Source organism: Pseudomonas sp. COW5, from assembly GCF_026240005.1.
GTDB classification, from domain to species: domain Bacteria; phylum Pseudomonadota; class Gammaproteobacteria; order Pseudomonadales; family Pseudomonadaceae; genus Aquipseudomonas; species Aquipseudomonas kribbensis.
Window position 1 is genome coordinate 5916730 of sequence record NZ_JAPHVP010000001.1, and the last position, 57671, is coordinate 5974400.

The 57671-nt window shown below is 61.5% G+C and carries 48 protein-coding genes and 1 pseudogene (2 of these 49 only partly in view); 22 read left to right on the forward strand and 27 right to left on the reverse strand.

The window, feature by feature from the left end; all coding sequences use genetic code 11:
- From OQ248_RS27000 to OQ248_RS27010, 3 genes are all read right to left on the reverse strand, one after another.
- Nucleotides 1-1972: the 5' end (the start) of a hemagglutinin repeat-containing protein gene (locus OQ248_RS27000; protein ID WP_265814714.1), read on the reverse strand. It extends 11075 nt beyond the left edge of the window; only the first 1972 of its 13047 coding nucleotides appear in the window; it begins with the start codon at nucleotides 1970-1972; its stop codon lies off the left edge, out of view.
- Between the two features lie 24 nt (nucleotides 1973-1996).
- Nucleotides 1997-3703: a ShlB/FhaC/HecB family hemolysin secretion/activation protein gene (locus OQ248_RS27005; protein ID WP_265814715.1), complete on the reverse strand. Its 1707-nt coding sequence runs from the start codon at nucleotides 3701-3703 to the stop codon at nucleotides 1997-1999.
- A 174-nt stretch (nucleotides 3704-3877) separates the two neighbouring features.
- Entirely contained in the window at nucleotides 3878-4714 is an 837-nt protein-coding gene (locus OQ248_RS27010; protein WP_265814716.1) for an AraC family transcriptional regulator, read from the reverse strand.
- A gap of 255 nt (nucleotides 4715-4969) precedes the next feature.
- Between OQ248_RS27010 and OQ248_RS27015 the strand changes: the two genes are divergently transcribed.
- From OQ248_RS27015 to OQ248_RS27025, 3 genes are all read left to right on the forward strand, one after another.
- A complete protein-coding gene (locus tag OQ248_RS27015; RefSeq protein WP_265814717.1) occupies nucleotides 4970-6031 on the forward strand; it encodes an alpha/beta hydrolase in 1062 nt (353 codons plus the stop codon).
- A gap of 250 nt (nucleotides 6032-6281) precedes the next feature.
- Nucleotides 6282-7382, forward strand: coding sequence for a VOC family protein (locus tag OQ248_RS27020; RefSeq protein WP_265814718.1), 1101 nt, complete (start codon nucleotides 6282-6284; stop codon nucleotides 7380-7382).
- Between the two features lie 67 nt (nucleotides 7383-7449).
- A complete protein-coding gene (locus OQ248_RS27025) occupies nucleotides 7450-8403 on the forward strand; it encodes a fumarylacetoacetate hydrolase family protein (protein ID WP_265814719.1) in 954 nt (317 codons plus the stop codon).
- Here OQ248_RS27025 and OQ248_RS27030 read toward each other — a convergent pair whose 3' ends face one another.
- Together OQ248_RS27030 and OQ248_RS27035 are read right to left on the reverse strand one after the other, a co-directional pair.
- Complete coding sequence (locus tag OQ248_RS27030) at nucleotides 8404-9699, reverse strand: outer membrane protein transport protein (RefSeq protein WP_265814720.1); 1296 nt, start codon at nucleotides 9697-9699, stop codon at nucleotides 8404-8406.
- Nucleotides 9700-9810: 111 nt separating this feature from the next.
- Nucleotides 9811-10884, reverse strand: coding sequence for an amidohydrolase family protein (locus tag OQ248_RS27035; protein WP_265814721.1), 1074 nt, complete (start codon nucleotides 10882-10884; stop codon nucleotides 9811-9813).
- 195 nt (nucleotides 10885-11079) lie between these two features.
- On the opposite strand from OQ248_RS27035, the gene OQ248_RS27040 reads away from it, so the two are divergent.
- The 7 genes from OQ248_RS27040 to dmpG all read left to right on the forward strand — a co-directional run bounded on the left by OQ248_RS27040 (nucleotide 11080) and on the right by dmpG (nucleotide 18327).
- Nucleotides 11080-11685 (forward strand): TetR/AcrR family transcriptional regulator, encoded by a 606-nt coding sequence (locus OQ248_RS27040; RefSeq protein WP_085710178.1) that lies wholly within the window; start codon nucleotides 11080-11082, stop codon nucleotides 11683-11685.
- 169 nt (nucleotides 11686-11854) lie between these two features.
- Complete coding sequence (locus OQ248_RS27045) at nucleotides 11855-12724, forward strand: alpha/beta fold hydrolase (RefSeq protein ID WP_265814722.1); 870 nt, start codon at nucleotides 11855-11857, stop codon at nucleotides 12722-12724.
- A gap of 9 nt (nucleotides 12725-12733) precedes the next feature.
- Nucleotides 12734-13744 carry a VOC family protein gene (locus OQ248_RS27050; RefSeq protein ID WP_265814723.1) on the forward strand — a complete coding sequence of 337 codons (1011 nt, stop codon included), beginning with the start codon at nucleotides 12734-12736 and terminating at the stop codon, nucleotides 13742-13744.
- A 13-nt stretch (nucleotides 13745-13757) separates the two neighbouring features.
- Entirely contained in the window at nucleotides 13758-15509 is a 1752-nt protein-coding gene (locus OQ248_RS27055) for a bifunctional 3-(3-hydroxy-phenyl)propionate/3-hydroxycinnamic acid hydroxylase (RefSeq protein WP_265814724.1), read from the forward strand.
- Nucleotides 15506-16297, forward strand: a complete 792-nt coding sequence (locus OQ248_RS27060) for a fumarylacetoacetate hydrolase family protein (protein ID WP_265814725.1) — start codon at nucleotides 15506-15508, stop codon at nucleotides 16295-16297. The genes OQ248_RS27055 and OQ248_RS27060 overlap by 4 nt, the downstream gene beginning before the upstream one ends.
- A gap of 58 nt (nucleotides 16298-16355) precedes the next feature.
- Nucleotides 16356-17297 (forward strand): acetaldehyde dehydrogenase (acetylating), encoded by a 942-nt coding sequence (locus tag OQ248_RS27065; protein WP_265814726.1) that lies wholly within the window; start codon nucleotides 16356-16358, stop codon nucleotides 17295-17297.
- A gap of 10 nt (nucleotides 17298-17307) precedes the next feature.
- Nucleotides 17308-18327, forward strand: coding sequence for a 4-hydroxy-2-oxovalerate aldolase (dmpG, locus tag OQ248_RS27070; RefSeq protein WP_265814727.1), 1020 nt, complete (start codon nucleotides 17308-17310; stop codon nucleotides 18325-18327).
- Nucleotides 18328-18453: 126 nt separating this feature from the next.
- Here the strand turns inward: dmpG and OQ248_RS27075 are convergent, their stop codons facing one another.
- The 8 genes from OQ248_RS27075 to OQ248_RS27110 form a co-directional block, all read right to left on the reverse strand.
- Nucleotides 18454-19479, reverse strand: coding sequence for a GlxA family transcriptional regulator (locus tag OQ248_RS27075; RefSeq protein WP_265814728.1), 1026 nt, complete (start codon nucleotides 19477-19479; stop codon nucleotides 18454-18456).
- A 127-nt stretch (nucleotides 19480-19606) separates the two neighbouring features.
- The gene (locus tag OQ248_RS27080; protein ID WP_265814729.1) at nucleotides 19607-21097 is read right to left on the reverse strand and encodes an aldehyde dehydrogenase; all 1491 of its coding nucleotides are present in this window, start codon (nucleotides 21095-21097) and stop codon (nucleotides 19607-19609) included.
- Nucleotide 21098: 1 nt separating this feature from the next.
- A complete protein-coding gene (locus tag OQ248_RS27085) occupies nucleotides 21099-22001 on the reverse strand; it encodes a dihydrodipicolinate synthase family protein (protein WP_265814730.1) in 903 nt (300 codons plus the stop codon).
- A 66-nt stretch (nucleotides 22002-22067) separates the two neighbouring features.
- A complete protein-coding gene (locus OQ248_RS27090; protein ID WP_265814731.1) occupies nucleotides 22068-23396 on the reverse strand; it encodes an MFS transporter in 1329 nt (442 codons plus the stop codon).
- 63 nt (nucleotides 23397-23459) lie between these two features.
- Complete coding sequence (locus OQ248_RS27095; RefSeq protein ID WP_265814732.1) at nucleotides 23460-24776, reverse strand: FAD-binding oxidoreductase; 1317 nt, start codon at nucleotides 24774-24776, stop codon at nucleotides 23460-23462.
- A 164-nt stretch (nucleotides 24777-24940) separates the two neighbouring features.
- Nucleotides 24941-25963, reverse strand: coding sequence for a glycine betaine/L-proline ABC transporter substrate-binding protein ProX (gene proX / locus OQ248_RS27100; RefSeq protein ID WP_265814733.1), 1023 nt, complete (start codon nucleotides 25961-25963; stop codon nucleotides 24941-24943).
- 42 nt (nucleotides 25964-26005) lie between these two features.
- Nucleotides 26006-26959 (reverse strand): glycine betaine/L-proline ABC transporter permease ProW, encoded by a 954-nt coding sequence (gene proW, locus OQ248_RS27105; RefSeq protein ID WP_265814734.1) that lies wholly within the window; start codon nucleotides 26957-26959, stop codon nucleotides 26006-26008.
- 53 nt (nucleotides 26960-27012) lie between these two features.
- On the reverse strand, nucleotides 27013-28047 hold the full coding sequence (locus tag OQ248_RS27110) for a glycine betaine/L-proline ABC transporter ATP-binding protein (protein ID WP_114882521.1): 1035 nt from the start codon (nucleotides 28045-28047) through the stop codon (nucleotides 27013-27015).
- 366 nt (nucleotides 28048-28413) lie between these two features.
- Here OQ248_RS27110 and OQ248_RS27115 point away from each other — a divergent pair, with 366 nt between their 5' ends.
- The 3 genes from OQ248_RS27115 to OQ248_RS27125 all read left to right on the forward strand — a co-directional run bounded on the left by OQ248_RS27115 (nucleotide 28414) and on the right by OQ248_RS27125 (nucleotide 32176).
- Complete coding sequence (locus OQ248_RS27115) at nucleotides 28414-29373, forward strand: LysR family transcriptional regulator (protein ID WP_114882519.1); 960 nt, start codon at nucleotides 28414-28416, stop codon at nucleotides 29371-29373.
- 123 nt (nucleotides 29374-29496) lie between these two features.
- The gene (locus OQ248_RS27120; protein WP_265814735.1) at nucleotides 29497-30837 is read left to right on the forward strand and encodes an MmgE/PrpD family protein; all 1341 of its coding nucleotides are present in this window, start codon (nucleotides 29497-29499) and stop codon (nucleotides 30835-30837) included.
- A gap of 103 nt (nucleotides 30838-30940) precedes the next feature.
- On the forward strand, nucleotides 30941-32176 hold the full coding sequence (locus tag OQ248_RS27125; protein ID WP_265814736.1) for an aromatic ring-hydroxylating dioxygenase subunit alpha: 1236 nt from the start codon (nucleotides 30941-30943) through the stop codon (nucleotides 32174-32176).
- 27 nt (nucleotides 32177-32203) lie between these two features.
- On the opposite strand, the gene yddG is transcribed toward OQ248_RS27125, so the two are convergent.
- Nucleotides 32204-33103 (reverse strand): aromatic amino acid DMT transporter YddG, encoded by a 900-nt coding sequence (yddG, locus tag OQ248_RS27130; RefSeq protein WP_279309479.1) that lies wholly within the window; start codon nucleotides 33101-33103, stop codon nucleotides 32204-32206.
- A 382-nt stretch (nucleotides 33104-33485) separates the two neighbouring features.
- On the opposite strand from yddG, the gene OQ248_RS27135 reads away from it, so the two are divergent.
- The gene (locus OQ248_RS27135; RefSeq protein ID WP_265814737.1) at nucleotides 33486-34796 is read left to right on the forward strand and encodes an MFS transporter; all 1311 of its coding nucleotides are present in this window, start codon (nucleotides 33486-33488) and stop codon (nucleotides 34794-34796) included.
- Nucleotides 34797-34870: 74 nt separating this feature from the next.
- Here the strand turns inward: OQ248_RS27135 and OQ248_RS27140 are convergent, their stop codons facing one another.
- A complete protein-coding gene (locus OQ248_RS27140) occupies nucleotides 34871-36859 on the reverse strand; it encodes a U32 family peptidase (RefSeq protein ID WP_265814738.1) in 1989 nt (662 codons plus the stop codon).
- 126 nt (nucleotides 36860-36985) lie between these two features.
- Nucleotides 36986-37366 carry a RidA family protein gene (locus tag OQ248_RS27145; RefSeq protein ID WP_065261325.1) on the reverse strand — a complete coding sequence of 127 codons (381 nt, stop codon included), beginning with the start codon at nucleotides 37364-37366 and terminating at the stop codon, nucleotides 36986-36988.
- A 506-nt stretch (nucleotides 37367-37872) separates the two neighbouring features.
- Between OQ248_RS27145 and OQ248_RS27150 the strand changes: the two genes are divergently transcribed.
- Entirely contained in the window at nucleotides 37873-38256 is a 384-nt protein-coding gene (locus OQ248_RS27150) for a DUF6124 family protein (RefSeq protein WP_265814739.1), read from the forward strand.
- An 89-nt stretch (nucleotides 38257-38345) separates the two neighbouring features.
- On the opposite strand, the pseudogene OQ248_RS27155 reads toward OQ248_RS27150, so the two are convergent.
- A pseudogene (locus tag OQ248_RS27155) lies at nucleotides 38346-38489 on the reverse strand (F0F1 ATP synthase subunit beta); the annotation flags it as partial.
- 457 nt (nucleotides 38490-38946) lie between these two features.
- Here OQ248_RS27155 and OQ248_RS27160 point away from each other — a divergent pair.
- Nucleotides 38947-40629 carry an MFS transporter gene (locus OQ248_RS27160; protein ID WP_265814740.1) on the forward strand — a complete coding sequence of 561 codons (1683 nt, stop codon included), beginning with the start codon at nucleotides 38947-38949 and terminating at the stop codon, nucleotides 40627-40629.
- Between the two features lie 44 nt (nucleotides 40630-40673).
- On the opposite strand, the gene OQ248_RS27165 is transcribed toward OQ248_RS27160, so the two are convergent.
- From OQ248_RS27165 to OQ248_RS27185, 5 genes are read right to left on the reverse strand one after another with little or no spacing between them, the layout of a single operon-like run.
- The gene (locus OQ248_RS27165; protein WP_265814741.1) at nucleotides 40674-42707 is read right to left on the reverse strand and encodes an LTA synthase family protein; all 2034 of its coding nucleotides are present in this window, start codon (nucleotides 42705-42707) and stop codon (nucleotides 40674-40676) included.
- 3 nt (nucleotides 42708-42710) lie between these two features.
- Entirely contained in the window at nucleotides 42711-43313 is a 603-nt protein-coding gene (locus OQ248_RS27170; protein WP_265814742.1) for a hypothetical protein, read from the reverse strand.
- On the reverse strand, nucleotides 43313-44608 hold the full coding sequence (locus OQ248_RS27175; RefSeq protein WP_265814743.1) for a sialidase family protein: 1296 nt from the start codon (nucleotides 44606-44608) through the stop codon (nucleotides 43313-43315). Before OQ248_RS27175 ends, OQ248_RS27170 begins: the two co-directional genes overlap by 1 nt.
- 51 nt (nucleotides 44609-44659) lie before the next feature.
- Nucleotides 44660-45205: a cytochrome b/b6 domain-containing protein gene (locus OQ248_RS27180; RefSeq protein WP_265814744.1), complete on the reverse strand. Its 546-nt coding sequence runs from the start codon at nucleotides 45203-45205 to the stop codon at nucleotides 44660-44662.
- Nucleotides 45205-45471, reverse strand: a complete 267-nt coding sequence (locus tag OQ248_RS27185; protein WP_114882494.1) for a PepSY domain-containing protein — start codon at nucleotides 45469-45471, stop codon at nucleotides 45205-45207. Before OQ248_RS27185 ends, OQ248_RS27180 begins: the two co-directional genes overlap by 1 nt.
- Before the next feature lie 170 nt (nucleotides 45472-45641).
- Here OQ248_RS27185 and OQ248_RS27190 point away from each other — a divergent pair, with 170 nt between their 5' ends.
- The 3 genes from OQ248_RS27190 to mntP all read left to right on the forward strand — a co-directional run bounded on the left by OQ248_RS27190 (nucleotide 45642) and on the right by mntP (nucleotide 48470).
- Nucleotides 45642-46304: a response regulator gene (locus OQ248_RS27190; RefSeq protein WP_119429240.1), complete on the forward strand. Its 663-nt coding sequence runs from the start codon at nucleotides 45642-45644 to the stop codon at nucleotides 46302-46304.
- Complete coding sequence (locus OQ248_RS27195; protein ID WP_265814745.1) at nucleotides 46301-47698, forward strand: ATP-binding protein; 1398 nt, start codon at nucleotides 46301-46303, stop codon at nucleotides 47696-47698. The genes OQ248_RS27190 and OQ248_RS27195 overlap by 4 nt, the downstream gene beginning before the upstream one ends.
- A gap of 208 nt (nucleotides 47699-47906) precedes the next feature.
- Nucleotides 47907-48470 carry a manganese efflux pump MntP gene (gene mntP / locus OQ248_RS27200; RefSeq protein WP_119429096.1) on the forward strand — a complete coding sequence of 188 codons (564 nt, stop codon included), beginning with the start codon at nucleotides 47907-47909 and terminating at the stop codon, nucleotides 48468-48470.
- A gap of 15 nt (nucleotides 48471-48485) precedes the next feature.
- Here mntP and OQ248_RS27205 read toward each other — a convergent pair whose 3' ends face one another.
- Genes OQ248_RS27205 through OQ248_RS27215 form a run of 3 tightly spaced genes read right to left on the reverse strand, consistent with a single transcriptional unit; the run spans nucleotide 48486 to nucleotide 52722 of the window.
- Nucleotides 48486-49832 (reverse strand): MFS transporter, encoded by a 1347-nt coding sequence (locus OQ248_RS27205; RefSeq protein WP_265814746.1) that lies wholly within the window; start codon nucleotides 49830-49832, stop codon nucleotides 48486-48488.
- 49 nt (nucleotides 49833-49881) lie between these two features.
- Nucleotides 49882-50955 carry a C45 family peptidase gene (locus tag OQ248_RS27210; protein ID WP_265814747.1) on the reverse strand — a complete coding sequence of 358 codons (1074 nt, stop codon included), beginning with the start codon at nucleotides 50953-50955 and terminating at the stop codon, nucleotides 49882-49884.
- 39 nt (nucleotides 50956-50994) lie between these two features.
- Entirely contained in the window at nucleotides 50995-52722 is a 1728-nt protein-coding gene (locus OQ248_RS27215; protein ID WP_265814748.1) for an amidohydrolase, read from the reverse strand.
- 105 nt (nucleotides 52723-52827) lie between these two features.
- On the opposite strand from OQ248_RS27215, the gene OQ248_RS27220 reads away from it, so the two are divergent.
- Both OQ248_RS27220 and OQ248_RS27225 read left to right on the forward strand, forming a co-directional pair.
- Nucleotides 52828-53733, forward strand: a complete 906-nt coding sequence (locus OQ248_RS27220) for a LysR family transcriptional regulator (RefSeq protein ID WP_096821669.1) — start codon at nucleotides 52828-52830, stop codon at nucleotides 53731-53733.
- 82 nt (nucleotides 53734-53815) lie between these two features.
- Nucleotides 53816-54790: an AraC family transcriptional regulator gene (locus OQ248_RS27225; protein ID WP_265814749.1), complete on the forward strand. Its 975-nt coding sequence runs from the start codon at nucleotides 53816-53818 to the stop codon at nucleotides 54788-54790.
- Between the two features lie 29 nt (nucleotides 54791-54819).
- On the opposite strand, the gene OQ248_RS27230 is transcribed toward OQ248_RS27225, so the two are convergent.
- A complete protein-coding gene (locus tag OQ248_RS27230) occupies nucleotides 54820-56730 on the reverse strand; it encodes a tyrosine-protein phosphatase (protein ID WP_265814750.1) in 1911 nt (636 codons plus the stop codon).
- A gap of 214 nt (nucleotides 56731-56944) precedes the next feature.
- Between OQ248_RS27230 and OQ248_RS27235 the strand changes: the two genes are divergently transcribed.
- Nucleotides 56945-57229, forward strand: a complete 285-nt coding sequence (locus OQ248_RS27235; protein WP_085708409.1) for a DUF4880 domain-containing protein — start codon at nucleotides 56945-56947, stop codon at nucleotides 57227-57229.
- Between the two features lie 19 nt (nucleotides 57230-57248).
- Here OQ248_RS27235 and OQ248_RS27240 read toward each other — a convergent pair whose 3' ends face one another.
- On the reverse strand, nucleotides 57249-57671 hold the end of the coding sequence (locus tag OQ248_RS27240; protein WP_265814751.1) for an MFS transporter. It continues 882 nt past the right edge of the window; 423 of the gene's 1305 nt are visible here — the last part of the coding sequence; the start codon falls outside the window, past its right edge; the stop codon is at nucleotides 57249-57251.

The window sequence follows — 57671 nt, forward strand, 5'->3', positions numbered from 1 at the left end:
TGGCCTCAAGGTTCACCGGGCCTGCCGCGCTGAGCAAACCACCACGGTTGTCGAGTTGCGCTCCTTTGAAGGTGACCGTCACCCGGCCGTCGAGCAGCCCCAGGCGATTGTCGAGCGTCCCGACCGTCAGTTGCAGATCACGGGTTGCGCGGACTTTGCCGTTGCGGTTATCCAGCGAATCACTGCGCAGGGTCAGTCGATCTTTGCCCACCACGCTGCCGTTGCGGTTGTCCAGGCTGGCGCTTTGCAGATCCACCGCGCCTTTGGCACTCAGGTCGCCATTCTGGTTATCGAACAGACCGCTGATGCGCGCCGTCAGACTGCCGTCGCTGACCAGACTGCCTTCGTGGCTGTTATCCAGGCTGGCGGCGGTGATGCTGACGCTCTTGCCGGAGCCCAGCACACCATTCTGGTTATTCAACGCACCGATCAAACCGATGTTCAGCGCGACGTCACCCGTCACCTGGCCGGCGCTGTTATCCAGCGAGTTGGCGGTGATGCTGGTGTTGCCCGCGCTGGAAACCTCGCCATCGTGGTTGTTCAGATCGCCGATATTCGCCGTCAGATTGCCGTTGGCACTGGTAATCACGCCTTGAGTGTTGAGAACCCGGGAGGCGTTCAGTTGCACGGTGGCACTGCCGAGTACCTGGCCCTTGTTCTGGTTATCAAGCGTGGTGGCCGCGACCCGCGTGTTCTGCGAACTCAACGTGCCGCCCTGGTTGCTCACGGTCTGTGTTGCGTTGACCGTCAGGTTGCGACTGGCAATCACGCTTTTGCCGGTGTTGTCGATGTTGTGCGCCCTGATGGCGACGTTGCCTGCCGCGTTGCGGCTGTTGTCCGCATTGACCCCGGCTTCGATGATGCCGCTGTTGGTCAACTGGCCGCCGGCGGTCAGACTGATGTTGTCCCGCGCGGCGAGGGACTGGCGGTTGGTCAGGTTGCCCTGGGTCTGCACATTGACGTTCACACCGGCATACACTGGCCCTTGAGCGTCGAGGCTGGCCGCCGTGATGTTCACGTTGTTCGCGGCGGAGGTCTGCGCCAGGGTCAGTTGGCCGTTGGCATCGATCTGGATATCACCGCCGCTGGCCGCGACGTTGCCCGCCAGTTTCACCCCGACACCGGCCTCGGTCCCGACCAGCTTGATCGCCCCGGCGTACATCCCGCCGAGCGCCGAAGAATCGATGGCCAGTTGCGGTTTGGCACTGCCGTCGTCGGCGCGGGCCGTGGCATTGAGGTTGTCGGCGTTGACGTCGTTGCGACCGGCGATGATGTCGAGGTTTTTCGCCTGGATCTCGGCGTTGATTTTCGCGCTGCGGGTGATGATCTCGAAACGGTCGACGTTGTTGGCATTCAGCCCCGCGCCTTCGATCGCGACGCTGCCCTGATCGACCTGAAAACGGTCCAGTCGGCCCGCGCCATCGAGCACCGGTTTACCGGTGGTCAGGGTCACACGCGGCGAATTGATGAACCCGCAACCGTTGCAGGTGATGCCATACGGGTTGGCAACGATCACTCGCGCCGACTGCCCCGCCACCTCGGTGTAGCCACGTAACTGGCTCGGATTACCGCTGATGACTTCGTTGAGGATCGCCTGGGCCGCGACCCGGTTGCTCAGATTGGGGTTGCCGACGATGATCCCGCCCAGTTGCGTCTGCCCGGTCTGCGCCGCAACGTTGTTGAGGATGACGCCCTGCGTTCCGACGTTGTAATCGTGGAACTGGTTGTGCGACAGCCCCGCGCCGTTGGGGGTGGCGATATTGATGACCGGCACGCCGTTGCCCGCCTGACCCAGGCTCGTGCCCGGATTGGCCACCACAATGCCGTCCGCCTGCGCCCACATCGGCTGCCAGAACATGACGTTGGCCAGCAGGAACGCCAGACCGCGTTTGGGCATGCCCAGGAACAACTCGCGGTTTTTTACGACGGCAGAAGGCTGGGTTGCCAGAAAGGCGAACTGACGAACGTCCATGTGGATGATCTCGAAGGGGTGTAATTAGAGGAAGAAATCCATGCGGAAATAGATCGGGGCTTCGCGCTCGGTCAGCGCAGCCGGTCGTTCCAGGGAATGGGCAAAGGTCACGGTCGCGGCGACGTGTTCACCGCGAGCAAACAACTCCAGCGAGTTGCTCGACATGCGTCCGTGCTGGTCACCGTTGTAGCGATCATTGCGAATCACGCCCTGGTCGTAACCCAGGCTGGTGCCGTATTCGGCGAACACCGGACGCAGCCATTCGGCGGTCACCGGGCGTGCCCAGCGCAGGTCGTTGCGCCAGTAGCCGCCGCTGTCGCCGGACAGCGATTGGTCCTTGTAGCCACGGATCGACGACAGCCCGCCGAGGCTGGTGCGCTGCGGACTGAACAGCACGTCTTCGCTGCGCTGCCCGGTCATCAGGCTGCTGAAGGTGAGCGACTCGCCCCACAGCTTGAACGGCTGCAGATAACTCAGGGTCGCGGTGTATTTGCGGTAGCGCGCATCCGGCTCGCCGGGGCCTGGATCGTGGTTGCCCTGGGCGTCGAACGCGCCGATGCCCTGCTGCATGCCGGCATCGAAGTTGACGAAGGCACTGCCGATCCGCCGCCCGTGGTTGAAGCCGAACTGCGCTTCGCTGATGCGGTTGCTGCTCAGGCGCAGCTTGCTGTCTTCGATGAAGTTGTTGCTGCGCAGGTACGACAGGCCAGTGCTCAGGGAAGTCTTGCTCACGGCGTCGCGGTGGATCACACGCTCGGCGCGAAACTGATGGTTTTCGCTGTCGCCGGTCTGCTTGAAGTTGTAGCCGTTGGCGGCGATCTGCGAGCGGTATTCGCTCTGGCTGTAGGTGTAGCTGAAGTTCCACCAGCCCCACGGCAGGTTGTAATTGAGCATGGCGTTGTTGGAGGTGTGCTGATGGTCGGTCATCGCATCGTGACCGCCGCGCAGGCTCAACTGATCGGCCAGGCCCAGTGGGCTGTCCCAGTCGAACGTAGTGCCCCACTGCTGCTCGCCGGTGCTGCGCTGGCCGTCGTTGCTGCGCGACAACCCGACACGCCAGGGCTTTTGCGGGGTGTTGTTGACCAGCACATCACTGCCACCGACGTTCTTGCCCGGCGAAAGCTCCATCTTGGCCTGATTGGACGGCAGGCGATTGAGCTGATCGACCATCTGCTCGATCTCGCGCAGGTTGACCAGCTCGCCGGCCTTGCCGGGAAACGCCATCGACAGCTCACGCTCGGACAGCTTGCTGTTCTCGGCGCCTTTCAGGCTTTCGAGCTTGCCTTCGACCACCAGCACTTTCAGGTGCCCGGCGGACAGATCCTGTTGTGGCAGGTAGGCACGGCTGGTCACCAGCCCCTTCTCGATGTAGTGGTCGGTGATGACTTTGAGCAGTTCATTGAGCTGCGGCACGCCCAGGCACTGGCCGATGTAAGGCTTGAGCAGGTGCGCCTTGTCGCTCTCCGACAGGCCGTCGGCGCCTTTGAGTTCGATGTCCTTGATCGGGAAGCAACGGGTGTCGACGGGGGCCGCCGGTTGAACTGGCTTGGCTTCCTTGCCCGGCAGGTCCTTGAGTTCTTCCAGCCGCCGTTGTTGCTCTTCAAGAAGGCGGTTCTGGCGGTCGCGGATCAGGTCGGTGTCACCGGGGGTGGGTGCAGCGAATACAGCATCAAGCGGAGAAAGGCACAGCAAAGCCAGGCACAACCTCGCCACGAGGGCGGGTGAGGACATGTTCGATCCCTCGAGACGAAAGTGATATCAAATTAGTGGCGCGATGTTAGGTGGCCATCATTTTGACGTCAAACGTTCGAATCGACCGTTCGTCGGGTTTGTATCGAAAACCTGACACTACAATAAACGGGGCAATCACCCCTGCACACTCAGCCAACCCGTGTTTAGCAGGGTTCAGTCTGGAAGGTTTGAGCAGCGCTTGCGGTAGTCCGCGGGCGTGAGGTGATAGGCGCGGCGAAACCAGCGGCCGAGATGGCTTTGATCGGCGAACCCCAGCGCGCTGGCGACATCGGCAGGCGTTTCGCCTCGCGCCAGCATTTGCCGGGCCCGAGCCAGTCGCAACTGGATCAAGTAGCCATGGGGCGCCAGCCCGAACGCCGACTTGAAGGCCCGGGTCAGACGAAAGCGATCCACCCCGCAAGCCCGGGCCAGATCATCCAGCCCGATGTCTTCGAAGGCATGGGCATGCAGATAGTCCCGCGCCACCTGCGCCACGCGCGGCAAGCGTGGATCGAAAGCCTGACGCTTGCGCCAGTCGAGGTGGGACGTCAAAGCCCCCAGCAAGTGGTCGACAGCGCTCTGCCGGACGATGCGCAGGTCGCCGTGATGCAAGGCGTGAAAGGCTTGGTTGATGGAAGTGGCCAGACGCGGATCCTGGCTCAGTGTGTCGGCGAATCCGAGCTGACTGTTGTCCGGCGCCTGTTCGAACAGCGCCAGCAACTCGCGTTCCAGCCAATGTGGATCGAGATAGAGCATGGAATAGGTAAAGCCTTCCTCGGTGGGCGCGTGCCCGTCGTGGATCTCCCCCGGCTCCAGCATGAAGATCTTGCCCGGTGTACTGAAATGCCGCACCCGCCGGCAATCGAACTGCTGAACCCCTTGCTCGGTGACACCCACCAGAAAACTGTCATGCCAGTGCGGATCGTAGGCATGGCCCCGGAAATGGGCACGGATCGACTCGATGCCGGTGTCGGCATCCTGGGACAGGTCGATCCAGTTGCGTTTATCCACGCAAAGGCTCCGGAGAATTGGGTTCGATGCCTAACTTACCGCGCTTCACGTCGAAGCGTTTAGAACATTTGTGCAGCAACCGGCACCTTTCAACGGGTTTGTATCTCAGTGTGTACGAACCGCTTGTGGATACACACTCCGGCATCTTGGGACCAATACCGAAACAGCACGGATACACCGGCAGGCTTTACTGGGCTCCAGTTCAGAAGGGTTCACCCAGAACCCCATCCCCGTCGATTGCAAAGGAGCCTGACCATGAAGCACACACTGCACACCACCGCCACCGGCAACACCGGTCGTCGCCTGCTGGGCCTGTCGATTCTCGCCACCGCCCTGATGCAATTCGGCGCTTTCGCCAACGCACAATCGGCGTCGCCGGAACCGGTCAAGGCCATAGCCGCCAGCGTGAAGGCCGACCTGCCCTTCGGCCCGCTGAAACATGTGAAGGCCGGCGTGCTGGACGTGGCCTACGCCGAAACCGGCCCGGCCGATGGCCCGGTGGTGATTCTGCTGCACGGCTGGCCCTACGACATTCACAGCTACGACGAAGTCGCACCGATTCTGGCGGCCAAGGGTTATCGTGTGCTGATGCCGTATGCCCGGGGTTATGGCGACACGCACTTCCTTTCCGACAAGACTGTGCGCAATGGTCAGCCGGCGGCGCTCGCCAGTGACGTGATTGATTTCATGGACGCGCTGAAGATCAAAACTGCCGTGCTCGGCGGCTACGACTGGGGCGCGCGTTCGGCGGACATCGTCTCGGCGCTGTGGCCTGAACGCGTCAAAGCGCTGGTGTCGGTCAGCGGTTACCTGATCGGCAATCAGGCCGCCGGCAAGAACCCGCTGCCGCCCAAGGCCGAATTGCAATGGTGGTATCAGTTCTACTTCGCCACCGACCGTGGTGCGGCCGGTTACGCCAAGAACACCCACGATTTCGCCAAGCTGATCTGGCAGACCGCCTCACCGAAATGGGCGCTGGACGACGCCACCTTCGACCGCAGCGCCAAGGCTCTGGAGAACCCCGATCACGTCGCCATCACCGTGTTCAACTACCGCTGGCGCCTGGGCCTGGTACAGGGCGGAAGTCAGTACGAAGCACTGGAGCAGAAGCTCGCCACCGCGCCTTCGATCAGCGTGCCGACCATCACTCTGGAAGGCGATGCCAACGGCGCGCCGCACCCGGCGCCGGAGGACTACGCCAAACGCTTCACCGGCAAGTACGAGTTCCGTCTGATCAACGGCGGCATCGGCCACAACCTGCCGCAGGAAAGTCCGCAGACCTTCGCCAAAGCGATCATCGACGCCGATCACCTTTGAAGTAGCACGCCAAACGGCTCATCGATGTAAAGGAAAGATGTCAACCCATGGACATGCGTGAAACTTGCGCAGACCTTGGCATTCACGATGAATGAACCATGTCCATGGGTGCTTGCAGAAAACTGATCTCGGCCAGGCCGAGAAAATTTATGTTTACTCCGAAATCCATCAGAACTACAAATTTGACTCAAATTGAACAATCATGTTCAATTTGTGCTGTGCCGTATTCCTGCGTCTGGAGGCTCCCGTAGTGAAGCTTAATCCCGCACAGCAGCCCGTTAATGTACAAAAAAACCTGCAGCCAGCACGCCACGAGGCACCCACCGTGCGCGCCCATGCGCTGACTCATCTGATTTTCGAGCGGCCGGATCTGGAACGGACCGAGCGCTTTCTTCAGGACTTCGGACTGCTGACGGTTCTGCACAATGCGGATCTGCTGCTTTTGCGTGGTACCGGAACGGCACCCTATTGCTATCGCGTACATCGCGGCAAGAAGCCACGTTTTATTGGTTTCGGTCTGAGCGTCGATTCCCGTCCCGACCTGCAGCGTCTGAGCTTGTTACCGCAAGCATCATCTATCATGCCGTGCGATCACCCCGGCGGTGGCGAACAAGTCACCTTGCGCGATCCGTCCGGTTTTCTCGTCGAGGCCCTTCATGGACAGTCAGTGGTTGGCTCCAGGCCCCATCGCCCGCCCTTGCCGCTCAACCTCGGGGATAGCGTGGTGCGCATCAATGCAACCCAGCGTCCGCCGATTGCTCCACCGGAGATCATCCGCCTTGGCCATCTCGTGCTGGAAGTGGCGGACTTCCAGCGCACCTGCGCCTGGTACACACAACACTTCGGATTCATTCCCAGCGATGTGCAGTTGTTGCCTGACGGTTCGCCGGCGGTGGCCTTCCTGCGTCTGAATCTGGGCGACACGCCAGCCGACCATCACACGCTGGCCCTGGCCCAGGGATTCATGCCGGCCTACAGCCATAGCGCTTATGAGGTGGTCGATCTGGACGCCGTCGGCATGGGCCAGAAGGTTCTTCGGGATCGGGGTTGGCGCCATGCCTGGGGTATTGGCCGGCACATTCTTGGAAGCCAGATCTTCGATTACTGGCAGGACCCGTTCGGCGACAAGCACGAGCACTATTGTGATGGTGACCGGTTCACTGCCGACCAGCCCACAGGTCTGCACAGTGTCAGCGCAGCGGCGATGTCCCAGTGGGGCGAATCCATGCCCAGAAGTTTTACCAAACCGAAACTGACACCGGCGAATCTTCTTTTCTTGTTCCGCCATCTTCGCCGCAGTCCGGATCTGAGCGTGCGCAAGCTGATCACACTGGCACGCCTGTTCGCCTGATTTTGCAGCGTCGCAAACCACACGAGGTTGGCGCTGGCCACCTCCTCACCCCTCAGGACTCGTTGTCATGGCTGTGCAGGTTGTCCGTTTCGAATATCAGAACACCGTCCAATGGGGACGTATTCACAATCAGCGCATCACGCCCGTTCCTGGGCAATACGCGACAACCGGAGAGTTCATCCGGCAAGTCAGCATCGAGCAGTTGCGCGACCTGCAGGGCCCGACACTCGACCTCAATCAAGTGCGGCTGCTCTCCCCGGTCACCCGCAACCAGCAGTTTGTCTGTCAGGGTGCCAATTACCGTCAGCACATGATCGAGTCCGGGATGGATCCGGACGCCAAGTCGTACAACATGATGTTTACCAAGGCAGCCAGTTGCATTTGCCCGGCCGACAGCGACCTGATCAAGCCACGGCATGTCCGCTTTCTCGACTACGAGATCGAATTGGGCCTGGTCATGCGCAGCGACATCAACGGCCCGGTCCAGATTGACGACAGCAACCTGCACCAGTTCGTGGCCGGGCTGGTCATCGTCAATGACTATTCGGCGCGGGACATCCAGATTCCGCAGATGCAGTTCTACAAAGGCAAAAGTTTCCGCACCTTCGGCCCGGTCGGGCCTTATTTGTGTCTGCTGGAAGCCAACCAGATGCATTACCTCAAGGCCTTGCAACTGCGCCTGACCGTCAACGACCAACTGCGACAAGACGACAATACCGCGAACATGGTGTACACCCCTGCGCAGACCCTGACGGAGCTGTCTGCCGTGCAAGACCTCGCGGCCGGAGACCTGATTGCCACAGGCACTCCGGCCGGCTGTGCGCTGGCCATTCCATCACCCGCCACCCAGCGCATTGCCGCCCTGCTGCCCGAGGCCCTCAAGTGGAAACTGTTTCTGAAGGCCCAGGCCAGCCGCGAGCGCTACCTCAAGCCGGGCGACAGGGTCGAGGCGCGAATCCGCAGCGCGGACGGCATTGTCGATCTGGGTGTCCAGCGCAATCTTGTCGTCGAGCAAGACTGATCAGAAGCTGTGATTCAACTGCAGCCCAAGTCCGTTGATCGTGTTCTGGTAGGTGGCGCTGTAACCCGGACGCAGCCCACCCTGGGACGAGTCCTGTGAAACCATCACCGAATCTTCGTGGATGTAGCCGTACCCCAGATCCAGAGAGGTCTGATCGGTCATCTGCCAGTTCAGGCCGACCGTGAAAATCTTCCGGTCTCCCGTTGGCGCACGGGTGGACGTGTACTGATTGGGCATCGGAGTCGGCTCATAGGCGATCCCGCCACGAACCTTCCATTGCTTGTTCAGGCGATAGGACATGCCGGTGGAGAACGACCAGGTATCACGCCACTTCAGGGTTTCGAGGATCGTATCGAAAGGGCCATAGGCCTGTGGCACGCCGGAGTTCAGCACCCTCAATTCCTGCACGCGGCTCCAGCGACTCCACAACGCGCCGGCGGAGACATCCAGTCGTTCATTGATGCGCCAGGTCGCCGAGGCATCGACCGTTTCCGGTGAAGTGAAATCCAGGCTCGCGTCATATTTACCGTTGAGTCCCGGCAGCCCCAGCACCGGGATCGGTGCCAGCAATCCATTGGCACCGGAGACCTTGGTGTTTCCGCTCAGCTTGTAATCGACTCTGGAGTGATAGGTGAGCCCCAGGGTCAAATCGTCGAGCGGGTCGAACAGGATGCCCAGACTGAAGCCCATGGCCGTGTCGTCGCCGGTAACTTTGACAGTCCCGTCGCCCTGCCCGCCCACCGCGCTGTTGGCGATCTTGCTTTCGAGCAGCCCGTCGATGCGGTTGATCGTCGGCCCAAACCCGACAGACAGTCGATCATTGATCCGGTAACTGACCGTCGGCTGCAAGGTGACGACCTTCACCTGGGTCTGCGAACTGCGGTAGCGTCCCTGGAAGTTGCTCTCGTAGTCCGTGCTCCCGCCAAAAGGGGCGTAAACCCCGAAACCCACGTGCCAGTCCTCGTTGAGTTGCAGCGTGTAGAAGCCCGATGGCACGACGATCGGATCAGGCACCATATCGCCGTGCGAAGTGCCCGACACCGTGGTATTGACCTTGCTGATGCGCGAACTGACATCGATGAAACTGAGACCGCCACTGACGTGTTCACCCGCCAGGCGGGACATGCCGGCGGGGTTGCCGTAAACGATGGAGGCGTCCTGAACATCAGAAGCCCGACCGGAATAGGCCTTGCCTCCCGAGCTGATGCTCTGTTCGTTGATTTGCAGGCCGTTGGCCAGGAGTTGAGTGGAGGTGAGGCAAAGCCCCAGCACACAAAGCTGATTTCTTATTGTCATGATTTGGCTCTTGTTATTTTTTTTGGTGGGCGCGAACACCCGAGGCACGCAGATGGATCGTTGGATTCAATGATGTGTTAGGTCGCCGGCCTTCCATGGCGACGGGTTGATTCAGCGTTTGCGCATCCGCTCGGCCAGCGCACCGATCGGTCGGGTCATGCTGCGTCGCAAGCGTTGAGAGAAGGATTCGCCCTCATAGACCGGCGCCGGGGTAACCACTTCATTGGGCTGGCTGTACTGCGGAAACAGACTGAGTGCATGGGCGCGGTTGATGCCATGCATGATCGCTGGCGACCACATCTCCAGGCTTTCCAGCGTCCGGCACTGCAGCGCCGTGGCGGGAGCCGGGGCGAAGGGATAGTCACTGCCGAAAAGAATGTGTGACGGTTCCACCAGTTCCTTGAGCGCCGCCATGGAATAAGGTGATGGTGACAACGCCGTGTCGAAGTAAAAGCGACGGATGTAGGTCATGACGCCTTGCGGTGCGTGCTGCTGAAATTCCGGCAACATGTTGGCCAGCGAGACACGCCAGGCCACAAACGGCAGGAAGCCGCCGGAGTGGGACAGAATCCAGCGAATGCCGGGATAGCGCTCCATGGTCCCGCTGAGGATCAGATTGACCGCCGCGCGCGTGGTATCGCAGAGAAACTCAATGAGAAATCCCGGGGTCTGCAGACCGATGCTTTCGCTGGTCTGGTGCATGTTGGGATGGATGAATACCACGGCTTTTCGGCGGTCGAGTTCGGCCATCAGTTCGTCGAAGCGCGGATCACCCAAAAACACCCCGTCGGTGCTGCCCAGCAAAACAATGCCCTCGGCCTTGAGTACGTCCAGCGCGTGAATGGCTTCACGGCAGGCGGCCTCGGTGAACGGCATCGGCAGCACCGCGAAGTTGCCGAAGCGGCTCGGATAGCGCGTGCGCATCTGCGCGGCGAACTCGTTGCAGCGTCGCGCCAGCTCGCTGGCCTGTCGGACCCCGTCACCGAAGTGGACGCCGGGCGCAGACAGCGAGGTGATCGCCCGCTCGATGCCGTTCGCATCCATCACCTCAATGGATTTTTCCGGGGTCCAGTCTGGCAGAGGCGCTCCCGCAACGCAGTGCAGCCCTCTGGCATTCATCGCATCGACGAATGCGGGTGGAATGATGTGATGGTGGACATCGATACGGCCTTGCTTGATTGACATGCTGACTCTCTTGTTTGGGCTTCGACCGAGCGCCTGCGACTACTGGGAAAAGAACCGTGCTCGGTGGGCGTACAACTTTCGAGATCAATATTGAACATTTGTGTTCAATCATGTCAATGATCGACAAACGCTGATTTGCTTTATTTTGAACGCGCTTGTTCAATGTCCGGAATCTCTCCGTTGGAGCTCATTGCTTTGAAACTCAGTCCCGTGCAGAAGCGCATCCATGAAGCTGCGATCCGGCTGTTTGTCGAGAAACGTGTCGAAGAGGTCAATGTCAGCGAACTGGCACAGATCGCCGGGGTAGCGCGCGGCACGATCTACAACAACCTCAACTCGGTGGAGACGCTGTTCGAAGATGTCGCCAGCCAGCTGAGTGCCGAAATGAACGACAGGGCCGCGCGCAGTACAGATCCCCATGCGTCCCCTGCCGTCCGCCTGGCCACCGGCATCCGCCTGTATATCCGCCGCGCCCATGAAGAGCCGCACTGGGGAGCCTTCATCGTGCGCTACGGCGCCAGCAATGAGACGCTGCAGCAGATGTGGAGCGGTCCACCCATGCACGATGTGCTCAGCGGCCTGAGCAGTGAGCAATACAGCTTTCGACAGGAGCAACTGCCTTCGGTGATGGCGATGATCGGAGGCGGGGTGCTGGGGGCGACGATGCTGGTACTTCAGGGTCACAAGACCTGGCGCGACGCGGGTTCCGATATGGCTGAATTCGTTCTCAGGGCGCTCGGCGTGCCAGCCGATGAAGCGCGCGGCATCGCTACTCAGGATCTGCCCCTTCTCGCAGCCTGAAGTCCTACGCTGATTTTTCTTGAGCCAGATCCCTTGGGGAATCTGGCTTTTTTATTGCCCGCAAAAAGACAATTGAACACTGTTGTTCAATTCTAATCTTGAGTGTTAGAGTCTGCCGCAAGCACTGACCCACCGCCCGGGTCGTAGTGCCTTACGCCAGGAACTGACAATGAACAATAAAGAACCTCTTCCTGCCCTGACCTCGCGAACGGTACAAGTGGGTCGTCGGCAGATTTTCATCAGCGAAACGGGCGTCGGCCATCCCCTGCTGATGCTTCACGGTGGCGGAGCGGGAGCCTCGGGGCTCTCCAACTACTCGCGCAATATCGAATCGCTTGCCCGGCAGTTCCGCGTCATTGTGGTCGACATGCCCGGTTACGGCCGATCCACCAAAGGTGTGGATCGCAAGGACCCCTTCGGCGATCTGGCGGGGGCGATGCTCGGCCTGCTCGACACCCTGAACATCAGCAGCGCTCACGTGGTGGGCAACTCGTTGGGTGGTGCCTGTGCCTTGCGCATGGCGCTGGATGCACCCGGCCGGGTGTCGGCTCTGGTGCTGATGGGCCCCGGTGGCGTCAATACCACTCGCAGCCTGCCGTCACCCGGTCTCAAGCTGTTGCTCGACTACTACAACGGTGAAGGCCCGACGCTGGCCAAGATCACGCGTTTTATCCGCGACTACCTGGTGTATGACGGCAGCCAGGTCAGTGACGAGATGATCCGCGAGCGTTTCGAGGCGAGTATCGACCCGCAGGTCGTTGCAGCCCCTCCCCTGCGTCGGCCAACGGGCATTCCCCGTTTCTCGCGCTGGGACTTCACCCGCGATTCACGCCTCGAGCATTGCCAGGTTCCGACCCTGGTGCTCTGGGGCGCGGACGACAAGGTCAATCGCCCCAGCGGCGGCGAGGCGCTGCGCAGTCGCATGCCGGATTGCAACCTCTACCTGTTCAGCCGGACCGGTCATTGGGTGCAGTGGGAACGTGCGGACGAATTCAACTCCGTGACCCTGGCGTTCCTCGCCAGTCGCACAGCGCGCTGAGTTTTCGTCATGAATAATCAAGCAACGATCAGTCGGACAACGCCGGACATCTTCGGCGCCAGCAGCATGGGCTATGCGTTGATCGAGTCCCGCCACCTGGCGCGTTGGCGTGAGCTGCTCCAGCACGGCATCGGTCTGCACCTGGCCAGTTCGGACGAACAAACCCTGGCTTTTCGTATGGATCAGCACCAGCGGCGGATCATTATCCAGCGCGGTCCGCAGGAAGATTTTCTTGCCGTCGGCTGGCAATTACGCGACCAGTCCACCCTCGACGAAGTGCTCAAGCGCCTGCAACGCCTCGGTATCGAAGCGCAACCCAGCCAGCCGGAAGAAGCCGCACAACGTGGGGTGAAAAGGTTCTGGCGGGTGCTCGGCCCCAAACGCATGGCCGTCGAGCTGTTCTGGGAGCCGCTGCTGACCGACAAGCCCCTGAACATGCTCAGTGCAGGTTTCATCACCGGTTCCGCCGGAATGGGCCACCTGGCGATCACCTCGCGCAAGCCACAGCAGATGCAGCGTTTCTGGCAGGAAATATTTGATGCACGAGCCAGCGACCACATCGTCGAGCGGATTGCCGGAGTGACCCTGGACATTGATTTCTTCCGGGTCAACGAACGTCACCACTCGATTGCCATCGCCCGCGTGCGTGGCCTGCCGATGGATCCGATTCGTACCCGAGTGCAGCACATGAACATGCTGACCACCTCGGTCAGCGAACTGACCAACGCCTATTTGCGCTGCCGCACGCTCGGTTTCGAAATGGCCCACGAAATCGGTGAGCACCCCAACGACCGTGAGCAATCGTTCTACGTGATGAGCCCCAGCGGTTTCGAGCTGGAACTGGGTTGCAACGCCAGGGTGGTCGATGAGGCGCAGTGGCGCACAACCTCCTATCAAGGCATCAGCCTTTGGGGGCATCGCCCGGAGAAAAGCGGTGCCTGGCACACGTTGACCACCAACCTGGCCAACTTCGCCCGCGGCACACGTTCATTGCTCAAGCCCGAATATTCACCGCTGTAAGAGAGATATCGTCATGAATAACAAAAACGAGTCTGTAACGAGCGTCGACGTGATTATTTCCGGGCTTGGCCCGACGGGCGCCACGCTCGCGCATCTGCTCGGCAAGCGAGGTCTGTCGGTGCTGGTACTGGAACGCGAGCCCATGTTTTATGGCAACGCCCGGGCGGTCTATACGGACGACGAATGCATGCGCGTCATGCAGGCGGCCGGCGTTGCCTCCGAGCTTTCAGCCAACATGCAAGTCGATACGCCCGCTCAGTGGGTGCTGGCCAATGGCAAGATCCTCGGCCAGTACTGGCGCCTCGATCGCCCCTACGGCTGGCCGATCATCAACTTCCTTTACCAGCCCTGGCTGGAAACCACGCTGAGCGATCTGCTCGAACGCTATCCCAATGTGCGGGTTGCCCGTGGTCGTGAACTCACGCAGTTCACACAGGATGAACATGGGGTGACCGTGACCCATCAGGCCACCAGCACCTTCCGTTTCAGTGATGCGACGGATGCCCGCCAGGCCTGCGAAATCGATCCGGACCCGCAAACCATTCGCGGGCGCTATCTGGTGGGGGCTGACGGCGGCCGCAGTACGGTCCGTGAGGCCTTGGGCATCGGCATGAGCGGCAAGAACTTTCCCGAACCCTGGCTGGTGGTCGACCTGGAGATGAAGGAAGGCGAGGATGCCTTGCGTCATCTGCCCTACTTCAGCTTCATCTGCGACCCTGATTGCCCGACGGTCTGCTGTCCTCAGCCCGGTCGTTTCCATCGCTTCGAATTCATGCTGATGCCCGGCCAGACTCGCGAACAGATGGAAGACCCGACCGTGGTGCGCAGCCTGATCAGCCGTTACGTCGATCCGGACAAGTTCGAGGTCAAACGCAAGCTGGTCTACACCTTCAACGCCCTGGTGGCGAAAGATTGGCGCAAGGGTCGGGTAATGATTGCCGGCGATGCTGCCCACATGACGCCGCAGTTCATGGGCCAGGGCATGAGTTCCGGCGTGCGTGACGCCTACAACCTCGCCTGGAAAATCGACGCCGTGATCAAGGGGCAAGCCGGTGAGCGGCTGCTCGACACCTATGGCAGCGAACGCTTCCACCATGCCAAGGCGATGATTGATATTTCGGTGCAGATGAAAGACTTCGTCTCGATGTCCAGTCCGGTTTCCAGCCTGATGCGCAACCTGCTGGTCAAGACCGTCCTGGCGACGCCATTTCTCGGCCGCTATGTTCGCGAAGGCCGTTTCAAACCGGCCCCGACCTATGCCCCTGACAGCTATCTGGGCATGCCTCGCCGCCATCGGCGCTCGCCGGAAGGCCGGATGATTCCGCAACCCGAAGTCCGCACCTTCAAGGGCCAGCGTGTATTGCTCGATGATCTGCTGGGCGACGGTTTTGCCTTGATAGGACTTGAGGTCGATCCACGCGTCCACCTGAGTCAGGCCTCCCGGAAACTGCTGGATATCCAGAACACGCGTTTCGCCACCCTCTTCCCGTTTGGCACCCGTCCACAGGGCGCCGATACCGATCGTTCCAATACCCAAGAGTTGGTCGAACTGGAGGATGTGCAGGGTGAGATGGTCGCCTGGTTCAAACGCTCGGGGTTCTCCAGCGGAGCCATCGTCGTGGTGCGCCCGGACAAATTCACCTTCGCCATGGTCGAGGCTGCGGATCTGGATCGGGCCATCAACGAACTCAAGTTCCAGCTGCAATGGAGCCCCGGCGCTGAAGTCGTCGCAGACGAGCCTCGACTGCTGAGGAAAATCGCATGAGCCAGTTCCCTTTGCAGCCTCTGCAAGACGCCGCCGCGGCCCTGGCCAGAGCACGGGAGCATCGCGAGCCCTGTGCAAGGATCTCGTCCACTTTCGGTATCGATTCGTTGACCGGCGCCTATGCCGTGCAGGAGATCAACACCCAACGGGCCCTGGCCCAGGGGCGGCGTCTGGTCGGCCGTAAAATCGGACTGACCTCGGCTGCCGTGCAACAGCAACTGGGCGTCGATCAACCGGATTTCGGCATGCTGTTCGCCGATATGGAAATCGCCGATGGCGGTGAGATCCCGATCAGTCAGTTGATCCAGCCCAAGGCCGAAGGCGAGATTGCGTTCGTTCTGAGCCGCGATCTTCCGCACGAGGATACGACCCTCGCGGAATTGCTGCGGGCGGTGGAGTATGTGGTACCTGCGCTGGAAATCGTCGACTCGGCCATCGAGAACTGGAACATATCGCTGGTGGACACGGTGGCGGACAACGCTTCATCGGGGCTGTATGTGTTGGGTAAACAGCCGACTCCACTCGCCTCGCTGGACCTTCGACTGGAAGGCATGCTGCTGGAAAAAAATGCCGCCACGGCTTCGATCGGTGTCGGTGCCGCATGCCTCGGCAATCCGGTGGACGCCTGCCTGTGGCTGGCTCGCACCATGGCCCGGATGGGCCGTCCCTTGCAGGCTGGTGACGTGCTGCTTTCCGGCGCCCTGGGGCCGATGACGCCGGTCGTGGCCGGGGACAGCCTGCACTTGCACCTGACCCGACTTGGCCAGATCCGTTGCCGCTTCATCTGACCTGCCCGTCCTTCTGCGCCAGGCTGTCGTGGCCTGGCCCTTCTGAGAGATTGCTCCCATGAGTCAAACCAAACTCAAGGTCGCCATCATCGGCTCCGGCAACATCGGCACCGACCTGATGATCAAGATTCTGCGCAACGCCAGACACCTGGAAATGGCGGTAATGGTCGGGATCGACCCTGCATCCGACGGTCTCGCCCGCGCCGAACGCATGGGCGTCGCGACCACCCACGAGGGGGTTGAAGGCCTGGCCCGCATGGACGCGTTCAAGGACATCGATTTCGTCTTCGATGCCACCTCGGCTAGCGCCCATATCGAGAACGAAAAACGCTTGCGCTCGATCAAACCGGGTATCCGCCTGATCGACCTCACTCCGGCGGCTATCGGCCCTTACTGCATTCCAGTGGTCAACCTGGAGCAAAACCTGGATCGACTCAACGTCAACATGGTCACCTGTGGTGGTCAGGCGACCATTCCAGTGGTCGCCGCCGTATCCCGTGTTGCCCGGGTTCACTACGCCGAAATCGTCGCCTCGATCGCCAGCAAGTCTGCCGGCCCCGGCACCCGCGCCAACATCGACGAGTTCACGGAAACCACCTCCAGGGCCATCGAAATGGTGGGTGGGGCTTCCAAAGGCAAGGCGATCATCATCATGAACCCCGCCGAACCACCACTGATGATGCGTGACACGGTATTCGTGCTGTCCGAAACCGCCGATCAGGCGCAGATCGAGGCTTCCGTCGAGGAGATGGTGGCAGCAGTCCAGGCCTATGTGCCGGGCTATCGCCTGAAACAGAAGGTTCAGTTTGACGTCATTGCCGAATCGACACCTATGAACATTCCGGGACTGGGACGCTTCAGCGGCCTCAAGACCTCGGTATTCCTTGAGGTCGAAGGCGCCGCCCATTACCTGCCAGCCTACGCCGGCAATCTCGATATCATGACCTCCGCTGCCTTGGCCACCGCCGAGCGCATGGCGCAGTCGATGCTCAACGCCTGAGGGGCCCGACATGACATTCAATCCCGGCAAGAAAATCTATATCTCCGACGTCACCCTGCGCGACGGCAGCCATGCCATCCGCCATCAGTACTCTCTTCAGAATGTGCAGGACATTGCGCGCGCACTGGACAAGGCCAGGGTCGATTCGATCGAAATCGCTCACGGCGACGGCCTGCAGGGTTCGAGCTTCAACTATGGTTTCGCTGCCCATACCGATCTGGAATGGATCGAAGCGGCGGCCGAAGTCCTCGAGCACGCCAAAATCACCACCCTGCTGCTGCCAGGGATCGGCACGGTGCACGACCTCAAGGCCGCCTATGACGCCGGCGCACGGGTGGTGCGCATCGCCACGCACTGTACGGAAGCCGACGTTTCGAAACAGCACATTGAATATGCTCGCGAGCTGGGCATGGACACCGTCGGTTTCCTGATGATGAGCCACATGATCGCCCCTGAGCACCTGGCGGCCCAGGCCCGGCTGATGGAAAGCTATGGCGCCACCTGCGTGTACATGGCCGACTCCGGTGGCGCGATGAACATGCAGGATGTTCGCGAGCGCTTCCGGGCTTTCAAAGCCGTTCTGAAACCGGAAACCGAAACCGGCATGCACGCCCACCACAACCTGTCGCTGGGCGTCGCCAACTCGATAACCGCCGTCGAGGAAGGCTGCGACCGGATCGATGCAAGTCTGGCCGGAATGGGGGCTGGTGCCGGCAACGCGCCGCTGGAGGTTTTTATTGCCTCCGCCGAACGTCTCGGCTGGAACCACGGCACCGACCTCTACACGCTGCTCGACGCCGCCGACGACATCGTCCGCCCGCTGCAGGACCGGCCGGTGCGGGTCGACCGTGAAACGTTGGCACTGGGTTATGCCGGCGTCTATTCAAGCTTCTTGCGGCATGCCGAAATTGCCGCCGCCAAATATGGTCTCAAGACCCTCGACATTCTTGTCGAGCTGGGCAAGCGGCGCATGGTCGGCGGTCAGGAAGACATGATCGTCGACGTCGCGCTGGATCTGCTCAAGCGTTGAACCGTGCAACATGGCCGGCTTATCGCCCATGCCGCGGTGGGCCGGTCTCGGAACTGTATCCGGTGGAGCTCCGACAGCGTGTCAGCGCTGCGACTTCGGGTGTCCACGATATGCACCTTGTTCTTATCATTTGACGAGCCGTTTTTCCTTGGACGGCCGATAACCGAAATAGGCGCTGTAGCACTTGCTGAAATGGCTGGGCGAGACGAACCCGCAAGCCACCAGCACATCCACCTGCGACAACTCGGTGTGTTGCAGCAGACGCCGGGCCTCGGTGATGCGCAGTTCCATGTAATAACGCTGCGGCGTGGTGCCCAGTTGTTCCTTGAACAGCCGCTCCAGCTGACGCCGGGAACGCCCGGCGTACACTGCCAGTTGCTCCAGCTCCAGCGGTTCTTCGAGGTTGGCGTCCATCAGCTTCACTACTTCGCGCAACGGCGCGCTGACGCTGATGTTTTCGGTGGGTTTGATCCGCCGGTAGCGCGATTCCTCGAACGCCAGAATGTCTTCGATCCCTTCGACCAGCGCTTTGTCGTGCAGACCCTTGATCCAGTCCAGTGCCATGTGGAATGCGCCGGACGGGCTCGAAGCGGTCAACCGGTCACGGTCGATCACATAGGGCTCGCTGCTGACCTGGGTGGCCTTGGAGATTTCCGCCAGCGCTGGCCGATGCTCCGGGTGAATTGCACAGCGATACCCTTCCAGCACCCCTGCCCGCCCCAGAAACCATGAACCGTTCCACAACCCGGCCAGCAACACGCCAGCCTCGACGGCCATTTTCAGCAGACCGATGAACTCATCGCTGGCCTTCAATTCCGTGCGGTAACCGCCGCAGATCACCAGCAGATCCAGTTCCTGCAACACACTCGCCTCAAGCCGTGAATCCGGGCGGATCACCAGCCCCAGATCGCTGATCACTTCGCCGTCGCTCAGGCCGAAGGTGCGTGTAGAGAACAGACCGGGGCGCAGCAGATTGGCGGTGACAAGGGTGTCCAGCGCCTGGGTGAAGGCCGGCAGGGAAAAATGCTCCAGCAGCACGAACCCGGTACGGGTCATGCGCCCCGCCCCGGAGGAAGGCTCGTTCAGGTAGCGAAGGTTCTTGCCCTTCATGCCACCGCTGAATTGGCGTCGTTCGATCAAGATGTGGTCCATCAGTTACTTGTTATGCCGCCATGCTAACCGCCGGGACGGCAAAATACTCGGGAATGAATGCAATTCGCCCCAACCGGTACAAACGTACCGATCGGGGCGAAAGTGACCTGTATAAAACCGCGATGGATCAGGAAGCGTCGATCCAGATGGTTTTCAGCTCGGTGTACTGGTCGTGGGCCCAGATCGACTTGTCACGCCCACCGAAACCGGACTCCTTGTAGCCGCCGAAAGGCGTCGAAGCATCGCCCTCGCCGAAGCAGTTCACGGTGACGATACCGGCGCGGATCCCCCGCGAGAGTTTCAGCGCATGGCGCAGGCTGCCGGTGTACGCCGACGCGGCCAGGCCATAAGCCGTGTCGTTGGCCAGGCCGATCGCCTCGTCGACCGAGTTGAACGTGGTCACGCTCAGCACCGGGCCGAAGATTTCTTCCTGGAACAGACGACTGTCACGGCTGACGCCATCGACGATGGTCGGCTCGACGAAGATGTTGTCGGCCGTGTTGCCCCCCGCCAGTACCGAAAGATTCTCGTCCCGGGCGTGATCGAGGTACGAGCGGACCTTCTCGAAATGCGCCTTGCTGATCATCGAGCCCAGACGGTTTTCCGGGTCCAGTGGATCGCCCATTTTCCAGTCGGCCAGATGCACCTGCACGCGTTTGAGCAGTTCGTCCTTGATGTCCGAATGCACGATCAACCGCGACGAGGCCGAGCAGTTTTCGCCCATGTTCCAGAACGCGCCGTTGACCACGTGCTGAGCGACCAGATCGACGTCTTCGACATCGTTCATCACCACCGCCGGGTTCTTGCCGCCGCACTCCAGCACGATGCGTTTCAGGTTGGATTCGCTGGAATACTTGAGAAACAAGCGCCCGGTGTCGGTGGACCCGGTGAAGCTCACCATCGCGACGTCCGGGTGACGGCCCAGCGGTTCGCCCGCCTCCTTGCCGCCGCCGGGCACCACATTGAAAACGCCGGCGGGAATCCCCGCCTGATGCGCCAGCTCGGCCACGCGCAGGGTGCTCAGGGTGGTTTCCTTGGCCGGTTTGACCACAATGGAACAGCCAGCGGCCAGCGACGGGCCGATCTTCCACGCGAGCATCAGCAGCGGGAAATTCCACGGCAACACCAGACCGACCACGCCAATCGGTTCGCGCACCACCATGGTCACCGCGCCGTTACCGGTCGGTGCGGTCGAGTCGTAGATCTTGTCGATCAGTTCGGCGTGCCAGCGCAGGGTATGAATCGTTTCGGGCACGTCGATGTTCTGGCATTCGCGGATCGGTTTGCCGCTGTCGAGACTTTCCAACACCGCCAGTTCATGAGAGTGGTCTTCCAGCAATTGGGCGAATCGCAGCAACACCGATTTGCGCGCCGACGGCGCCAGCCCTTGCCAGCGCCCATCCTCGAACGCAGCCTTGGCGGCGGCGACAGCAACATCCACGTCCTGGGTACCGCAGGCGGTAATCTCGGTCAGCACCGCTTCGGTGGCCGGGTTGGTCGTGGTGAACGTCTTGCCGGACAGCGCGCTGCGAAACTCGCCGTTGATGAACGCCTGATTGCGAAACTCAAGCTTCGCCGCCAGTTCGCGATATTGCGCTTGACTCAGAAGATCGGCCATTTCAAACCTCCGCGACGATGCGCGCCACATTCTGCTTGAGGGTTTTGATCACGCTTTCCAGCACTTCCTTCTCGGACGCTTCCAGCGGCTGCATCGGCTTGCGCACGCCGCCGGCGCGCAGGCCGACCAGTTCGCTGCCGTGCTTGATCGACTGAACGAACTTGCCACTTTCCAGCACATCCATCAGCGGCAACAGCGCCGACATGATCCGCCGGCCCTTGTCGAAGTTCTTCTCCAGAACGCAGGCTTCGTACAGAGCAATGTGCTCGGCCGGAATGAAGTTCGAACCGGCGCAGACCCAGCTGCGCGCGCCCCAGGCGAAGAACTCCAGGGCCATGTCGTCCCAGCCGCAGGACAGCTGGATCGAGGGATGCGAATGCGCCAGACGATGCAACTGGGCGGTGTCGCCGGAGCTTTCCTTGATCGCGACGATGTTCTTGCAACCGGCAATCGCCTCGAAGAACTCAGGGCCCATCGCTACGCCCATCCGCGCCGGGTAGTTGTAGAGCATGATCGGCAGGCCGGCGGCCTTGTCCACGGCCAGCACGTGGGCGGCGATTTCCTTTTGCGTCGGCAAGGCATAGGGCGGCGAGCCCACCAGAATTGCGTCGGCCTCGATCGACTTGGCGTGCTCGGCGAAGGCCACCGCATCTTCGGTGCGAATCCCGCCCGTGCCGATCACCAGCGGGATGCGGCCGTTGATCACTTCCCTGGCGCGCTCGGCCACTTTCAGCCGTTCGGCGGTGGTGTGGGCGTAGTACTCGCCGGTCGAACCACCGATGACGATGCCGTGAACCCGCGACTCGATCAGATACTCGAGCACTTCGGCGAACGCCGAGTAATCGATCTGGCCATCGGCGGACAAAGGCGTAATGGCGGGGGTAAAGATGCCGTCAAAGTTCATTGGGTTTTCTCCAGTGATTACAGTGTTCAATTCGTTGGCCCGACGCCGGTATGGCCCGGGCAAGGTTCAATTCAGCGAGGCAGCCTGTTGCAGATTGAGCGAGCGGGTTTCCGGCGCTAGCACCCACGACAGCACCAGACCGACCAGGGTGACGGCCGCCGCGATGTACATGGTCTGGGCGATGCCCAGCGTGCTCAGGGAAACCGGCACCAGATACGTCCCCGCCGCCGCGCCGATGCGCGACAGTGACGTGCCGACACCGACCGCGAAGGCGCGGATTTCCGTGGGGAACAGTTCATTGGGGTACACCAGCGTCAGCACCTGGGCGCCGCCGATGAACAAGGCGTAAACGGCAAAGAACGCAAGCATCAGCGCATTGGGCCCGGCATGACCGACGGCCAGCCCGAGCAGCGCAAGGCCCGAGCAGAGAAAGCTGTAGATCAGCAGATTGCGTCGGCCCACACGGTTGATGATCCGGGTCGAAATCACACAGCCGATGACAAAGAACAAGGTAATCGCCACCGAGCCCAGGGATGACCAGTCGCCCTGCAGATTCAGCGCGGCCAGCACCTTCGGCGCAAAGGCATACACGGCAAACAGCGGCACCACCGAGCAGGTCCAGAACACCACGACAAACAGCATCCGCTTGCCGTAGCCGGAGTGCAGCAGGTTGAAGATCGTCAGCTTCTCGCCCACCCGGTGCTCAGGAAGATTGACCAGGGAGAAGTCGTTGCCGTAGACCTGTTTGATGATCGCCTCGGCTTCGGCGGCGCGGCCCTTGCTCAACAGCCAGCGCGGCGATTCGGGTGTGCCGATGCGCACCAAAAACAGCATCGCGCCGATGACCGCCGCGCTGGCCAGCACCAGCCGCCAGGCATCGGAGCCCCACAGCTTGAACATCAGCTCGCCCACCACATACGCCATCGCCGCCCCGGCGAACCACATGATCGTCAGCGTCGCCAGACGCGGGCCGCGATACTTGCGCGGCATGAACTCGACCAGCAGCGAGGTCGCCACCGGGTACTCGATGCCGACCGCCACCCCCAGCAGCAGCCGCAGCACAAACAGCGCCATCGCCGAATCGACCCACAGCTGCGCCAGCGACGCCACGATGAACAAGGTCGGCCCGACGAACAGCAGACGCTTGCGCCCCAACACATCGGTCAGCCAGCCGCCAAGAAAGCCGCCGAAGAAAATGCCGATCAGCGCCGAGGCGGCAATCATGCCTTCCCAGAAATCGTCCAGTGCCAGAGACCTGGACATGTGCACCAGCGCCACACCGATGATGCTCAGAACATACCCGTCGACAAAGGAGCCACCGGCCGAACGGATCGTCAGCAGACGATGAAAACCATTGAGCGGTACGTCCTCGATTGATACAGCAACGTTGTTCATTTCTTGTCCTTGTATTCAGTGCATCGTTACTTCAGCTCATCGCGAATCGCGGGCAATGAACGTTCAACTTTCGCGGCCGGCGCGGTACTGCCCCCACTTCAGGTTCATGTTCACGCCCAGCGACAGAAACGGTTCGGGCGGGTTGCCCGTCGGCCCCGGCGCCTGCAACAGGAAATCGATCAAGCCGTCGCGCTGCCCGGCCAGCCAGTCGGCGAGCAATTTGCCGGTGACCGTGCCACGGGTGACGCCCAGGCCATTGCAGCCCAGCGCGCCGTAAACGTTCGGCGCCAGTTCGCCGAAGAAGCCGTTGTGGTTCCTCGACATGGCCAGCGCCCCGCCCCAGGTGTATTCGAATTGCACCCCCGGCAACATCGGGAAGCGCTGATCGAACGAGGCGCGGTGCCGGTGCACGAAGCGCTCGTTGTATTTGCTGTTGCTGCGGCCATCGGGGTTGAAGCTGAAGCTGTTGCGGATCAACAAGCGATTGTCGGGAGTACGCCGCACCGTGGTGCCGAACGGATCGGCGGGGATCGCGCCCCAGAACGGTTTGCCGCCCAGACGCGCCTGCTCTTCATCGGTCAGCGGGCGGGTGATGCTGGCGTAGGTGTAGATCGGCAACATACGGCCCCGCAGAAAACCGAAGCGCATGCCGAACGAGTTGTTGGCCAGGATCAGTTTGTCGGCGGTGATGCTGCCGTGAGCGTGCTTGAGCAAGGTTTTGGCGCCGTATTCCACTTCCAGAATCGGCGTGCGTTCGTACAGAGTGACGTTCGCCGGCAGACTGTCCGCCAGGCCCTTCACCAGCGCCGACGGCTGAACCAGCACCGCGCCGGGAGTGAACAGCGCCTTGCGGTAGAAACGGGTGCCCAGATGCTCGGGCAACTCATCCGCCTCGATCATCTGATACGGCTGACCGAGTTTGTCGAGCCCTCGGCGATAAGCTTCCAGCACCGCGATCCCGCGTTCTTCAACGGCGGCCTGATACTTGCCGCAGGCTTTCATCTGGCAATCGATGCCGAATTGATCGACCAGATTGCGCAGGATCGACTGGCCTTCCAGGTTCAGTTTCAGACTGAAACTGGCCAGGTCGATATCACCGATATAGTCCTCGGCCCCGATGTCGTGGGGCAGATCGATTGCGAAACCGGCGTTGCGACCGGACGGCCCCAACCCCACTTCCTGCGCCTCGATCAGCACCACTTCATCTTCGGGGAAGTTCAGCGCGAGCTGGCGTGCCGCCGCCAGCCCGGTGAAGCCGGCGCCGACGACCACCCAACGCGCCGAACGGTGGCCGCGATGACCGGGCTCGGGGCTGCGCGGCCGGCTCAGGTGGAACCAGCCACAGCTCTCATCATCGGCGGGCAGCGAACTGACTTTCATAGTGTTGAACCGTTTATTGTTGAAATGACAAATCGAAGCCGACACGAAGCGAACGCGCGGAATCGCGTTGAATGAAAAAAGCCATCAAAGTTGCCTAAATGAATGCGTTTGAATGACGGCTTTACGCCACGGGATAACCGCCACTCGAACTAACGAACAACCGCTTACTTGGCCGCCGCCCGCGCATCGCTCAGCCAGCCGTCGTAACTTTGCTGGTGGGCCTTGATCCACTCGGCAGCGTGGCGCTTGATGTCGGCCAGGGACTTCTCGCCGTTCTGCATCTTCAGGTTCTGCGCACTTTCGTCGGCGGTGCTGATGCTGACTTCGGAGAGGAACTTGCGGGCCACCGGGTTCTTCTCGGCGAACTCCTTGTTCATGACGGCATTGATCGTGTCCACCGGGAAGCCGAGGTTCTTGCCTTCGTAGAAGGTGTCCTTGCTTTCCTTGCCGTCAGGCAGGTCGGTGTAAGGCACCGGCAGCCAGACCACGTCGCGCCCTTCGACCAGCACGCTGGAAATCCACTGCGGCACCCAGGTGAAGAACAGCACCGGTTTACCTTGCTGGTAGCGGGCGATGGTGTCGGCCATCAACGCGAAGTACGAGCCGCGGTTGTCGACGACGGTCGGTTCCAGGCCGTAAGCCTTCATGTGGTGTTCGACCATCACTTCGCAGCCCCAGCCCGGGTTGCAACCGGTCAGATCTGCCTTGCCGTCGCCGTTGCTGTCGAACAGCTTGGCGATCTCCGGTTTCTTCAGGTCCGACAGATCCTTGATGTGATAGGCGTCTGCGGTTTTCTTGTCGATCAGGTAACCCTGCAGCACGCCCTTCATGATCTGCCCGACCTTGACCATCACGTCATCGCCTCCGGCCTTCTCGTAAAAGGCTTCGTGCAGGTGCTCCCACTCATGCACGGTGAAATCCGCGTCGCTGTAGGACAGCGCCAGGAACATCGCCGGGTAATCGGTTTCCTTCGGCTGTTTGACGTCGTAGCCCAGTTCCTTGAGCCCGGCGATCACCACTTCGCCGCGAAAGCGCTCTTCGGCGATGGTCGGAAAAATCGGCGTGATCGACACACCGGCGCCGGGCTTGTTGGCATCGGCCGCATAGGCTGCCGAACACAGGACAGCGCCCAACAAGGAAGCAACCACACCCGCCATGACACTTTTCTTGAGATTTGCCAGTTTCATGTTTCACCACGCTTTGGAGTTTTAATCGGTGAGCAGAAAGGTTCAGTTAATGACCGCACGAGCAATGTTCTTCTTTTTCTTCAACTTCATGACCAGGCCGACCGGCCCGCTCTCATACCAGCGCTGACCGGTGGCCAGATCGCTGCTGCGTTCACCCATGGCCTGAGTCAGGCGATCGAGGAACACCGCCAGCAACACCAGCCCTGCCCCGCCGACGCTGGCCAAGCCCATGTCGAGGCGCCCGATGCCGCTGAGCACCATCAGCCCCAGCCCGCCGACCGAGATCATCGAGGCGACCACCACCATCGACAGCGACAGCATCAAGGTCTGGTTCAGGCCGGCCATCATGGTCGGCGCGGCCAGCGGCAGTTGAACCTTCATCAGCATCTGCATCGGTGTGCAGCCAAAGGCCCGTGCCGCTTCGACCTTGTCCGCCGGCACCTGACGAATGCCGAGGTTGGTCAGGCGCACCAGCGGCGCGACGGAGAAGATGATCGTGACGATCACACCGGGCACGTTGCCGATACCGAACAGCATCACCACCGGCACCAGGTACACGAACGCCGGCAGGGTCTGCATGGCGTCCAGCACCGGGCGGATGATCATTTCCGTGCGGTCGCTGCGGGCACAGAGGATGCCCAGCGGAATGCCGATCACCGCGCAGAACAACAGCGAGGTCAGCACCAACGCCAGGGTGACCATCGCATCGTTCCACACGCCGATCAGCCCGAGCCCGGTCAGGGTCGCCACACTGAAGATCGCGATGCGTTTGCCGCCGATCTGCCAGCTGATCAGCCCGGCGATGATGATGAACACCGTCGGCGGCAGCGAAAGCAGCCCCCACTGGACGCCGTCGAGCACCTGATCGACCGGCCAGCGAATCGAGCGAAAGACATCCCGGAAGTTATGCACCAGGTATTTGAGGGCGGTTTCAACCCACGATCCCAGCGGAATATTCAAACTCTGGAAGGGATCCAGAAAGTTAAAGTCGGACATGACACTACCTCGCACTTGCGGACTGCGTGACCATTCTTTTTTAAATCAGGATCTCAGCTATTGCCCAGGCAACTTAATAGATGCCCTTGCGAGATCGACCCTTTATAAAGTCCAACTTCATCAACTACCGGCATTGGCGTAGATGAAGCGGCAACAAGATGAAAGATCTCGCGCAAGGAAGCGTCAGCCTTTATCGGAGTTTGACGACCCGGCTCATAAACAATGCCGGAATCGGCTTGTGCGATATCGCCGGCGCGCAAGATCCGGCTGGTATCGAAACCGTTGAAGAAGTCCCGGACGTATTGGTTCACCGGGTTGCACAGCAGCTCACGGGGCGTACCGATCTGCACCACGCGCCCGCCCTCCATGATCGCGATGCGATGGCCGATGCGCACGGCTTCTTCAATGTCGTGGGAGATGAAAATGATGGTGCGATCCTGCTCGGCCTGAAGCTTGATCAGCTCGCCCTGCATCTCGCTGCGGATCATCGGATCGAGGGCGGAGAACGCTTCGTCCATCAGCAGGATGGCCGGGTCGTTGGCCAGCGCCCGGGCCAGGCCGACCCGCTGTTGCATGCCGCCGGAGAGCTGGTGAGGGAAGCACATTTCCTGCCCGGAAAGCCCGACCTGCTCAAGGGCGCCCATGGCCCGGCAGTAGCGTTCCTTTTCGCTGACACCGCTGATTTCCAAGCCGAAGCTGACGTTGTCGATGACGCTCATGTGCGGCATCAGGGCAAACGACTGGAAGACCATGCCCATGTCTTTGCGGCGCACCTGCAACAGGTCCTTGTCGCCCAGTCCGGTGATTTCCCGGCCATTGAGAAAGATGCTGCCGGAGGTCGGCTCGATCAGGCGATTGAACAGTCGGACCATGGTCGATTTGCCGGAACCGGACAAACCCATGATGACAAAGATCTCGCCTCGCTTGACCGAGAAGTTGGCATCGAATACACCGATGGCCTGGCCGGTCTTTTTGAAGACTTCGGCTTTCGAGGCGCCCTCTTCGATCAACTTCATGGCCAGTGCTGGCTGAGTGCCGAAGACTTTATAAACATTCTTCACGCAAATTATTTCGTCGGAGCGATTCATACCTTGCCTCCATCGCGTTGTGCATATTCGAATTCAAACAATATGCAATCGAGCGAAACGGTTTTAGAGCGGCAGCGGTAATAGTTATAAGTCGTCACGACGGGTTTCCTTTTATTATTTTTGGGACCCCAGGAACGAGGGACGTTTCAAATTTATTAGCATCCCCCTGCTTAATCCAACGACATTTACAGGGGCATGTTGATAACGTCGGGTTATCGATCACGCCGGCATCCGCCGCTGGCAGCCGGCATCGCCTGCCAGCGACCGCGACTATCCTTGCAGCGACGCCGGCGTATCCCTGCGCGCAGGCTTGGGCTACCCTCGTCGCGCTTCGCCCGGGAGCCGTATCGTGAGGAGGCCGTACAGATGACCAAGCATGTCGACCCAGACACCATCTTGCTTAAGATGCCGTCCTTGCGGGCCGTAAAGGCATTTGTCGCCGCCGCCAAGTACCAGAGCTTTACCCGTGCTGCCGAAGCATTGTGCGTTTCCCAAGCCGCCATCAGCCGGCAGATCCGCGAACTGGAAAGCTACCTCGGCGCGCAGTTGTTCACCCGCGTCGGGCGTGCCGTAGAACTCACTTCGGCAGGTGCGCTGTTTTTCGACGCCGCCCAGCTGTCGTTCGTGAACATCGCCCAGGCCGCCGAGCGCATCCGCAGCAGTCAGTCGGTCAAGAAGGTGCTGACCATCTGTTGTTCCCCGGCGTTCTCGGCGCTGTGGCTGTCGAATCACCTGCCGGAGTTCTTCGCCCAGAGCGAAGGCATCGAGCTGAACCTGATCACCACCCAGAACTTCCTGACCATGGAACCGGGCGTGCAGCCCGACGTGTTCATCACCAAGATTTCGCGCATCCGCGAGGGCTATCGCAGCTACCCGTTGTGTCACGACCTGATCTACCCGGTGTGCACGCCGCAGTATCTGGAGCAGCACCCGGAAATCGCCACTATTGAGGGCGTGCGTGATTCGGCCCTGCTCAACCTCAGCCCCTACGGTCGTTCGCAAGTCGCCGAGCATGTCGACTGGGGCGTGTGGCTGGCGTTTCAGTCCATCGACATCGACGACCGCCCGGCGACCAGTCCGCAGATTTTCAACGCCAACGACTACAACCTGCTGATCAGCATGGTGTTGACTCATCAGGGCATCGCGCTGGGCTGGAATCATCTGGTTGCGCCGCTGTTGCAGCGCGGCTTGCTGGTGCGCCCGATCGAACAGGAAGTGCAGTTGCGCAACAGCTGGCACTACCTGAGCTGCCGCGAGAACGCCGACAACGAAGACGCGCTACGGCGATTTCGCGAGTGGATCCTGTCGAAGTTTCCCCGTCGTTAACCCTCGATTTGGTTATCAATTGCCCGACGAAAATGTCGTTGGAGCCGCACAACCTTCCTGACTCATTGTGGAGCGGCGCCGGCCGGGATCTGGCCGGTTCCCCTCACAGGAAGGAATTGTTGAATGTCTCTCTACGAATTCTGCCGCGACTTTGATTTCCTCCAGGCCCCGGCCAAGACCCGGAATATCCTGCAGAACAGCCTGCTGGATATCGTTGGCGTCATGGCCGGTGCCGCGTCCAATGACACCAGTGTGGCGCTGCGCCGTTTCGCCGTTGCCCACTACCCCGCCGGCGAGTTCGGCAGCCGTCTGCTGTTCGACGGTCAGCGCGTGAACCTGCTGGGTGCGGGTTGGGCCGGCGGCTTTTCCGCCGACAGCCTCGATGCCCACGAAGGCCACTTCCGATCCAAGGGACACGCCGGCGCGACCGTGGTGCCGGCCCTGCTCGCCCTTGTCGATGCGCTGCATCACCAAGGCAAGGAAGTCAGCGGGCATGAGCTGTTGAGCGCGCTGTGCCTCGGTTATGAAACCGGGCTGCGCGCCGGAACGGCGCTGATGTCGACCTCCCCGACCTATCACGCGTCCGGCGGCTTTTCGGCAATTGGCGTGGTCTGCGCCGGCGCCCGCTTGCTGGGTTTTGACGAACCGACCTTTCGCCATGCCTTGGGCATTGCCGAGTACTTCAGCGCCCGTTGCCCGATGATGCGCCTGATCGCGTTTCCGACCATGTTGCGTGACGCCCACGGCAGCGGCGCCTTTGTCGGATTGAATGCGCTGTTAATGGCCAGGGAAGGCGTAACCGGTGCGCCGGCGGAAACCGTCGAGGACGCCTCGGTGGCCGAGCACTGGCTCGACCTCGGACAGCGCTGGGAAATCGACAGCCAGTATTTCAAACCCTGGCCCGTGTGCCGCTGGGCGCAACCGGCGCTGACCGCGATGCTTCAGTTGCAACAGGATCATCTTGGGCTCAACGCTGACGGAATCGAGACCATCCGCGTCGAGACCTTCTACGAGTCGATGTGCCTGCAAGGTCACACCCCGGCGGATGCCGATCAGGCGCAGTACGCTCTGGCCTTTCCGCTGGCAGCGCTGATCGTCAGGGGCAAACTCGGGCCGGACGAAGTCACCGGAGAATCCATCCACGCCGCCGACATCCGCGCCTTGAGCGCACGCATCGAGATCGTCGAAGCCGCCGATATTTCCGCGCGGTTCCCCAATGAAATCCTCTCGCGCGTCACCGTCACGCTGAAAAACGGCAACGTGCTCGTCAGCCCGATCACCGCCGCACGGGGCGATCCCGAAACGGCCCTGAGCCGGGAAGAACTGGAGCAGAAGTTCGACCTGTTCGCTTCAAGCCTCGGCCACGAACGCAGCCTCGCGGTGAAACAGGCGATTCGCAATCTGGGCCAGTCTGCGTCGGCCATCGCCACGCTTGAGCCGATCTTCGAACGGGTTCACCCATAACCTCAACGCATCGATTGCCCGCAGGAAATGTCGTTTGTGACGGCTTTCCTGGCACAGATAGGCTGGAATCCGTTCCGGCCCTACGCGCATGACGAGGATAACAATGAACAATAAAGACACCGTGGCTGACCTGATCGCCCAGCGCAAACCCTGGCATTCGCTGCCGGGCGCCCTCTACCAGGATGAAAACGTCTACCGCCAGGACCTCGAACAGATCTGGCACAAGGACTGGATCTTCGCCGGGCACACCTTCGAAATTGCAAAGCCCGGCCAGTACTTCACCCTGCAGATCGGCGATTACCCGGTCGCCGTGGTGCGTGGCAAGGATGGCGAAGTCCGGGCGTTTCACAACGCCTGCCGCCATCGCGGCGCCAAGATCTGCGAACACGAGCACGGCAAGGTCGCGAAGATGGTCTGTCCCTATCACAAGTGGACCTACGAGCTGGACGGCAACCTGCTGTTCGCCGGCAACATGGGCCAGGATTTCGACAAGACCCAATACAACCTCAAGTCCGTGCATTGCGAGATTGTGCACAGCTACATCTATGTCTGCGTCGCCACCAGGGCACCGGACTTCGAAGGCTTTCGCAAGGCCGTCAGCCCGTTCATTGCCCCGCATTATCTGGACCACTGCAAAGTGGCGTTCGAGTCGACCATCATCGAGCAAGGCAACTGGAAACTGGTGTTCGAGAACAACCGCGAGTGCTACCACTGCGACGGCTCCCACCCCGAACTGCTGAAATCCTACGTCGACAACCCGTCCGTGGGCGGCGCCGGCGGCGAGGATGATCCGCACCTGACGGCCTACTGGAACACCTGCGAAAAAGCCGGGTTGCCAAGCCGTCTGGTGATGGACATCAACGGCCAGTACCGCATGACCCGCATCCCGCTGTCGTCCGGGGCCGTCAGCTACACCATGGACGGCAAGCCTGCGGTGAACGGGCGTCTGGACAAGACCGCCGAACCGGACATCGGCGCCCTGCTCTACTTCCACTACCCGTCCACCTGGAACCACTTCCTCGGCGACCATGCGCTGAGCTTCCGGGTGTTGCCGATCAGCGCCACGCAAACCATGGTCACCACCAAATGGCTGGTGCCCGATACGGCGGTGGAAGGCGTGGACTACGACCTTCAACGGCTGACCAAAGTCTGGGTCGCCACCAACGATCAGGACCGCACCCTGGTCGAAGGCACCCAGCGTGGCGTGACGTCCCCGTCCTATGAACCGGGGCCCTACTCGGAAACGGCGGAAACCGGCGTCTGTCAGTTCGATGACTGGTACTGCGCCACGATGATGGACCGGCTCAAGGGCCCGATTCCGTTGAAGTCCGTGGGCTGATTGGCATTCGCGGCAACGCCGGTTTTTTCAGGAGATCTGACGTTGCCGCGTCGCCTGCCAGCAGATCAACGACCCCACAGTCACCAGCACCGCGCCCTGCCAGAACTGCATCTGCAAACTGACGCCCAGCCACAGCGCGGCGAACGCCGACGACAGTACTGGTGCGCCGTAGGACGCGGTGGCCAGCAAGGTCAGATTGCCGCGCAGGATGCCGATGTTCCACAGCGCATATCCGCCGGCCATGGCGATGCCGGTGGCGATCAGTTCCAGGGAGTTGCCCAGGGTGAAGGCGGAAATCTGCTCATTGCTGAAGCCCCACTTCACCCACAGCACAATGGCCGTCAGCACGAAAAACAGCACCACCAGACTCTGCCCGTTGGCGTAGCGCCGCGTGACGTTGCAATACAGCGCAAACGTGATCGCACAAGCCAGCGCCAGGCTGTAACTCAACGGGTTGGAATTGACGTTGGCGATGATCCCCGGCAACGACAGGCCCTGACCGCTGACCACCCAGAGAATGCCAAACAGCGCGAGCGCACTGCCGGGAACGATGAACCAGCGGGTCTTCTGCCCGTTCATGAAGATCGCCAGCACCACGGTCAAGCACGGCCACAGGTAATTGACCACGCCCAGTTCGATGGACTGTTGCCGGTCACTGGCAAACCCCAGCGCCAAAGACAGGCACACCTCATAGGCAACGAACAATGCACTGCCGAGCAGGAGATAGAGTGTTGACGTGGAGCGAAGGCGTGGCCGCCCGAGAAACATCACCAGCAGGATCGCCCCCAGGGTGTAAATCATCGCCGCCCCGCCCAGAGGGCCGAAATGCTCACTGACGCCCCTGATCAACCCGGCGGCAGTGCTCCACAACACAATCGCCAACAACCCGCACGCCGTGGCGGCGCGCTCGCCTCTTATCTGCATCATTGCCTCTGGATCAATATCGCGATTCGACCGCACAGGCTAACGAGGGAAACCGGATCGATACAGCAACTTTTCATCCGGGCAATGAATGCGCTGGGGTTATCGATCCTGTCTTTATCGATCCGGCCTGCGTCCCAACGTCGCAGGCCCGGCACCTTGGCAAACGCCGCACAAGGCTTAAAATCGCGCCTCCTCTTGCAGTCGCCCGACCGGCGCCTGCCCGCAGCCATGACAACCCTCAGGTTTGAACAGCCGGCGACTTTCACGAAGTCAGCCTGGCTCAATCGCCCTGCCCGTTCGGCGGTCGTTTGTCTTCAACACACTTCGGCTTGGCACTCGCATGCGCAGAGGCGCACGTTCCGCTGTTCGATCACTTGAGGTTTTTATGACACCGCGTTTGCTGGCCATGGCGCTGGCGCCCCTGCTCGGGCTGTTCATTGTTGCCCTGGGCAACGGCTTTCTGTCTTCCTTGACCACCCTGCGCCTGGGCGCGGCCGGCGAATCGGCGACGATGATCGGCATCGTGTCCTCGGCCTATTTCATCGGCCTGACGCTCGGTGCGATCTTCAACGACCGGCTGATCCTGCGCATCGGCCATATCCGCGCCTACAGCAGCTTCGCTTCGCTGATCGCCGCGACCATCCTGCTGCAAGGCCTGTTTTATGACACCTGGGGCTGGGTCGTGCTGCGCCTGATCAACGGCTGGGCCACGGTCGGCGTGTTTCTGGTGATCGAGAGTTGGCTGCTGCTGGCCGGTGACGCGAAGATTCGCGGCCGCCTCCTGGCGCTGTACATGATCGTCCTCTACGGCGCCGGGGTACTGGGTCAGGCGTTCTTGGGGAAAATCACCGGGCTGGGCGATACCGCGCCGTTCATGGTCGCCGGCATGCTCGCGACCCTGTCGGTGCTGCCGATCGTGATCCTGCCGCGGGTGTCGCCATTGCTGGAACAGGTCGAACCGCTCAAGCCACGGGCGCTGCTCGGCGTATCGCCCACCGGTCTGGTCGGCTGCTTCGGCTCCGGCGTCACCATCGCGGCGATCTACACCCTGCTGCCGCTGTACCTGCAACGCATCGGCCTGAACGTCGGCGAAGTCGGCAGCATGATGGCCTGGACGGTCCTCGGCGCGATGCTCCTGCAATACCCGGTCGGGCGCTGGTCCGACCGCAAGGATCGCCTGCAAGTGCTGACGGTGCTGTGCGCCGCGTGCACCGTGCTGTCGCTGGTGATCGTGCTGGTGCCGCTGTCCTCGGCCATGCTCGCGGCGATGTTGTTCCTGCTGGGCGGAGGCGTGTTCGCGCTGTACCCGGTCGCGGTCAGCCACGCTGCCGACCGTGCGCCGGTTGAAACGCTGGTACCGATGATTCAGGGCATGCTGCTGATCAACTCGCTGGGCTCGGCGATGAGCCCGCTGCTGATTTCGCCGGCGATGAACGCCCACGGCGAAACTGGCCTGTTCTGGGCCTTCGCCCTGGTCAACCTGGCCATGGTGACGTTCTTCTTCTGGCGCCGGGGCAAGCGTCCGGTGCCGGCCAACCCGGCGCCGTTTGCGGCGGCAGCGACCTTCTCGCCGACCGGCGCCGAGCTGCGGGTGACCGAAGATCTGCGTCAGGCCGCGCAGGACCATCCGCCAATGGTCGATGCGTTGAGTGGCGAAGCAGCGCCAGCAACGGCATCGCGCTACGAAGCCAGTTGAGTTTCTGGCAGGCAATAAAAAACCGGTGACTCTCGTCACCGGTTTTTTTTATTTATCACACAGCAGCCTCTGAATCAGTGCGGAGCCCGAGGAATGGTCTTCATCAGGTCTTCAGGGCTGATATGCCCCACCACACTGCCCGGCTGCGGCAGATTCAGGATGTGGCCCTTCATCTTGCCGATCACGTGCATCTCGCACGGCTTGCAGTCGAACTTCAGGGTCAGCACTTCATCGCCGTGGATCAGCTGCATCGGCGCGACTTTAGTTTTCACGCCGGTCACGCCTTTGGCCTGTTTCGGGCACAGGTTGAAGGAGAACCGCAGGCAGTGCTTGGTGATCATCACCGGCACTTCGCCCTCTTCTTCGTGGGCCTCGTACGCTGCGTCGATCAACTTCACGCCGTGACGGTGGTAGAAGTCGCGAGCCTTCTGGTTGTAGACGTTGGCCAGGAACGACAGATGCGCTTCCGGGTACACCGGCGGTGGCGTGGTCTCGGCCTTGCGCGAACCGCGCGGGTGAGCGGCAACACGGGCGGCGGTCAGCGCTTCGATCACTTCACGGCGCAACGACTTGAGCTGCGAGTTCGGGATGAAGAACGCTTGCGGCGCATCCAGTTTGATCGAGGTCGCGTGGTACTCGGTGGTGCCGAGTTGGCCGAGCAGATCGTGCAAGGTCTCCAACGCCCGTTCCGGCTTGTTGGCGACGCCGAAAGGGCCGTCCAGCGCGACGCTGGCGCTGATGCCCTCTTCGCTGGTCACGGTCAGTTCCAGATGCTCTTCACGCAGCTTCGCCAGCCAGCTCACGCCGATACGACGCTCGGCGGAGGTCTTGAGCAAGGCCTGCTGCCAGTTGTGGTCGAGGTTGCGGTTCAGCGGGTGGTTCGGGCGCAGCTTGTACAGGCCTTCCGGCATTTCGTTCGGCTCGACGCGGTAGCGGTAGCGCTTCTCGCCTTCTTCCTCGAATTCGCCCTTGGCTTCGGCGATGTTGGCGCGGAAACCCACCACTTCGCGCTTGACCAGCACGTTGAGGCCATCGCCGTTGGACAGCGGCTCGTGGGTGATCACTTGCATGTCACGCTTGCCGACTTTCTCGACCGTGCCCACCGCCAGACCGGTGAAGGTCGGCGAATCGAACGCGCCGATGTCGATCTTGCGCTCGCTGACGAAGTAGTCGGTGCTGCCACGGTGGAAGGTCTTTTCCGGGTCCGGCATGAAGAAATGCGCGGTGCGGCCGCTGGAGGCGCGGGCCAGGTCCGGGCGGTCGTTGAGCACGTCGTCGAGGCGCTGGCGGTAATAGGCGGTGATGTTCTTCACATAGCCCATGTCCTTGTAGCGACCTTCGATCTTGAACGAACGCACACCGGCCTCGACCAGCGCGCGGATGTTGGCGCTCTGGTTGTTGTCCTTCATCGACAGCAGGTGTTTTTCGTAGGCGATCACGCCACCCTTTTCGTCTTTCAGGGTGTACGGCAGGCGGCAGGCCTGGGAGCAGTCGCCACGGTTGGCGCTGCGCCCGGTCTGCGCGTGGGAAATGTTGCACTGGCCGGAAAACGCCACGCACAACGCGCCGTGGATGAAGAACTCGATGGCGGCATCGGTTTCATCGGCGATCGCGCGGATTTCCTTGAGGTTCAGTTCACGGGCCAGAACCAGTTGCGAGAAACCGGCCTGATCGAGGAACTTGGCCCGCTCAAGGGTACGGATGTCGGTCTGGGTGCTGGCGTGCAGCTCGATGGGTGGAATGTCCAGTTCCATCACGCCCAGGTCCTGGACGATCAGCGCATCGACGCCGGCGTCGTACAACTGATGGATCAGCTTGCGTGCCGGCTCCAGTTCGTTGTCGTGCAGGATGGTGTTGATGGTGGTGAAGATGCGCGCGTGATAGCGACGGGCAAATTCCACCAGTTCGGCGATTTCGCTCACCTCGTTGCACGCATTGTGGCGCGCACCGAAGCTCGGGCCGCCGATGTACACCGCGTCGGCGCCATGCAGGATGGCCTCGCGGGCGATGGCCACGTCACGGGCGGGGCTGAGCAGTTCCAGGTGATGTTTGGGCAAGGACATATATAGTTTTTAGTCAGGCTGTCACGGTCGAGGCGCGCATTGTAGCCGCGAAACGCGTGGGCGGCACGCCTGTGCTGCCGGGTGGCAGCCCTGCTCAGGGCAGAACTGCCAAACCAAACCGCAAACTCAGGCCTTGGCGGCCATCGCGGTGACTTCCACCTTCATCCCTTCAACCGCCAGCGCCGCCACGCCAACCGCCGCACGCACCGGCCAAGGCTTGGCGAAGAAGCGCTTGTACACCTCGTTGAACGCAGCGCGATCAGCCATGTCGGTCAGGTAAATGGTCAGGTGCAGCACGCGGTCCATCGAACTGCCGGCCTTTTCCAGAGCCACTTTCAGCGCCTGCAACGTGCATTCGCTTTGCGCGGTGACGTCGCCCAGTTCCAGGCTGCCATCGGCACGGGTCGGGATCTGGGTCGACATCAGGATGCCGTTGAATTCGGTCACGTCCGAAGAGATCGAGTCTGCATCCGGGTCCGGGGTGTAGGTGATGTCTTGGTTGGCCATGGGAAAGTCCTTCGCTGGCAGTGAGGACGGCGCCATCGCGCGCCGTTTCGGGCGGCCAGTTTACAGACACGGCGGCGGGTTTGAAGCCATGGTGGTTTTCGGGGTGGTTTCTGACGGATGTTTCAGTGTGTTTTGTTGGCCGCCAAACACGTTTCGATGCGTGTGTTTAAAGACACCTGAAGTTACGCGCAATTGCCCACAAATCCTTGCGCCAGAGCCTACGGCTACGCCAGAATCCGCCGGCTTGTGCGCCTTGGGGTCGGCCGGTAACTTGGATCGGGTCACTGATTCGCAGTGATCGGGTTTAGCAGCCCGGACAGGATGGACTTACGGTTGCATTGGCATCATCAGTCAGGTATTCACCTGCGCTTGATGGTAGCTGTGTGCATGGCATCTTCGGGTGCGCCGGGTTTGGTCTTCCTTCCGGTCTGCTAACTTGCGCACAGCTGCCACCCCCTTCGTTTAGCAGCGAACAGGTTGCGGCTCTACTTTAAAAGGAAGATCGCATGTTCAAAGCAACTCCAAATCCCCCGGTCACCGAACCGGCCAGCATCACCGACCCAACCTCCCCCTACGAATGCCCTGACTCCAAGAAATTCAACGAAGCCGCCAACCGCGCCCTCGACTACCACCTCGGCCCGATGACAGCCCACATGATGGCCGCGCCCTACTCCCCCAACCGCCTCTACCAGGCCAACCCGGCCAGCAACAACGAATCCCTGCTCGCCGACGCCGTCGAAACCCTCGGATCGGCCAACGTCATGCTGCACAACTTCGCCGACCTGCTCCAGGGCCCCCACCGCAAGACCGCGCAGGGGATTGCGCAGGTTGTGATGCTGGCGGAGCTGGCGGTGAATCGGGTGTTGGATAAAGTTGTGCCGACGGAATAATCCGTAGCTACAGGACTCATTTCACTGCTATTTAGGGGGACGGTTTAAAAACAGTTCCCCCTATTATTCCTTTGGCTCCAGCGAACTCACCGCGACAAAACTGTTGTAGCGTCCAAGTATGCAAAAGTCGTAGCGGGAGGGGGGTCAGTTAAATCATCTGCGGGAACATAGATAGCCTGTACTGACGTAATGCTACCCTTACGACTAATAGATCCCATCTCTAACACCTGCACTTTATATTTGCGTTGAATTACAGCCTTGACACTGTCAGGCGTCGCCCCCTCAGGCAAGTCCGTGACCAAAAGCGTTTTAGTAGCCATTGCCGCGCCTCCTTGAATTCCATTAATAGATCCGTGCCCTTTGCACTCTGTTCTTAGCTCTTAAGAACTTGAGCCAAAATCATACTTGCGCTTCCACCTCTGCAAATCCACTGTCAGAAATGCCAGTTTTTTATATTCATTGGAAATTGCAGCCATCACTGTTTCTTCTTTTCGCTGGCAGCCCGCCCCCCTCCCCCAACTGGATATCCCCCCAATCCCAATTATGCTCAAAGAAACCCCGCCCTCCCGCGAGGTCGAGAGTCTGTGCACGCTCCACGAACCACCTGCTCCAGCACCAGCCAAAGGCCACGGGTACGCGACGTTGATGAAGTGCTCCGGCCTATAACAACAAGCACGACGGAGAACACCCATGGCCGTACTCGACAGCATGTCCACCGGCAGTGCGCCGCATCCGCACCACAGTGTCAGCAAGGAGGAGCGCAAGGTCATCTTCGCGTCGTCCCTCGGCACGGTCTTCGAGTGGTACGACTTTTACCTCTACGGCTCGCTCGCCGCGATCATCGCCAAGCACTTCTTTGCCGGGGTCAACGAGACCACCTCCTTCATCTTCGCCCTGCTCGCCTTCGCCGCCGGTTTTGCGGTGCGGCCGTTCGGGGCGGTGGTGTTCGGGCGGCTGGGTGACATGATCGGGCGTAAGCACACGTTTCTGATCACGATTGTGATCATGGGTGTGTCGACGGCGATTGTGGGGTTCCTGCCGGGTTACGCGACCATCGGGGTCGCGGCGCCGATCATTCTGATTACCCTGCGGCTGCTGCAAGGTCTGGCGCTGGGTGGTGAATACGGCGGCGCGGCGACGTATGTGGCCGAGCATGCGCCGAAGGGCAAGCGCGGGTATTTCACTTCGTGGATTCAGACCACCGCGACACTGGGGCTGTTTCTGTCGCTGCTGGTGATTCTGGCCTGCCGCACCGCGTTGGGCACCGAGGCGTTCGAGGCCTGGGGCTGGCGGATTCCGTTCCTGCTGTCGATCCTGCTGCTGGCGGTGTCGGTGTACATCCGTCTGCAACTGAACGAGTCGCCGGTGTTCATGAAAATGAAGGCCGAAGGCAAGGCGTCGAAGGCGCCGCTGACCGAGTCCTTCGCCCGTTGGGACAACCTGAAAATCGTGATCATGGCCCTGCTCGGCGGCACCGCAGGGCAAGCGGTGGTCTGGTACACCGGGCAGTTCTACGCGCTGTTTTTCCTGCTGCAAACCCTGAAAATCGACCCGCAGACCGCCAATCTGCTGATCGCCGGCTCACTGCTGATCGGTACGCCGTTCTTTGTGATTTTCGGCAGCCTGTCCGATCGCATCGGGCGCAAGGGCATCATCATGGCCGGGTGCATTCTGGCGGCGGTGACCTACTTCCCGATCTTCCATGCGCTGACCCAGTACGGTAACCCCGACGTCTTCATCGCTCAGGAAAAGAACCCGGTCAAAGTGGTCGCCAGCCCTGACCAGTGCTCGTTCCAGTTCGATCCGGTGGGCAAGGCCAGATTCACCAGTTCCTGCGACCTGGCGAAAACCATCCTGGCCAAACGGGCGATCCCGTACGAAAACGTGGTGGCGGAACCGGGCACCGTGGCCCAGGTGCGCATTGGCGACAAGGTCATCGAAAGTTTCGAAGGCACTGCCATGCCGGCCGCCGACTTCAAGACTCGCAACGACGCTTTCACCGCCAGCCTAGGCACTGCGCTGAAAGAAGCCGGTTACCCGGAAAAGGCTGATCCGGCCAAGACCAATTACCCGATGGTGCTGCTCCTGCTGACCGTGCTGGTGATCTACGTAACCATGGTTTACGGCCCGATTGCGGCATGGCTGGTCGAGTTGTTCCCGGCGCGTATCCGCTACACCTCGATGTCGCTGCCCTACCACATCGGCAACGGCTGGTTCGGCGGGTTCCTGCCGACCGTGGCATTCGCCATGGTTGCGGCCACCGGGGACATCTACTACGGCCTGTGGTACCCGATTGTCATCGCGGTGATGACGGCGATTCTCGGCATCTTCTTCATGCCGGAAACCAAGGATCGCGACATCCATCACACCTGAAACCGGGGCGGCCCTTTTTCCTCGAGAGAGGGCCGCCGCTCGTTTCAACGCACGTTGCGATACAGCATCAGCCGTGCGCTTTCGTGCAGCCCCCGGGTCAGCTCGACCAGCCGTTGAAACTCCTCGGGATGCGCGTCGGCGACGTTCTCCAGCGGTGTCGCCGATTTCAGGTCATGCAACGTCGGCGCGCTGCCATCGTGTTGCATTTGCAGCAAGTGATCCTTGGTCACCCCGCCGATCAGCGGGAACGTCCCTTCGCGCAACACCAGCGGCACCACCCGCTCGCCTTCGGGCGCCGGTTGCTGCAGGTCGCGGCCCATGGCGCCGCTCTCGAAAGCCACGCCGGCCATGCCCGCCACCGTTGGCAGCAGATCGGCAAGCCCCACCGCCTCTTCGATCACCTTCGGCTTGAGCAGCCCCGGCGCATGAATCAGCATCGGCACATGGTTGCTTTCCAGCCCCAGTTGTTCGAACGCCGCCGGCATGTGCGGGATGCGGCTGATGCGCGTGTTGTGGTCGCCGAAGAACACAAAAATCGTGTTGTCGTAATAGCCGCCGGCCTTGGCCAGTTCCATCAGGCGACCGATATTGAAGTCCAGCAGCCGCACCGCGTTGTATTGCTCGACGCTGCGTGAGCCGGCGTTTTGCACCTGCTCCAGCGACAGATTGCTGACCTCGAAGCCGTCGTTGTCTTTGGGGATGGTAAACGGCCTGTGATTGCCGGAGGTTTGCACGTAGGCGAAGAACGGTTTGTCCTTGGGCAGTGCGCGCAAGATCTCATCGCCTTCCTTGAACAGGTCCAGATCGGAAATCCCCCACACATCCACCCGAGGCGAACGCCAGTCGCGCTCTTCGTAGAGGCGCACACCGTCGATGCTTTGCTGGATCAGCGCGTTGATGTTGGCCCAACCGGCGTTGCCGCCGATCATGTAGAGCTTCTGGTAGTCGGTGAAGGCATTGATCAGCGTGTGCTGGTTGGTGATCAGCGGATGACGGGTTGCGGTCTCCTGACGGGTGACGTCGGGGACGCCGGTGATGCTTGCCCACACGGTTTTCGCGGTGCCGGTGACCGGGACGTAGAAGTGTTTGAAAAACCAGCTCTCGTTTGCCAGCCGATCTAGATTGGGCGTCGGATTTAACGGGTTTCCGTATGCGCCCACCGCGCTGGTGCCCAAAGATTCAAGCATCACGAACATCACATTCGGCGCTCGCTCCGCCGCGACGTTGTAGGGCTGCACGGATTGCCGGCGTTCGAACGCCAGGCTTTGCACATCCGGACGATCCACCCCCAGATAACGGGAAATCACCGGGTAATGCGCCCGCACCTGCGCCTCGTCGAACTGCGCCTGCCCGGCCTTGAGCGTGTCGTAGAGGAACAGCACCGGATTGAGGCCCACGGCGGCGATCTGTCCGTTGCCGGAAAAGAACGCATCGCTCCAGCGCAGCGGCACCGGGTTTTCCAGGTTGAGCTTGTCGACCCTGCCCAACAACGCCAGCAGGACGGCCACCACGACGAGCCCTGCGCCCACGGCGACTGAGCTGCGGCGGATCAATTGAGGTTCACGGGCCAGGGTCAACCGTTCAAGGCGCACAAAACCGTAGAACCACAGCGCCAGAACCGCGAGCCAGCCCAACGCAATCCAGATCACCGGATAGGTTTCCCAAACCATCTGCTGCGAGATCTGCGCATCGTCCAGATAACGCAGCACCGTGGCGTTGATGCGCACGCCGAGGTAGGCGTAATGGCCGAAATCGATGATGTACACCAGACCGATCAGACCCAACGCCAGCAGCAGATAAATCCGGGCCACGCCACGCAATACCGGCAGCGTGGTCAGATTCCAGCGCGGCAGCCACGCCAGCACCGCCAATGGCAGCACCAGCAACAGCGCCAGCCTCAGGTCGAAGCGAAAGCCGATGCCCAGGGTTTGCAGCCATTGCGGGTCGGCAAAGAACTGCGCGGCACCCACCCCGGAGAACCCGATCAAAAACACCAGCCGCAGCAAAGCAAACAACAAAAACGCCAAACCTGTCGCGCCCACGCCATAGCGCAGGCGACGCGATTGCAACCACCCCATCGTTTACCTCTGTGTTGTTCGTTCGGATTGCAGGTGTTGCCACGCTGCTTTGGCGAGTAATGCGAAACCGGCAATCAGGCAATAACCCGCCAGCAAAGGGTCGATCAGGTAATCCCAGTAGTTTTCCGAAGGCTTGAGGCGCAGTGCGAATGCCAACGTGGCCAGTGCCAGCATCGCTACACCCAGCGAGTTACGCAGCCACAACAGCACCAGAGTCGCCAGCCCGACAACCACGATCATCGGCCGTGGATTGAAGCCCCAACGGTATGGATCGACATAAGTCAGGCCCATCGTCGCCGGATACAACAGCGCCGTCAGCACCACGAAAAGTCCCAGAATCTGGCCCCGTGTCAGCGGTTTCAGTTGAGGAACCACGCCGAGGCGCAATAACGCGGCCCAGCCAAGAAACACCAGCGTGGTAATCGCCAGATCATCGGTAAAGCTGCGCACATACGCCGCCAGCGGCAGGCCGCCCAGCGGAATGAAGCTGACCAGCGCCAGCGCCGGCAACAGCCACGGGCGCCAGCGTTGGGTGAATTGAAAGGAACCCAGCAGAACAAAACCGAGCAGGATGAAACTCAAATGGGCTTGCCAGAGAAACAGCATCACAGGCGCTCCGCCAGCCAGGCATCGTTGAAGCTGACATGTTTAATGAAGGTGTTGTTCCAGGAATAAACCAGGTGATACAGACCATCGCTGCCACGGCTGAAATACGGGTATTCGTACTCGAATTCACAGCCTTCGGGCTTGCACACGCGGTAGTCGAGGTTGCTCAGGAAACGCTGCTCCAGCGGCAAACGCTGCGCGCCGCTGGAGGCGCGAAAGCCTTCGCCGATGATTGCCTTGTAGGCCTCGGGCGCAAACGGCTGGCCGAGGGGATCGGGGGACTGGTCAAGTTCGATCACGTTGCGCCAGTCGTTGAGGTTGGCATCGGTGCCGTACAGGCTGAGCTTGAAGCGACCGTCGCGCAGGTCATTGAGCGCCACCAGCAAACCGTCATCAGCCGTGCCCACCGCCGCCAGCGACGAGTTGGGGTTGGCCGGTTCCAGCGGATAGGGTTCGCTCCAGGTCTGCCCGGCGTCTTCGGTGCGGCTGGCCAGCACCTTGTGATGGGTTTCACCGGCATAACGCAGCATCGCCACGGCGCGGCGTTCGTCCTGCGGCACGATGGTCGGTTGCAACGAATGCTTGCCCCGGCTGATGCGGAATTTGTCGATCACCGCGCCATCCGCGCTCAGGTACAGGTACTCGGCGAACTTGCCCATGAACTCGTGATACACCGGCAGCCCAATCGAACCATCGGCATGGAACACCGGCGCAGCGCGCACCAGCGTGCTGATGTTGAAGAACGGCGAGGTGATCAGCTGTCGCGGCGCCGTCCAGTTGCGCCCCAGGTCATTGGAGACCATCACGTTGATCGCACTGGTGGCCCAGCCGCCCACGGATACCGAGACATAGAACATCCACAAACGCTGATCCGGCGCGAGGGCAATCACCGGATTACCGAGTTTGCGGATGTAGCGCTGGGTGCCGGCGACGGTGGATTCGCGGGTGGCCAACACCTGTTCGGCGCCCCACTCCGCCGTTTTGGCGTCGTAGCGCGCGGTGCGGATCTGCACGTCGGCGGCGCCTTCGCGGGAGCCGGCGAACCACACGGCCATCAGGTCGCCGCCGGGCAGCGCGGTGAGCGAAGACGAGTGCACGAAATCATCCAGTTCCGAGGACACGAAACGGCTGCTGTACATCGGCTCGGCCGCATTGGCCGAAGCCTGAGCGGCAGGCGTTTCAACCGCGAACGGCGCCAGCACATGCTCCGGGTGACTGCGCCACGCCGCGATAAAAATCAGGCTCACGACAAGACCGGCGACGATGAATCTCAAACGAAAGGACAAGGCACGCATAGGCAGCTCATGGCAGTTACGAGATGGCAAACCATCGAAAGGACATCCCTGTCACGGGCCCGGATCGTCCGGCAAACGGCGCCGGCGCCCGGTGAGCATCGACAACGGCAGGTTGTCGCGCACTTGAACACTTTCAAACAGCGCCGCCGCGATGTGCACGATGACCAGCGCCAACAAGGCATCGGCGGCGGTTTCGTGGACTTGCAGCGGCCAGTCGGCGCCCCACAGGGCATCGACTTCTTCCATGGCCCAGCCACTGACGCCGACCGTCAGCAGCGCCAGCAGCATCGAGATCATCACCAGCGCACCGATCGGCGAATGCCCGAGACGATGCTCGGGCCGCCCGGCGATCAGCGACCGGGCATGGGCCGCGAGCCTTGACGGCGTCGGCCAGAAGTCCGACCAGCGCGCACTGCGCGGCCCGACGAATCCCCACACCAGACGCACCAGCAGCCAGCCCATGGCGTAATAACCGAGCCAGACATGCCAGTCGTCACCGGCTTCATTGAAGAAGTAGTTGGCGGCAAAGACCCCGGCGATGGACAGGTGAAACACCCGCACCACCGGGTCCCAGAGGCGCAGGGACTCGCGTGGCATCAGCCCTTGATCTCGGTTTTCACCGCTTTGCCGCTGACCGGGTCGTGGTAGATCTCGACCTTGCGCTTGTCCTTGTCGAAGCCGTAGATCTCGTAGCAGTTGCCGTCGGTGACCTTGAACTTGCTGATTTCGTAACCCTGGGATTTCAGCTGTTCCTGAAACGCCTTCTGGTCCTGCCACTGCGAACGTTCGGCCGTGGTGCATTGCGGGCCGGCGACGGCCAGGGGGCTGGCGACAATCAGGGACAACAGCACAAGTTTGCGCATGGAAGCACTCTCGCTGGATGGGAAAGGCCTCACTGTGCAAAACCAAGCTTAACGAAAGCTTAGTTGGCAACGAGTCGTAACATCTTCGCCAGCACAGGGGCTGCCACGGCAGCCAGGCGAGCGGCATGATGCCGCCGGACACGCGCCCGATTTCCCACAGAGAAAATGACATGCGCCTACTTCTGGTCGAAGATGACCGCGCCCTCGGCCAGGGCATCCGCGTCGCCCTGAGCAATGAGGGTTACACCCTCGACTGGTTGCAGGATGGCGTCAGCGCGCTGCATGCGTTGCGCAGCGAAAGCTTCGATCTGTTGCTGCTCGACCTCGGCCTGCCAAGGCTCGACGGCCTGGCGCTGCTGCAACAATTGCGCGCCAGCCAGCATGATTTGCCGGTGCTGATCCTCACCGCCCGCGACGGCACCGCCGAACGCATCGCCGGGCTGGACGCCGGCGCTGACGATTATCTGGTAAAGCCGTTCGATGTCGATGAGCTCAAGGCGCGCATCCGTGCCTTGCTGCGGCGCAGTCAGGGCCGTGCGCAACCGGTGCTGGAACACGCCGGCGTCTGCCTCGACCCGATCAGCCAGCAAGTCACCTGGCGCGGCAGCACGGTGGTGGTCACGCCGATGGAATATCAACTGTTGCATCAACTGATGGCCCGCCCCGGCAAGGTTGTCACCCGCGAGCGCCTGTCGCGCACCTTGTACGGCTGGCAGGAACGGGTCGAAAGCAACACCCTGGAAGTGCTGATCCATAACCTGCGCAAGAAGCTTTCCGCCGAGTTGATCCGCACCGTGCGCGGCGTGGGTTACGTCGTGGAGCTCAAGCCATGAACTCGATTCGCGCGCGGATTCTGCTGCCGGTGCTGTTTCTGGTGTTGCTCGGCGATGTGCTGATCAGCTGGGCAGTGTTGCGCTACAGCCACCACGAAATCGAAGAAATCTACGACGCTCAACTGGCGCAAAGCGCTCGCCTGCTGCAAGGCGTGCTGGCCCAGCGCGCACCCGGCGACAACGATTGGGAGCGCCTGCATCAGGCCTTCGACGAGGCGATGAGCCGGGACGGTGACGGCGATGGCGAGGCGGCGCATCCCTACGAGACGCGGCTGACCTTTCAGGTCTGGCGCAATGACGGCCAGTTGCTGATGCGCTCGGCCGAAGCGCCGATTCTGGATGCACCGCCCGCCACCCTCGGCGCCCATGACCTGATGGAGAACGGTCGCGACTGGTGCGCCTTCCTGCTCCAGGACCCACGCCAAGGCCTGTTGATCTGGGTCGGTGAACGCGACGACATCCGCCAGGACCTGATCACCCGCATCGTCGGCCATACCCTGTGGCCGAGCCTGATCGGCGTGCCGCTGCTGACCATTTTGATCTGGCTGGCCATCGGCTGGGGTTTGCAGCCGTTGCGGGCCATGGCCCAATCGATTCGCGGCCGTGACACCGATACCCTGAAACCCCTGCACCTGAGCCCCCTGCCCCAGGATCTGGAACCGATGCAGACCGCGCTCAACAGCCTGTTGCAACAGATCGACAACCTGCTGGCCCGTGAGCGACGCTTTATCGCCGATGCCGCCCACGAGCTGCGCACGCCGCTGGCGATCCTGCGGATTCATGCGCAGAACGCGCAGTTGGCCAACACCCCGCAACAACGGGAGGAAGCGCTGGAGTTTCTGGTCAGCGCCGTGGACCGCGCCACGCGTATCGCCAGCCAGTTGCTGACCATGGCGCGCATCGAACCGCGTCTGGCATCCCCGCAAAACGCCCGCGTCGAACTGACCGCACTGGTGCGCGAGGAACTGGCCGAGCTGACACCGCTGGCCCTGGAAAAAGACGTCGAACTGATCCTCGACAGCGATCATCACTGCCCGGTCGACACCGATCCGGTGGCGTTGGCCATCGCTCTGCAAAATCTGGTAACCAATGCGCTGAACTTCGCCCCGCCCGGCAGCGAGGTGCGAGTTCAGGTGCAGCCACAGGCCTGCGGTTCGGTGTCGATCAGCGTCGAAGATGCCGGCCCCGGCATCGATGAGCAGCAATATGCGCGGTTGTTCGAACGCTTCTACAGCGAGGGTCACGCCAATGGTGCGGGTCTGGGATTGGCCATCGTGCAGATGATCGTAAGCAAGATCGGCAGCACCTTGCAGCTGTACAACCGGCCTGAAGGCGGGCTGTGCGCCGAATTACGAATCCCTCCGGGATCCCCGGAAACCGCGCAAAGCATTTAACGAAATTTTCATGTTTGCCTGCCTATGATCCGGGCCTTCGTTGGGGAGTAACCTGCTTCCGAGCCCCTCGGACGCGTTCGTATCAACATATTCGGCAACATGCCGTGGTGCGAACACCTTCTGGTTGGTGAGACCGACGACACATCCATGCCGAAAGTCGGGCGTGTGGTTGTGTCGTTGACTCATGGCCCGACTGGAAGTATTGCCCGTGAATCCTGTTTCCCTGATCTTCCTCGCACTCGCCATGTCCACGGATGCCTTCGCGGCCGCCATCGGCAAGGGCTCCAGCCTGCACAAACCACGCCTGACCGAAGCCCTGCGCACCGGTCTGATCTTCGGCGTCATCGAAGCGATCACCCCGGTCATCGGCTGGTTCATCGGCCAGGCCGCCACCCGCTGGGTCGAAAGCTGGGACCACTGGATCGCCTTCACCCTGCTGGTCGCGCTCGGTCTGCACATGATCTACAACGGCCTCAAGCATGAGGAAGCCGAAGAAGAAAAACCGGGGCAGCACTCGTTCTTCATTCTCGCGGTCACCGCCGTGGCCACCAGCATTGACGCCCTGGCCGTCGGCGTCGGTCTGGCGTTTGTCGATGTGAACATCTGGGTGGCCGCTGGCGCCATTGGCCTGGCGACCATGACCATGGTCACCATTGGCGTGATGCTCGGTCGGGTGCTGGGTACCGTGGTCGGCAAACGCGCGGAAATCGTCGGCGGCGTGGTGCTGATGATCGTCGGTGCGACGATTCTCTACGAACACCTTTCGGCCTGATCCTGAATGCCGGTGTCAGGGTGTTTGCCAACGCCCCGGCACCGGCGCAGAGCTCAACGCGCCGCCCGATGGCGCGTCGATTTGTTCCAGGCTCAGGTGCGCGGTTTCCCTGAGGAAGAACGAGCAGACCGCGACGATCCCCAACGCCACCGCCCCGTACACCGCAACGCCAAACGCGTCGTGGTTGTTGGCAATCAGAATGGCCGTGGCCGCACTCGATGCCGTCCCGCCACCCAACGCGGCACCGATCTGGTACGCCGCCGACATCCCCGAATAACGCATGTCCCGTGGGAACTGCTCGGCCAGGAACGCCGGGATCGGCCCCTGCGTTGCGCCCATGAACGCACCGATCACGATGTAGGCGAACGTCGATACCAACAGGCTTTTCAGCCCCACCAACGGGAAAAACACGAAGAACCCGGCTGCCATGATGAATGCCCCGAGGATCATCACCTTGCGCCGGCCAATGCGGTCGGAGAGCAAGGCAAACAACGGTGCGGTGATGACGATGGCAACCGATAACGCGATGTCGAAAATCAGCGCATCGGTGCTGCCATAACCCAGTTGCGTGGCGTAGGACAGAAAGAACGTGCTGCCGATATACGCGATGGTGACGTAGCCAAACGCGATGCCGGTACACAGCAACATGGCCCGAGGTCGTGCGCGCAATGCTTCGATCAACGGCATGCGCCCGTGTCCCTTCGACTCGCCCAGCGACTGGGCCGGTTTCTGCAACCGCGCATACAGCCCGACCAGCACCAGCACGCCGCCAAGCCAGAACGGAATGCGCCAGGCAAACCCGGCAAGGTCATCGTTCGCCGCCACGCTGACCACGGCAAACACCGCTGAGCCGAGAATCCCGCCAATGCCGATGCCCATGCTGGTGAAGCTGCCCCACAACCCTCGACGCCCCACGGGTGCCGATTCGATGCCGAACAGCGCGGCCCCGCCCCACTCGCCCCCGGCGGCAAATCCCTGCACCAGTCGCAACAGCACCAGCAACGCCGGCGCGCCTGCGCCGATTGTTGCGTAACCCGGCAGGCAGCCGATCAGGAAGGTGCTGAGGCCCATCAACAGCAAAGTGATCACCAGCATTTTTTGCCGGCCGAGTTTGTCGCCGTAATGCCCGAACACCATGCCGCCCAACGGCCGGGCGAAGAACCCCGCGCCGAACGCGCCAAAGGCTACGAGCGTCGCGGTGAGCGGGTCCATCTGCGGGAAAAACACCTTGGGGAACACCAGCGCGGCGGCGGTGCCGTAGATCACGAAGTCATAGAACTCCAGGGCGGTGCCCATCCCGGAGACGAAGAAGGTTCTCAGCGCCGACGGTGAACCCGCCGTGCGTTTAGGGTGACTGGCCATGTGGGGTGCTCCTCTTGTTGTTGTTTTTCGGGGCGTTGCTGCAAGGGTTTCAGAAGCGCTGGTAACCGTTGCGAGCCAGCTGTTTCGGGTTGCCGGCGGCGAATTCGAGCACACAGGATTCGGTGTCGATGCCAATGGTCAGCAAGGTTTCCCAGCGTTCGGTGGCCGGCATGCTCAGGTCGGGATGGAAGCAGATCGGCGCCTCTTCGCCGGCCGCGCCGCACATGGCATCGGCCCGGCGCACGAGGTCGCCCTCGGTCATGCCGTTCAGCAAGGCGTTGACGTGATCGATGCGCGCGTAGGTGGTCGAGGCGTCCGGCGTGCGTTCGCCAGTGCTCAGCTCCGGGTCAAGGAAATGGTTGGTGTGGGTGATCCAGCCTTCGGCGTCCGGCAGCACCACGGCAGTGGCGGCAGGTGACATTTCGATGCTGCAGGCGCGGATTTTCGAGTCTTCGCGAGCGAACACCGTCAGCACCGTGGACGCACTGACCCGTGCCGAACGCGCCAGTTCGATGGCCTCATCCACGCTGCGCGCCTGTTCCAGAATTCGCCGCGCAATCGCGTGCACCGGCACCCCGCCGCTGCCGTTGTCGCTGGCATGGTGAAGAATGTTGAAGTGCAGCCCGAGGCCTGCGCTGTTGACGCCGATCTTGCCTAGCATGCCGAACTCGGTGAACAGCTTGACGGTCATCCCGGCATCGGTGGTCAGTTGCAGGATCAGGCCGTTGGGCACCAGCGTGTCGTGCCAGTCCCAGGTCTGGATGGTTTTCGGCGCCTGCGGGCCATGGGGTGCGAACACGGCGGTCGAGCATTCGCCTTCATTCGAGGGCATGACCGCAAGGATTTCGGTGCGGGCGTTCAGGGCCGCGAGTTGCCACAGCGGCAGATCCGCGCCTTCGGCCATGGCGACGATTTCCTCGGCCAGCGCCGGGCTCCAGTCTTCCAGGGCTTTCAGACTGGCTTCGCCGATGGCGCGCACTTGCTGTGGCGGGATATCGAGCTGATTGAAAAAGTCGAGGTACAGCGCAACGGTCTGGCGAATCTGCGCGCTGAACGCATCACCGATCTGGTGCCCACGGGTTTGCGGGTTACGGGTGTCGGTGACGAAGCAATGAAGGTTCACGAAGGGTTTTCCTTTTTGGCGTTGTAATCGGAGTGCGGCTTACGGCTGGCGGCGATAGATTTCGCGGCCGGCGAAGAAGGTATTGAGCACCTGGGTGTCGCGCAGGGCTTCCGGGGCGACCGTGAACACATCGCGGTCGAGCACGATCAGGTCGGCCTGTTTGCCGGGCTTGAGTGAGCCGATCTGATCTTCCAGGCGCAGGACCTTGGCGGCATTGAGGGTGTAGGCCTGGAACATGACCTGGCGGTCGATGTCTTCGGCGGCGTTGAGCACGCCTTTCGGGCCCTTGCGGCTGACAGCCTGGTAAATGGCTTTCCACGGTTCCGGCGTGGTGATCGGCCAGTCGCTGGCGCCGGCGATGGTCGCGCCCTGCTTGAGCAGCGAACGCGCCGGATAGGTGTACATGAAGGCCATGGCGCTGACGTAGGGCTTGACCAGATCCATGCTCGATTCATCGGCACTGGCCCAGTACATCTGCATCGAGGCAATGACATTCAGTGCCTTGAACCGGGCGAATTCTTTCGGGTTGACCATTTGCAGGTGAGTAATGGAATGGGCGATGCCGCTCTGGCGATCCTTGCGCGCCCGTTCGATCCCGTTGAGTGATTCGCGCACCGCGCGGTCGCCGATGGCGTGGATGTGCACCAGCCAGCCACGGGCGTCAGCGGCGCTGACCAATTCGCCAAAGTGCGCCGGATCGATCAGCAGCTCGCCGGACTTTTTCGAGTTCTTGTAAGGCTCCAGCATCGCCGCACTCTGCGCGGGCGATTCGGCCACGCCGTCGGCGAACACCTTGATGCCCGGCAGCGTCAGGTTGTGCACGCCGAGGAACTGCCGGCGGACCTTGTCCAGTTCATCGAGATCCGCTGGAGTGGCCTTCGAATCCGCCATCAGCAACGCAGCGACGTGGGCGGTGAGTTCGCCGTTTTCCGAAAGCGTCTTGTACGTCGGCAGCACACCCAGCGAGTCGTTTTTCACGTCGGCGCCGGGCAGTTCGTTGGCCAGCGGGTCCATCCAACCGGTGATCCCGAGGCTTTTGTAGTAATCCAGCGCGGCGCGACCGCCCGCCAGCAGCGCTTCATCGGTCGGCGGCGGCAACAGGGCCTGAACGGGATAGAGCCCGGCGTCCACCATAAAACCATTCGGCTGCCCGTCCGGATGATGACCGAGGGTGTCTTTCTCTTCGGGCTTGAGCGCCTGGATGCGCGCCGCATCGATGCCGGCGCGTTTGAGCATCGCCTGATTGGCCCAGCCGGTGTGCAGGTCCCAACCCAGCAGCAACAACGGCTGATCGGCCCACTCGCCCTGATTGAAACGCTGCTCCAGCGCGTCGGTCTGGTTCCAGTAAGTCGAGGGCAATCCGCCGACACTGAGGAATTCGCCGCGCCAGGCCTTGCCGTCCTCACGCCATTGGCGCAAGCGCGATTCCAGTTCATCGAGCGGCAGCATCTGCCCGTCGAGATTGGCCTGCAGCATCTGCAGGCCGCCCTTGATCGTGTGGGAGTGAGAGTCGATGAAACCGGGCATCACCACTTTGCCGCCCAGATCGATCAGCCGGGTGTCGGCGGTCTTGAGGCGCAGCACCTGCGCATCCGAGCCGACCGCGACGACCTTGTCACCTTCGATGGCGACGGCCTGCTGCAACGGCTGGCCGGGTTCGGCGGTGTAGATTTTCGCGTTGTGCAGGATCAGGTCGGTGGCCGCCAGACTTTCCAGCGAGGCACAGGCCAGTGCGGACGACACCATCAGGGTCAGAAGCTGCTTCATGAGCGTTCTCGTTATTTTTGTTAGGCTGAGGCCAGATTAGCCAAGCCCGCCGGATAACTGAATGCCGTCTCACGCACAACTTCTGTGCCCATCAGGAATAGATCAATGGACAAAATGAGCGCCCTGACCATGTTCGTCGCCACCGCCGAGCACGGTAATTTCAGCCGTGCCGCCGAGGTGCTCGGCAACACGCCGTCGGCCCTGACCAAAGCCGTGGCGCAACTGGAAGAAGAACTCGGCAGCCGCTTGTTCGACCGCACGACCCGGCGCATGGCGCTGACCGAGGCCGGGCGGATCTATCTGGAAGGCGCGCGTCAGGCACTGTTGCAACTGCAACTGGCCAGCGAAGGTGTCGAACAGCTCAAGCACGAATTGCGCGGCGAATTGCGCATCATCGCCCCGCCCTCCTTCGCCCCGGCCTTTCTCAATCAGGTGTGCTGCCGCTTTCTGAACGAGCACCCGCAGGTGAATCTGGAAGTGGATCTGAGCGACAACTACGACGACCCGGTGGATGGCAGCTACGACCTGGCGCTGCGTGACGGGCCGATCGATCTTCCGGGAGTCATCGCCCAGCCGCTGGTGGAAAACCGCGTGCAGCTCTGCGCCAGCCCGGCCTATCTGGCGCGCAAGGGCAGCGATGTGTCACTGGACAACTATCACCAGCACGACTGGCTGATCTTCCGTCATCCGCTGCTCAACCGGCATTTCTGGTGGGTCAAGCAAGGTGAACGACGACTGCGCATGACCCAGCCGACCCCGCGCATCGCCAGCGACAATTACGATTTCCTGCTGGCCTGCCTGCTCGACGGCCAGGGCCTGCAATTTCTCCCGCAGTGGAGCGCCGCGCCGTATCTCGCCCGGGGCGAACTGGTGGAATTGATGCCCGAATACTGGCGTGAACCCAGCGCTTTCGGCCCGTGGATCTACGTGCTGTACCAGGCCCATCGGCGCAATACGCGCAAGGTGAAGGTGTTCATCGATTTCCTGAAGGCGCACTGGCAAGCGGCGTAATCCGTTTGTGTCATGTCGCTGTCATTCACGGTTGCTAACGTCCTCGCGCCTCTTTGCCCCGACTGCCAAGGTGACCTTCCCGGTGTACTCAAGCCCGACGCGCCAGACCATCATTCTCAGATCCGCCGACATGTCCTGCGATGACTTCGGCGCTTTGTTTTCCCGCATGTTCGGCAATCGTTATGGCGATACACCGCCGCCGCCCAAGGACATCATCATCGGCGGCGTCTACGGACGGCACGACGGGGTCAGTTTCCGCCGCATGCATTACCGGGGTGATTTCACCGTGGCGTTCCCCGAGCCCTACGATGAAATCACCTTCGTGATCCCCACCGCCGGCAAGATCATTTTCAACGACTCGACCGAATCGCTCGGCATGCCGCACATCGGGCTGGCCATCGACAAGGCGGATCTGCGCTCGATGCGCTTCGTCGACAATCATGCCCAGCACGGCATGTCGATCAGCCGCGCAGCGCTCACCGAACGCCTGTCGTCGCTGCTGGGCCGACCGATCGTGCACAAGCTGCATTTCGAGCCGAGGGTGGATCTGAACAGCCCGGCGTTTCAGGGCATTCGCGCATTGATCGACCTGGCCACCGGCACCGAATTCGACCTGTTGCTGAACGCCGGCTCGCTGATGCCATCGCGCCTGCGGGAGATGCTGGTGGACGCGGTGCTGGAAGCCTGGCCGCACAATTTCAGCGAGGCCTTGCGCCGCCCCGAGGCACAGCTCGCCCCTCGACACGTGAAGCAAGCCATCGAATACATTCAGGCGCATCCCGAGCAACTGGTCAGCGGGACGGATCTGGCGGGACTGGTGAACGTCAGCCTCAGAGCCTTGCAGGAAGGCTTCCGGCGATTCGTCGGGACTTCGATTGTCGCGTACCAGCGCCAGGTCAGGCTGGAGCGTGCCTGCGAAGCACTGAAACGCGGCCCATCGTCATCGGTGACCGACGTGGCCCTGCAATACGGATTCAGCAACGTCGGCCGGTTCTGCCAGTATTTTCAGGACGCCTACGGCGTGAGCCCTGCAGAAATGCGAAAAGGACTGCGCTGAGGCAGTCCTTTTTCTTCACCTTTGGTTGATCAGAACTGATAACTGGCCTTGAGCCCGCCGCTGAAGCCGTGGCTGTCGCCTCCACCGCTGGCACCGACTTCGGCGCCCAGGCTAAGCGCACCGAGGTTGGCCATCAGGTTGACGCCGCCGCTGAACTGATCGCGGTTGTCGAACGCCGCGCGTTGTTCGATATCCAGCCCCAGCAGATGGCCTTCGCTGTCGACCTGATGTTCACCGAGCACACGCTCGTAACCGACCCGCACGCCCGGCACCAGTTGCCACGCGCCCATCGGCATCGGGGCGAACGAAACGTCGAGATTGGCCACGGCGCTGCGGCGGGTTTGCTGGAGGCCGTCGACGTCGAGGGCCAGTTCGCTGCCCTTCTCCTGGAAGCCCGACAGGTCGAGACGGCTGACGCGCACGCCGAGACTTGGCTCCAGAACCACATCGTTCATCGGCAGGCGATAACCCAGCGCCAGCGTGGCGCCGCTGAGGTTGCCGTGGGTGTCGCCCTTCGCCGAACCGAGGCCGCCGCCGAGGTCGCGCTTGCTGTCGTAATCGACGTAACCGGCGCTGAGATTGGCATCGGCAAACAGGCCACGTTCCAGACTGGTGAAGCCATAACGGGCACCCAGATTGAGGAAGGTGAAGTCGGTATCAGCCTCGCCGCCCGCCCCGCCGACGGTGCCTTTGCTGTAACCGATCCCGCCGCGCGCGCTGAGTTGCTCGGAGAAGCGCTGGGTAACGCCGACCATCAAGCCCTGACTGTGTTCATTGCTGCTTTGCGCATGGGCCGAACCGTCGGTGCCGAGGTAACCGGCGAGCGCGGTGCTCCACAAACGGTACTGGCCGACCTTGAGGTCGGTGCCGCTGGCGAAAGGTGCGGCGGCCTGTTCGATCATTGCGTTCTGACGCAGCAAGTAACTCGCCGCATCGGCGTGCACCTGTCCGCCGACGGTGGATTCAACGCCGCCCAGAGTGCCGGCGTCGATGGCCGATTGCAGGTAGTAGTTGTAGGCGCTGTAGGTGCCCGACAGCTTGCTGTTCTGCAATTCCTGCAACAGTTGCGCGCCGGCGGCGGCGTTGCCGATCAGCCCGGCCTGACCCGGCAGGCCGTTGTACTCGACCATTTTGCCGCGCAGCACGTAAATGGTTTCCTGGGACAGACCCAGACCCTGTTTGAGGTAGTTGTCCATGCTGCCGTATTGCGCGGTCACCTGATCCAGACCGGCTTGCAGGTAACTGGCCTCCACGCCCAACAGCGGCGCGTAGACCGCGGCCATGCTCGGCGGCATCATCGCCAGCGTCTTGGCCACGCGGGCGGCGGTGTAATCGTTGGTCGCCAGGTAGTTGCTCATGATCGTCGCATTGTCGACCCCGGCGATGCTCTGCAGCACGGCGGCGGTCCAGCCGGTGCGGTCCTTGCCGGCGGTGCAATGGAACAGCGCGGCGCCGTCGACGCCGGCCAGTTCGTTGAACAGCACGCCCAGTTGACCGCGCATGCCGGCGTCGCTGACAAAGGCGCGGTTGGTCTCCTGCATCATCGCAATCGCATCGGCCGCGCTCTTGAACGAAACCGTGGTGATGTTCGCCCCCGAGGTGGTGGCGCCGATGATGTCGATGTTCTGGTAGGTCGCCCCGCTGATCATGGTGTCCGGCGTGGCCGCGATTTCGCTGGGGGTGCGCAGGTCAAAAACCGCCTTGATCCCCAGACCGTTGAGGGTCGCCAGATCCGACGCCGTCGGCGTCAGCGCGTTGGAGCGGTAGAACACACCGGCGCGCATCGTGCCGTCATGGGTCGTCGAGTAGGCCGTGGTGATACCGGCGACATCGCGGAAGTTGTCGATGCCCTGCAGGCGCGGGGTATCAAGGTCGGCCGCGTGGGCGGCGGCAATGGACAGACTCAACACGGACAGCGAACACAGAAGACGTGGAAACACGATGCAGCCTCATTGGAAACCGGTTGGGCTGCCCACTATCTACAACGAAATGTGACTGAATATGGCAAAACTTCGAAAAGCGGAAATGGCGGCGCGATCTGTCCGGCGGGCGCGCTTTCTGTCCGTCAGGCAGGCTAAATCCCTGTCGAACTTTGACGTTTTTTTTGCAAGAGGCAGGGTAAAGTGCCCTCTCCGGCCATCCTGGAAGCAGTCAATGAACCTCCAAAGCCCTCAAGACGCCGACGATGAAATCCTCAATCAGGCGGCGCACTGGTGCCTGCGCCTGCAAGACGAAACCTGCACGCCTGACGAACGCCAGGCTTTCCAGCAATGGATTCAGAGCAGTCCGCGCCACGCCTTCGAGTACGCGAAGATGCTTGAGGTCTGGGAGTTGAGCGATCAATTGCCCGACGAGCACGACAAGTCGAAAAAACGCAAAGCCACGACGCTGCCATGCAGCTTCGAAGAGTTTCAACGCAACCTGGCGCAGCGCAACTAGTGCGCCGCGCCCGGGCCGCTCACTCCAGCGGCCTGCCTGCGGTCTCCCGCACCATCGCCAGCCCTGCCAGGGTCAGGCACAGACACGTCATCACATACAGCGCAGGCGCGTTGTTGTTACCGGTCAGACCGATCAGCCCGGTAGCAAAGAACTGGGCAAACCCGCCAAACACCGACACACCCAGGCAATAGATGATCGACAGTCCCGACGCGCGAATCTTGCGGGGGAACATCTCCGTCACCAGCACCAGCGTCGGCACGGTGATCAGCACCAGAAACAACGTGGTGACCATCGAAACACCCAACAACGTGCTCAGGGTCGGAAAGCGGTTCATCAACATGAACGCCGGATAGATCAGCAACAGCATCGGAATGCAGCCCAATGCGATGGTGCGGCGACGGCCGATGCGGTCGCTCAAACGACCGGCCCAGATCGACAGACT

Bases quoted from the DNA above. Each gene is read 5' to 3' on its own strand.
- OQ248_RS27160 (WP_265814740.1), top strand. From the start codon at position 38,947: ATGGCCGTACTCGACAGCATGTCCACCGGCAGTGCGCCGCATCCGCAC.
- OQ248_RS27195 (WP_265814745.1), top strand. From the start codon at position 46,301: ATGAACTCGATTCGCGCGCGGATTCTGCTGCCGGTGCTGTTTCTGGTG.
- proX (WP_265814733.1), bottom strand. From the start codon at position 25,963: ATGAAACTGGCAAATCTCAAGAAAAGTGTCATGGCGGGTGTGGTTGCT.
- OQ248_RS27045 (WP_265814722.1), top strand. From the start codon at position 11,855: ATGAACAATAAAGAACCTCTTCCTGCCCTGACCTCGCGAACGGTACAA.
- OQ248_RS27090 (WP_265814731.1), bottom strand. From the start codon at position 23,396: ATGAACAACGTTGCTGTATCAATCGAGGACGTACCGCTCAATGGTTTT.
- OQ248_RS27025 (WP_265814719.1), top strand. From the start codon at position 7,450: ATGGCTGTGCAGGTTGTCCGTTTCGAATATCAGAACACCGTCCAATGG.
- OQ248_RS27035 (WP_265814721.1), bottom strand. From the start codon at position 10,884: ATGTCAATCAAGCAAGGCCGTATCGATGTCCACCATCACATCATTCCA.
- OQ248_RS27030 (WP_265814720.1), bottom strand. From the start codon at position 9,699: ATGACAATAAGAAATCAGCTTTGTGTGCTGGGGCTTTGCCTCACCTCC.
- OQ248_RS27135 (WP_265814737.1), top strand. From the start codon at position 33,486: ATGACACCGCGTTTGCTGGCCATGGCGCTGGCGCCCCTGCTCGGGCTG.
- OQ248_RS27005 (WP_265814715.1), bottom strand. From the start codon at position 3,703: ATGTCCTCACCCGCCCTCGTGGCGAGGTTGTGCCTGGCTTTGCTGTGC.
- OQ248_RS27180 (WP_265814744.1), bottom strand. From the start codon at position 45,205: ATGCCACGCGAGTCCCTGCGCCTCTGGGACCCGGTGGTGCGGGTGTTT.
- OQ248_RS27095 (WP_265814732.1), bottom strand. From the start codon at position 24,776: ATGAAAGTCAGTTCGCTGCCCGCCGATGATGAGAGCTGTGGCTGGTTC.
- OQ248_RS27205 (WP_265814746.1), bottom strand. From the start codon at position 49,832: ATGGCCAGTCACCCTAAACGCACGGCGGGTTCACCGTCGGCGCTGAGA.
- OQ248_RS27215 (WP_265814748.1), bottom strand. From the start codon at position 52,722: ATGAAGCAGCTTCTGACCCTGATGGTGTCGTCCGCACTGGCCTGTGCC.
- OQ248_RS27125 (WP_265814736.1), top strand. From the start codon at position 30,941: ATGAACAATAAAGACACCGTGGCTGACCTGATCGCCCAGCGCAAACCC.
- OQ248_RS27015 (WP_265814717.1), top strand. From the start codon at position 4,970: ATGAAGCACACACTGCACACCACCGCCACCGGCAACACCGGTCGTCGC.
- OQ248_RS27165 (WP_265814741.1), bottom strand. From the start codon at position 42,707: ATGGGGTGGTTGCAATCGCGTCGCCTGCGCTATGGCGTGGGCGCGACA.
- OQ248_RS27075 (WP_265814728.1), bottom strand. From the start codon at position 19,479: ATGGACCACATCTTGATCGAACGACGCCAATTCAGCGGTGGCATGAAG.
- OQ248_RS27175 (WP_265814743.1), bottom strand. From the start codon at position 44,608: ATGCGTGCCTTGTCCTTTCGTTTGAGATTCATCGTCGCCGGTCTTGTC.
- OQ248_RS27115 (WP_114882519.1), top strand. From the start codon at position 28,414: ATGACCAAGCATGTCGACCCAGACACCATCTTGCTTAAGATGCCGTCC.
- OQ248_RS27185 (WP_114882494.1), bottom strand. From the start codon at position 45,471: ATGCGCAAACTTGTGCTGTTGTCCCTGATTGTCGCCAGCCCCCTGGCC.
- OQ248_RS27140 (WP_265814738.1), bottom strand. From the start codon at position 36,859: ATGTCCTTGCCCAAACATCACCTGGAACTGCTCAGCCCCGCCCGTGAC.
- OQ248_RS27065 (WP_265814726.1), top strand. From the start codon at position 16,356: ATGAGTCAAACCAAACTCAAGGTCGCCATCATCGGCTCCGGCAACATC.
- OQ248_RS27220 (WP_096821669.1), top strand. From the start codon at position 52,828: ATGGACAAAATGAGCGCCCTGACCATGTTCGTCGCCACCGCCGAGCAC.
- OQ248_RS27120 (WP_265814735.1), top strand. From the start codon at position 29,497: ATGTCTCTCTACGAATTCTGCCGCGACTTTGATTTCCTCCAGGCCCCG.
- OQ248_RS27190 (WP_119429240.1), top strand. From the start codon at position 45,642: ATGCGCCTACTTCTGGTCGAAGATGACCGCGCCCTCGGCCAGGGCATC.
- yddG (WP_279309479.1), bottom strand. From the start codon at position 33,103: ATGATGCAGATAAGAGGCGAGCGCGCCGCCACGGCGTGCGGGTTGTTG.
- OQ248_RS27110 (WP_114882521.1), bottom strand. From the start codon at position 28,047: ATGAATCGCTCCGACGAAATAATTTGCGTGAAGAATGTTTATAAAGTC.
- OQ248_RS27060 (WP_265814725.1), top strand. From the start codon at position 15,506: ATGAGCCAGTTCCCTTTGCAGCCTCTGCAAGACGCCGCCGCGGCCCTG.
- OQ248_RS27055 (WP_265814724.1), top strand. From the start codon at position 13,758: ATGAATAACAAAAACGAGTCTGTAACGAGCGTCGACGTGATTATTTCC.
- OQ248_RS27150 (WP_265814739.1), top strand. From the start codon at position 37,873: ATGTTCAAAGCAACTCCAAATCCCCCGGTCACCGAACCGGCCAGCATC.
- OQ248_RS27085 (WP_265814730.1), bottom strand. From the start codon at position 22,001: ATGAACTTTGACGGCATCTTTACCCCCGCCATTACGCCTTTGTCCGCC.
- OQ248_RS27235 (WP_085708409.1), top strand. From the start codon at position 56,945: ATGAACCTCCAAAGCCCTCAAGACGCCGACGATGAAATCCTCAATCAG.
- OQ248_RS27050 (WP_265814723.1), top strand. From the start codon at position 12,734: ATGAATAATCAAGCAACGATCAGTCGGACAACGCCGGACATCTTCGGC.
- OQ248_RS27170 (WP_265814742.1), bottom strand. From the start codon at position 43,313: ATGCTGTTTCTCTGGCAAGCCCATTTGAGTTTCATCCTGCTCGGTTTT.
- OQ248_RS27145 (WP_065261325.1), bottom strand. From the start codon at position 37,366: ATGGCCAACCAAGACATCACCTACACCCCGGACCCGGATGCAGACTCG.
- OQ248_RS27080 (WP_265814729.1), bottom strand. From the start codon at position 21,097: ATGGCCGATCTTCTGAGTCAAGCGCAATATCGCGAACTGGCGGCGAAG.
- dmpG (WP_265814727.1), top strand. From the start codon at position 17,308: ATGACATTCAATCCCGGCAAGAAAATCTATATCTCCGACGTCACCCTG.
- proW (WP_265814734.1), bottom strand. From the start codon at position 26,959: ATGTCCGACTTTAACTTTCTGGATCCCTTCCAGAGTTTGAATATTCCG.